Annotated in this window: 48 protein-coding genes and 1 riboswitch; of the genes, 39 read left to right on the forward strand and 9 right to left on the reverse strand. The window is 51.5% G+C overall.

The window, feature by feature from the left end:
• From K0B01_08030 to K0B01_08045, 4 genes are all read right to left on the reverse strand, one after another.
• Positions 1–236: hypothetical protein (locus K0B01_08030; GenBank protein MBW6486076.1), on the reverse strand; the 236-nt coding region annotated here is incomplete at its 3' end.
• Positions 237–358: 122 nt separating this feature from the next.
• A complete protein-coding gene (locus K0B01_08035; protein ID MBW6486077.1) occupies positions 359–919 on the reverse strand; it encodes a hypothetical protein in 561 nt (186 codons plus the stop codon).
• A gap of 64 nt (positions 920–983) precedes the next feature.
• Entirely contained in the window at positions 984–1,328 is a 345-nt protein-coding gene (locus K0B01_08040) for a hypothetical protein (GenBank protein ID MBW6486078.1), read from the reverse strand.
• A gap of 29 nt (positions 1,329–1,357) precedes the next feature.
• The gene (locus K0B01_08045) at positions 1,358–3,931 is read right to left on the reverse strand and encodes a GAF domain-containing protein (GenBank protein ID MBW6486079.1); all 2,574 of its coding nucleotides are present in this window, start codon (positions 3,929–3,931) and stop codon (positions 1,358–1,360) included.
• A gap of 233 nt (positions 3,932–4,164) precedes the next feature.
• Here K0B01_08045 and K0B01_08050 point away from each other — a divergent pair, with 233 nt between their 5' ends.
• From K0B01_08050 to K0B01_08075, 6 genes are all read left to right on the forward strand, one after another.
• The gene (locus tag K0B01_08050) at positions 4,165–4,926 is read left to right on the forward strand and encodes a TatD family hydrolase (protein MBW6486080.1); all 762 of its coding nucleotides are present in this window, start codon (positions 4,165–4,167) and stop codon (positions 4,924–4,926) included.
• Positions 4,927–4,969: 43 nt separating this feature from the next.
• Positions 4,970–5,062, forward strand: a riboswitch (TPP riboswitch).
• Between the two features lie 116 nt (positions 5,063–5,178).
• Positions 5,179–5,883, forward strand: a complete 705-nt coding sequence (locus tag K0B01_08055; GenBank protein MBW6486081.1) for a thiamine diphosphokinase — start codon at positions 5,179–5,181, stop codon at positions 5,881–5,883.
• Positions 5,880–6,749, forward strand: coding sequence for a bifunctional hydroxymethylpyrimidine kinase/phosphomethylpyrimidine kinase (gene thiD / locus K0B01_08060; protein MBW6486082.1), 870 nt, complete (start codon positions 5,880–5,882; stop codon positions 6,747–6,749). Before K0B01_08055 ends, thiD begins: the two co-directional genes overlap by 4 nt.
• Complete coding sequence (gene cytX, locus K0B01_08065; protein ID MBW6486083.1) at positions 6,746–7,975, forward strand: putative hydroxymethylpyrimidine transporter CytX; 1,230 nt, start codon at positions 6,746–6,748, stop codon at positions 7,973–7,975. Before thiD ends, cytX begins: the two co-directional genes overlap by 4 nt.
• 261 nt (positions 7,976–8,236) lie before the next feature.
• Entirely contained in the window at positions 8,237–9,574 is a 1,338-nt protein-coding gene (locus tag K0B01_08070) for an HD domain-containing protein (GenBank protein ID MBW6486084.1), read from the forward strand.
• Positions 9,575–9,778: 204 nt separating this feature from the next.
• Positions 9,779–10,561 (forward strand): C40 family peptidase, encoded by a 783-nt coding sequence (locus K0B01_08075; GenBank protein MBW6486085.1) that lies wholly within the window; start codon positions 9,779–9,781, stop codon positions 10,559–10,561.
• Between the two features lie 26 nt (positions 10,562–10,587).
• Here the strand turns inward: K0B01_08075 and K0B01_08080 are convergent, their stop codons facing one another.
• The 3 genes from K0B01_08080 to K0B01_08090 are packed head-to-tail and all read right to left on the reverse strand — an operon-like array spanning position 10,588 to position 13,684.
• Complete coding sequence (locus K0B01_08080; protein ID MBW6486086.1) at positions 10,588–12,201, reverse strand: SAM-dependent methyltransferase; 1,614 nt, start codon at positions 12,199–12,201, stop codon at positions 10,588–10,590.
• The gene (locus tag K0B01_08085) at positions 12,194–13,252 is read right to left on the reverse strand and encodes an AccI family restriction endonuclease (GenBank protein ID MBW6486087.1); all 1,059 of its coding nucleotides are present in this window, start codon (positions 13,250–13,252) and stop codon (positions 12,194–12,196) included. Before K0B01_08085 ends, K0B01_08080 begins: the two co-directional genes overlap by 8 nt.
• A gap of 54 nt (positions 13,253–13,306) precedes the next feature.
• Entirely contained in the window at positions 13,307–13,684 is a 378-nt protein-coding gene (locus tag K0B01_08090) for a phosphomannose isomerase type II C-terminal cupin domain (protein ID MBW6486088.1), read from the reverse strand.
• A 274-nt stretch (positions 13,685–13,958) separates the two neighbouring features.
• Here K0B01_08090 and K0B01_08095 point away from each other — a divergent pair, with 274 nt between their 5' ends.
• The 15 genes from K0B01_08095 (at position 13,959) to nrfD (K0B01_08165) (ending at position 28,674) form a co-directional block, all read left to right on the forward strand.
• Positions 13,959–14,726 carry an ATP-binding cassette domain-containing protein gene (locus K0B01_08095; protein ID MBW6486089.1) on the forward strand — a complete coding sequence of 256 codons (768 nt, stop codon included), beginning with the start codon at positions 13,959–13,961 and terminating at the stop codon, positions 14,724–14,726.
• Complete coding sequence (locus K0B01_08100; protein ID MBW6486090.1) at positions 14,707–15,627, forward strand: SufD family Fe-S cluster assembly protein; 921 nt, start codon at positions 14,707–14,709, stop codon at positions 15,625–15,627. The genes K0B01_08095 and K0B01_08100 overlap by 20 nt, the downstream gene beginning before the upstream one ends.
• A gap of 35 nt (positions 15,628–15,662) precedes the next feature.
• Positions 15,663–16,079 (forward strand): hypothetical protein, encoded by a 417-nt coding sequence (locus K0B01_08105; GenBank protein MBW6486091.1) that lies wholly within the window; start codon positions 15,663–15,665, stop codon positions 16,077–16,079.
• A 103-nt stretch (positions 16,080–16,182) separates the two neighbouring features.
• Entirely contained in the window at positions 16,183–16,494 is a 312-nt protein-coding gene (locus K0B01_08110; protein MBW6486092.1) for a hypothetical protein, read from the forward strand.
• Positions 16,495–16,733: 239 nt separating this feature from the next.
• On the forward strand, positions 16,734–18,113 hold the full coding sequence (locus tag K0B01_08115) for a cytochrome c biogenesis protein ResB (GenBank protein MBW6486093.1): 1,380 nt from the start codon (positions 16,734–16,736) through the stop codon (positions 18,111–18,113).
• Positions 18,114–18,956 carry a c-type cytochrome biogenesis protein CcsB gene (ccsB, locus tag K0B01_08120; protein ID MBW6486094.1) on the forward strand — a complete coding sequence of 281 codons (843 nt, stop codon included), beginning with the start codon at positions 18,114–18,116 and terminating at the stop codon, positions 18,954–18,956.
• Positions 18,957–19,080: 124 nt separating this feature from the next.
• Positions 19,081–19,518, forward strand: coding sequence for a GNAT family N-acetyltransferase (locus tag K0B01_08125; protein ID MBW6486095.1), 438 nt, complete (start codon positions 19,081–19,083; stop codon positions 19,516–19,518).
• A 110-nt stretch (positions 19,519–19,628) separates the two neighbouring features.
• The gene (locus tag K0B01_08130) at positions 19,629–20,426 is read left to right on the forward strand and encodes a DUF2156 domain-containing protein (GenBank protein ID MBW6486096.1); all 798 of its coding nucleotides are present in this window, start codon (positions 19,629–19,631) and stop codon (positions 20,424–20,426) included.
• A gap of 58 nt (positions 20,427–20,484) precedes the next feature.
• On the forward strand, positions 20,485–23,088 hold the full coding sequence (locus tag K0B01_08135; GenBank protein MBW6486097.1) for an FAD-dependent oxidoreductase: 2,604 nt from the start codon (positions 20,485–20,487) through the stop codon (positions 23,086–23,088).
• A gap of 181 nt (positions 23,089–23,269) precedes the next feature.
• The gene (locus K0B01_08140; protein ID MBW6486098.1) at positions 23,270–23,767 is read left to right on the forward strand and encodes a hypothetical protein; all 498 of its coding nucleotides are present in this window, start codon (positions 23,270–23,272) and stop codon (positions 23,765–23,767) included.
• On the forward strand, positions 23,757–24,659 hold the full coding sequence (locus K0B01_08145) for a 4Fe-4S dicluster domain-containing protein (protein MBW6486099.1): 903 nt from the start codon (positions 23,757–23,759) through the stop codon (positions 24,657–24,659). The genes K0B01_08140 and K0B01_08145 overlap by 11 nt, the downstream gene beginning before the upstream one ends.
• Before the next feature lie 15 nt (positions 24,660–24,674).
• Positions 24,675–25,925: a polysulfide reductase NrfD gene (gene nrfD / locus K0B01_08150; GenBank protein MBW6486100.1), complete on the forward strand. Its 1,251-nt coding sequence runs from the start codon at positions 24,675–24,677 to the stop codon at positions 25,923–25,925.
• 58 nt (positions 25,926–25,983) lie between these two features.
• Entirely contained in the window at positions 25,984–26,730 is a 747-nt protein-coding gene (locus K0B01_08155) for a hypothetical protein (protein ID MBW6486101.1), read from the forward strand.
• Positions 26,730–27,476, forward strand: coding sequence for a 4Fe-4S dicluster domain-containing protein (locus K0B01_08160; GenBank protein MBW6486102.1), 747 nt, complete (start codon positions 26,730–26,732; stop codon positions 27,474–27,476). Before K0B01_08155 ends, K0B01_08160 begins: the two co-directional genes overlap by 1 nt.
• 1 nt (position 27,477) lies before the next feature.
• Complete coding sequence (gene nrfD, locus K0B01_08165) at positions 27,478–28,674, forward strand: polysulfide reductase NrfD (GenBank protein MBW6486103.1); 1,197 nt, start codon at positions 27,478–27,480, stop codon at positions 28,672–28,674.
• Positions 28,675–28,782: 108 nt separating this feature from the next.
• Here the strand turns inward: nrfD (K0B01_08165) and K0B01_08170 are convergent, their stop codons facing one another.
• Positions 28,783–30,564, reverse strand: coding sequence for a DUF2339 domain-containing protein (locus K0B01_08170; protein MBW6486104.1), 1,782 nt, complete (start codon positions 30,562–30,564; stop codon positions 28,783–28,785).
• Between the two features lie 167 nt (positions 30,565–30,731).
• Complete coding sequence (locus tag K0B01_08175) at positions 30,732–32,261, reverse strand: NapC/NirT family cytochrome c (GenBank protein MBW6486105.1); 1,530 nt, start codon at positions 32,259–32,261, stop codon at positions 30,732–30,734.
• Between the two features lie 224 nt (positions 32,262–32,485).
• On the opposite strand from K0B01_08175, the gene K0B01_08180 reads away from it, so the two are divergent.
• The 18 genes from K0B01_08180 (at position 32,486) to recB (ending at position 57,535) form a co-directional block, all read left to right on the forward strand.
• Positions 32,486–32,926 (forward strand): Rrf2 family transcriptional regulator, encoded by a 441-nt coding sequence (locus tag K0B01_08180; GenBank protein ID MBW6486106.1) that lies wholly within the window; start codon positions 32,486–32,488, stop codon positions 32,924–32,926.
• A 46-nt stretch (positions 32,927–32,972) separates the two neighbouring features.
• Complete coding sequence (gene nifS, locus K0B01_08185) at positions 32,973–34,151, forward strand: cysteine desulfurase NifS (GenBank protein ID MBW6486107.1); 1,179 nt, start codon at positions 32,973–32,975, stop codon at positions 34,149–34,151.
• Entirely contained in the window at positions 34,148–35,224 is a 1,077-nt protein-coding gene (gene mnmA, locus K0B01_08190) for a tRNA 2-thiouridine(34) synthase MnmA (GenBank protein ID MBW6486108.1), read from the forward strand. Before nifS ends, mnmA begins: the two co-directional genes overlap by 4 nt.
• Positions 35,211–36,116, forward strand: a complete 906-nt coding sequence (nadA, locus tag K0B01_08195) for a quinolinate synthase NadA (protein MBW6486109.1) — start codon at positions 35,211–35,213, stop codon at positions 36,114–36,116. Before mnmA ends, nadA begins: the two co-directional genes overlap by 14 nt.
• 4 nt (positions 36,117–36,120) lie before the next feature.
• Positions 36,121–36,891 (forward strand): formate dehydrogenase accessory sulfurtransferase FdhD, encoded by a 771-nt coding sequence (gene fdhD, locus K0B01_08200; GenBank protein ID MBW6486110.1) that lies wholly within the window; start codon positions 36,121–36,123, stop codon positions 36,889–36,891.
• Positions 36,892–36,949: 58 nt separating this feature from the next.
• A complete protein-coding gene (locus K0B01_08205) occupies positions 36,950–38,248 on the forward strand; it encodes an O-acetylhomoserine aminocarboxypropyltransferase/cysteine synthase (GenBank protein MBW6486111.1) in 1,299 nt (432 codons plus the stop codon).
• Between the two features lie 22 nt (positions 38,249–38,270).
• Positions 38,271–39,191: a cysteine synthase A gene (cysK, locus tag K0B01_08210; protein ID MBW6486112.1), complete on the forward strand. Its 921-nt coding sequence runs from the start codon at positions 38,271–38,273 to the stop codon at positions 39,189–39,191.
• Positions 39,192–39,252: 61 nt separating this feature from the next.
• Entirely contained in the window at positions 39,253–40,404 is a 1,152-nt protein-coding gene (locus K0B01_08215) for a homoserine O-acetyltransferase (protein MBW6486113.1), read from the forward strand.
• Complete coding sequence (gene metW, locus K0B01_08220; GenBank protein MBW6486114.1) at positions 40,394–41,035, forward strand: methionine biosynthesis protein MetW; 642 nt, start codon at positions 40,394–40,396, stop codon at positions 41,033–41,035. The genes K0B01_08215 and metW overlap by 11 nt, the downstream gene beginning before the upstream one ends.
• The gene (gene cysE, locus K0B01_08225) at positions 41,029–41,781 is read left to right on the forward strand and encodes a serine O-acetyltransferase (protein MBW6486115.1); all 753 of its coding nucleotides are present in this window, start codon (positions 41,029–41,031) and stop codon (positions 41,779–41,781) included. The genes metW and cysE overlap by 7 nt, the downstream gene beginning before the upstream one ends.
• Before the next feature lie 67 nt (positions 41,782–41,848).
• Positions 41,849–43,630, forward strand: coding sequence for a PAS domain S-box protein (locus K0B01_08230; protein MBW6486116.1), 1,782 nt, complete (start codon positions 41,849–41,851; stop codon positions 43,628–43,630).
• Positions 43,627–45,018 (forward strand): sigma-54 dependent transcriptional regulator, encoded by a 1,392-nt coding sequence (locus K0B01_08235; GenBank protein ID MBW6486117.1) that lies wholly within the window; start codon positions 43,627–43,629, stop codon positions 45,016–45,018. Before K0B01_08230 ends, K0B01_08235 begins: the two co-directional genes overlap by 4 nt.
• A gap of 112 nt (positions 45,019–45,130) precedes the next feature.
• Complete coding sequence (locus K0B01_08240; protein ID MBW6486118.1) at positions 45,131–46,135, forward strand: class II fructose-1,6-bisphosphate aldolase; 1,005 nt, start codon at positions 45,131–45,133, stop codon at positions 46,133–46,135.
• 262 nt (positions 46,136–46,397) lie between these two features.
• Positions 46,398–47,525: an alanine--glyoxylate aminotransferase family protein gene (locus tag K0B01_08245; protein ID MBW6486119.1), complete on the forward strand. Its 1,128-nt coding sequence runs from the start codon at positions 46,398–46,400 to the stop codon at positions 47,523–47,525.
• 90 nt (positions 47,526–47,615) lie between these two features.
• Positions 47,616–49,709, forward strand: a complete 2,094-nt coding sequence (gene fusA / locus K0B01_08250) for an elongation factor G (GenBank protein ID MBW6486120.1) — start codon at positions 47,616–47,618, stop codon at positions 49,707–49,709.
• A 66-nt stretch (positions 49,710–49,775) separates the two neighbouring features.
• Positions 49,776–50,471, forward strand: coding sequence for an AAA family ATPase (locus tag K0B01_08255; protein ID MBW6486121.1), 696 nt, complete (start codon positions 49,776–49,778; stop codon positions 50,469–50,471).
• 48 nt (positions 50,472–50,519) lie between these two features.
• Complete coding sequence (recC, locus tag K0B01_08260; GenBank protein ID MBW6486122.1) at positions 50,520–53,822, forward strand: exodeoxyribonuclease V subunit gamma; 3,303 nt, start codon at positions 50,520–50,522, stop codon at positions 53,820–53,822.
• Positions 53,819–57,535 carry an exodeoxyribonuclease V subunit beta gene (gene recB / locus K0B01_08265; protein ID MBW6486123.1) on the forward strand — a complete coding sequence of 1,239 codons (3,717 nt, stop codon included), beginning with the start codon at positions 53,819–53,821 and terminating at the stop codon, positions 57,533–57,535. Before recC ends, recB begins: the two co-directional genes overlap by 4 nt.
• Positions 57,536–57,671 lie beyond the last annotated feature (136 nt).

A 57,671-nucleotide genomic window follows, 5' to 3' on the forward strand; every position in this document is an offset into this window, starting at 1 on the left:
TCCAACACCACCGCTGGGCCGACGACCTGCGCCGATGCGGTGACCGCGGGATCCCGGACCGCCGCCTGCCGGGGATCAAGGCGTTTGGAGGGGACGAACTCGCCGGTTACCGGGTCAAGCTTGCCGATGCAATTTCGTTTATTCCTGGCCTGTTGCTTATTTTTGTCCCAGTACCCGGATGATTCGTAAACGTATGTAACGCCATTGTTCTTGTTCTTCACATTGACAAGCGACATATAAATACCTCCTTCATTGGTATAATTGTACCAATGAAGGGGTAGAAAAGTCAAGCAAAAATTGCCTTTACCCTTGATTTATAATGTCTTTGCACGATCCTTGTTATAATTTTGTCGGGAATTTAGGTTGCAACGGGTTCGCTCATGCTTTTAATTTCGTGAGAGTATCGGATGAGTCCGTAGCCGGTTACGAGCCCGCCCATGAGCCCGATGGTGTAGCGAACGCCTATTTCCACCTGCCATAACGAAAACAGATCGTTGGGCCTTCCGTTCCTCCAGAGAATAACAGCCCACAAGAGGGATAGCGCAGAGGGTAGCCCCTTTATCCATCTTAGTTGCTTTTTATCCAAGGCGCTGATCAGCGACAGGCCGAACTGCAACAGAAACGAAAAGGAGAGGACAAGAGTAGAGAACAATATCAACTTGATCAGGTAGATTTCCTGAAGCGTCATGTGTTCCCCCTGGATTAGGGGAAGAAGTTGAAGCCATTCATGGAAGCCGTGGATGAATCCAAAAGTTCCCAGCATCCACAGGCTGTCGGAGAGGCGCAGATCGCTTGCCTTTAAGTCCTTGCCCAAAATGGAAATGCCCAGAAAAAGGAAGGCGGCGCCGTAAAAAAAATAGATCGGGTAAACGAGGGGAATGTGCGATAGCAGGTCATAGAGAGATTCAATAGTCTTCATAAGCCTCGGCATCAATAAAAATCATTCCCGGTCTTTTCAGCGCCTCGGGGGGAAGTCAGGCGAGTCATTTCCGCTCGCCGGATGGAGATGGACGATGACAGCGGGAACAATTCCTGGAGTCCCGCACGTCAAATGACGTCTGCCCATTGTGGCATCTCCCGCAGAATTCACCTTTGGTGATTTTCTCCATATTCATTTTGTACGAACCTTGGGCCATTTGGAAAAACTGGTAGTGACAGTTGCTGCATTTAAGCCCCCATTTTTTCACATGTTGATAATGGCTGAAGACTACCGGTAGCGCTTCCCAGGGCTTAAAGGTCAGATCGCCTCCGCCGATGGGATCGGCAAAAGCGACAGAGGCAATTGATAGAGAGCCGATAATCACGGACGTAAAGAAAGGTTTTTTCATTTTTCGGGGCTTCTATGGGGAGAGATGTGTTATTTAAAACCGAGCAGTTCGTAAATGGCAAGTTCTCCGAGAGTGCTGCCGAGATCGCATCTGCCCATTTCCTGGACGTCCAGTGCCGGCGATACGACCGCCCGCAGAGTTTTTTCACTGATCAGAATGCCGTTGGGCATGGTTTTGGTCAGATACTGCAGGCGGAAAACCGCATTCACCGAGTCGCCAATGACGGTGTAATCCATTTTTTTGTCGAAGCCGATGTTGCCGACGACCGCCTCGCCCGTATGGATGCTGATCCCCATCGACAGCGGAAAACCTGTTTCACTGACCAAAAAGCTGTTAATGGAGAGGAAACGTTCCTTCATTTCCAGGGCAGCCCGAACGGCGTTTTCGGCATCTGTCAAACTGGAAACAGGGGCGCCGAAAAGGGCCAAAAAGCCGTCACCCAGGTATTTATCGACAATTCCGCTGTGGCTGAAGATGATTTCGCCCATTTCGGCAAAAAAACGATTTAAGATGGCGACCGTTCTCTGAGGACCCATCTTCCTGGAAAGATTGGAAAAATTACGAATGTCGATGTTTAGAAGGGTGATCGTTTTCAACTCTTCCGGAAGCGGTTTGCCCTCTGCGGCGTTATAAATAATTTGATCAACGATTTCGTGGGGAACAAACCTTTGAAATACCTTACGAATTTCCCTTTCATGCTCAGCCATCGAGAGGGTCTCCTGGTAGAGCCGGGAATTTTCCAGGGCGATGCTGACGGAGGTGGCGATCGACTGCAGCAAATGCAGGTCAGCATCGTTGAAAGCGCCGTCGATCTTGTTGATGGTTTCGATTACCCCCAGCACCCGTCCCCGGGAGATGAGCGGGACGCAGAGCACGGAGCGCGTATGGAAACCGATCTTCAGATCAATCTCGGGGCTGAAGTGTCGGGATTTTTGCGCATCGGGAACGATAATCGATTCACCGCGGGCTGCCGAGTAACCGGCAATTCCCAGACCAAAGGGGGTGTGGATTGACTGAAATATATTCAGGTCAATGGAGGGATCAACATTGAAAGCGATTTTTGACACCAGTGCATTATCCTCCAGGAGCATAAGATTTCCCGCCTCCACGTTGATGGTTGTACGGATCATCTCCATAGTGTGGTTGAGGACCTGCTGCTGGTCGAAGGTTGACGCTGCAAGGATCCCGCCTATCTGCTGGATGGAATCCATTTCCTGATGACGTTTGTAAAGCGACCTGTAAATGTGACTCTTTTCGACGGCAATGGAAAGAAGGGAGGCGACATCCCCGATCTGTTTTTCGTATTTGCCGATGGCGCCGGGGCCAAGGGAACCAAAGACGGCTATCCCGATTACCCTTCCTCCGATTTTTAGGGGTGCGAGCACCGCTTCTTTTACTGAATTAATGCTGAAAATGTTCTGGTCGAGGGGATGTTTGAGCTCCATGGCGTTGTTTATCGACAGAATGTTTCCCTGTTTCAGGGGCACCTCTAACGAAGACCCGATAAAATTGCATCTCGAGTCGGCAAACAGCCCGGTTGGAATCGTGGATATAACATCCAGAATTGCTGTCTGCTCACTATTTTCTTCCGGTATTTCCAATATTGCCGCGATATCAAAGGGGATGTCCTTCTGCACTCGGTTCAAAATGGCGTGCAGCAGTTCCCCATTGCGCAAACTGGAGCCAAGAATCGCCAAAGCGTCTGCATAAGCCTCTAATTGCTGAAGGCTTTTTTTGTAATCCTCCCTGAGATGGAGATTGTCATGGGTGATGGCGGCATTGCTGATAAGGGGGGTCAGAACTTCGACATCATCGGCGGAAAAGGGAATGTTTTCCGCCCGCCGGGAGAGGGTAAGGGCTCCAAAGACCTCCTGCATGCCCTTAAGCGGCATGCATAGAAATGATTTTGTCGCGTACTGCGGCCGGTTTTCCCTGCCAAAACGGTCGTCCTTCTCAATATCGTCAACGAGCAAGGGGGATTTGTTGATTATGGCGTATTTGGCAATGCTTGTCGAAAAGTCAATTCGGTCCCCGATCCCGATATGGTCCTGCATGCCGTAAGTGGCCCGCACGACCAGTGTGTCGCGTTCTTTTCCTTCGATAAGCAGAATGGAACCAATATCGGCTTTTGTCAGTTTCATCGCCATTTCCAGGGTAATCGAAAACAGATCGCCACTATCAAACGTGATATAGCAGAGATCGGAGAGTTCTTTCAGCGTTGAGAGCTGCGCGGTCCGTTTTTGCATGGCGCCGAAACTGTTTTTCAGTTCGTTATTGACAACCTGGAATGAATCAAGGATTCCGCTCAGTTCGTCTTTAGCAGAGGGATGGTCAAGGGTGTCGATTCCCTTGGTTAGATCGCTTGCCTGCCGGTAAATGCCGCTGATGCGGTCGAAGACGCGACGGATCAGAACGTAGCCGATGAGCAGCGATATTAACAGCATGACGACGAAAAACGGCAGAAATTCATCCTGAATCATATTATATTTCAGCCCGAAGTATAACAGGCCAAAGAACGGGGCAAAAAAGAAGAAGGAAAAGATCAGGGTGAGGCGGTAGCGAAGGTTTTTATTTTCGAGAGATAGGGAATGTATTTTTTCCATGATGCCCATCTGTTGATATATCCGTCTCATGTTGAAGAAGATCCAGATAAGACGGAAAAGCCGTTCGTCATAAAATTGGATCATATTTTCTTATTACATTTTCAAAAACACAGGAGAAATAACATAGGAAAAGAAGGTCTGCAACAAAATTCGTATCGGCATCCGCTCTTGACAAGAGGCACTGCTCTGGGGGAAGAAGATGCATTGAAATGAATGCAACCTGGAGGATAAAAATAATGATCGACAGCCACGCGCATCTGGAGATGGATGAATTCAATGAAGACCGGGATAATGTTGTGGAGAGAGCCAGAGCTGCCGGCCTTGTCGCGGTGATTGTGGTGGGAACGAGCGTTCCCGACAGCGCCAAGGCGGTGGAAATGATCGGTATTTATGATCTTGTTTATGCATCGGTCGGGGTTCATCCCCATGAGGTGAAAGACATTGACGCAACGACTTATGACTCCCTGCGGGTTCTTGCCCAAAGGAATAAGGTTGTGGCCATCGGGGAGATCGGACTTGATTTTTACTATAACCACTCTCCCCGCGAACTGCAATTTCAGCACTTTGCCGAGCAGCTTGATCTGGCGATTGAGCTCGAGCTTCCTGTTATTATTCACGATCGGGAGGCGCATGCGGAGACTCTTGAATTTCTCGGGCAGAGAAAGGGGCGGCTGCGCGGGGTGCTGCACTGCTTCTCCGGAGACCGGAGAATGGCGAAAAAGTGCCTTGACCTGGGGTTTTATCTGTCTATTGCCGGCCCTGTTACCTATAAAAAATCTGAAGAACTGCGGGAAGTTGCAAGATATTTGCCTGCGGATGCGCTCCTGGTAGAGACGGACTCCCCGTATCTTGCCCCGGAGCCCTTCCGGGGAAAGCGCAACGAACCCGCCTTCGTAGTCGAGACGGCGCAGAGGGTTGCGGAAATCAGGGGAATTACGATTGAGGAACTGGAGGCGGCGACGGAACGGAATACCAGGCAGCTTTTTGCCTTTTGAAAAAAAGTTTGCCAAAGGAAGATTTATGCGGTAGAAAAACAACGATTAAAGCAAGGGGTGCCTGGTTAAGGCTGAGATAATACCCGTTGAACCTGATCTGGGTAATGCCAGCGTAGGGAATTATAGGTTTTTCCTGTCGCGTTTTGTGGCCGTATCCTTGATTGGGGGTGCGGCTTTCTTTGTTTTACAGGCGACTTTTACGATTGCGCCCCGTAAAAAGAAGAATGATAAACCCGGAGAGGAACAGCGGATATGGCTGAATCGCAAGATGTTGTGAAAGCCGGAAAGATAATCTTTATCATCACCGGCGGGGAGCTCGGCGGACGCGAATTTTTCCGGCTTAAGCTTGCGGAAAAAGTGCCGGAGGCGGTTATTTGCGCCGACGGAGGCGCCCGTCATCTCGAAATGGTCGGGCGGATTCCCGATCTTGTGGTGGGCGACATGGATTCCATAGACCTTGGAACTCTCCGCCGTTATGAAGAATTGGGATGCCGAATTGTGCGGCATGCGCGAAGAAAGAACGAGACGGATACGGAACTGGCGCTCCAGGAAGCCCTCGCGCTCGAACCTCGCGAGGTGTGGATCTGGGGTGCCCTGGGGAAGCGGCTCGACCATACGCTGGCGAATCTCTCTCTTCTTTCCCGTGGGCTGAAGCAGGCAGTTCTGATCAAACTGGTCGATCAGTGGTGCGAGGTTTTCATGATCGCTCGTGAGGCGGTTCTGGAAGGGGAAAAAGGCCAAACCGTTTCCCTTTTGCCCGTCACCCCCAAGGTAACCGGGGTTGCACTTAGCGGTTTTGAATATCCTTTAAAAAACAGTGAAATGGAGATGGGTTATCCTTACGGCGTCAGTAACCGGCTTATAGAAAACCGGGGATTAATAGAGATCGGTTCGGGGCTGCTTTTGGCGATCAGGTATTTCCAGCCGGACGTTTTTCCGGAAGGGGAGGAGAGATGAGAACGGAGCTTGTTGTTAATGTACCAAAAAGGGTGCTGACGGTAGCCGGTTCCGATTCCGGGGGCGGAGCGGGCATCCAGGCGGATTTAAAGACGATTACGGTGCTGGGGGGATTCGGGATGAGCGTTGTCACGGCGCTTACCGCCCAGAATACCCTCGGCGTTACGGCGATTCAGGAAGTCCCGCCGGAATTTGTCGCCGCCCAGTTCGATGCGGTGGCGACCGATATCGGGATTGACGCGGCAAAAACCGGGATGTTGTCCACCTCCGGCATAATCAGAATTGTGGCTGCCAAAATACGGCAGTACGGGATAGAAAAACTCGTAGTCGATCCCGTAATGATTGCCAAGGGGGGGGCGGCGCTTATTCGCGAAGAGGCCATGGCAACGCTCGTGACGGAACTCCTCCCGCTTGCCCTGATTCTTACCCCGAATATTCCGGAGGCGGAGGTTCTGTCCGGCATCAAAATCAATAATCTCTCCGGCATGAAGGAGGCTGCGCAGATTATCCGCACACTGGGGCCGAAATATGTGATTATGAAGGGCGGACATCTGGACGGCGAGGCGGCGGATCTGCTTTGCGACTCGGAAGGGTGCAGAATTTTCAGTTCCCCCCGCTTTGCCACACAGGACACCCACGGCACCGGCTGCACCTTCTCGGCGGCGATAACAACATTATTGGCCCAGGGTATGGATGTGCCGTCAGCGGTGGAAAAGGCAAAACGCTACATCTCCGAGGCGATTCGGCATGCCTGGCGGATAGGCAAGGGGCACGGACCGACCAACCATCTGGCGCCGCTTTTCGCAAATGGCGATGCGAAGCCGCCGGAGAATTGGAAAAGTCAGGAAAATGAGGGTAAATCATGAAAGAGAAGGGCGGTTTGACAGGCGTGAGTCTGTTTTTTCTCTGGTTCGGGGCGGCTGTTTCCGTGGCCGAGATGCTGACGGGGGGATATCTTGCGGAATTGGGGTGGAAGCGGGGCATCCTGGCGATACTGCTTGGTCACCTGGTCGGGACAGTGCTTTTGGCGCTGGCAGGTCTGATCGGTTTCCGGGAGCGGCTTCCGGCCATTGCCTCGACGCGGATCTCGTTCGGCAAACAGGGATCATACCTGATTTCGGCCATCAATATCCTGCAGCTTGTCGGCTGGACGGCGATCATGATCATCGAAGGAGGGACTGCGATGAGCAGCATTGCCGCTTCCCTCTGGCATTTCGACCATCCGGTCGTCATGTCGTTCGCGATCGGTGCCCTGGTCGGGCTTTGGGTATTCTGGGGGGTCAGGGGATTCAAGGTGATCAACACCGTCGCCGCCTCGCTGCTTCTCATTTTGACGATTGTGATGAGCGTGGTGATTTGCACCAGTCCGGCCGGCACGATGGGGGCGGCGACAGGGAAGGGGGCTTTCGGAATGGGTTTTGAGCTTTCAATCATCATGCCGCTTAGCTGGTTTCCCTTAATCTCCGATTATACTTCGCTGGCAAAGACCAAAAAGGGGGCGCTGACTGCCCCGTTTCTGGGCTACTTCATCGGGAGTTGCTGGATGTACTTCATCGGGCTGGCGGGAGCGTTGCTCTTTGGTTCGCCGGATCCGACGAGGATCATGCTGGCCGCTAACCTGGGATTGACGGCCCTGGCGATCATCGGGCTTTCCACGGTGACGACGACCTTTCTTGACGTCTATTCCGCGGGGATATCGCTGCTCAATATCTTTCCCAAAATCAGCGATCGGGTTGCGGCGCTTCTTTTTGCCTTGGTCGGCACACTGGTCGCCCTGATCTTTCCGATGTCCCGTTATACCGATTTTCTCTACCTGCTGGGCTCGGTTTTTTCGCCGCTGATTGCGATCCTGCTCGTAGATTACTTTGTTGTGAGACAGGACAACCGCAAGCTAAGGGCTGACGGCGTAGCCACTGCTTCCCTTGTTATTGGAATTTCCTTCTATTATCTGATAAAAGCAATCGATCTGCCGGTCGGGGCTACGCTTACCACCATTGTTTTCACGGCGCTGCTTCACTTTCTGCTGCGCAAATGTTGGAAGATGTTGGTGAAAAATCCGTCAAAGCTGTCTTCAGGGGTGAAACATCCCTGACACTGAGCCGTTACAAAGAGGAATGAAATGCAGTGCCGCACTTTGTGGCGTCCGGAACGTTTAGCCCTAGAAAAGCCATCATTCAAGATATTTATATTGTTGGCACAAATTTTATTTTCACCGGAAAAGTACATCAACTTATTGAAAACATTGCATTCAAATTCCCTCCTTCAAGGGGAGGGCAAGGGTGGGGATGGGTTCGCCCTGCAATTTTTCATCCCCCTTTCTGACGGAAGTCCGTCGCGGAGTTTTATATAAATTATGTTCAATCCTGATTTTAACGCTGCTGCCGACATTGTCCGCCGACTGAAGGATGCCGGACATGAAGCCTATTTTGTCGGCGGCTGTGTCCGGGATTTTATCCGGGGCAAGAATCCGGGGGACTACGATATTGCCACCTCCGCGCACCCCGGGGAGGTGCGGAAGATATTTCCCCGAACGATCCCGGTGGGCGAGAGCTTCGGCATCATCCTGGTAGTCGAAAAGGACAGAACCTACGAGGTGGCAACCTTCCGCACTGAGGAAGGCTATAATGACGGCCGTCGGCCCTCCAGCGTTTCCTTCGCTACCGTCCAGGAGGATGTGCTGCGGCGGGACTTCACGATCAACGGTTTGTTGATGAACCCGCAGACAGGCGAAATAAGCGATTATGTAAATGGCCGCCGTGATATAGAAAGACAGCTCATAAGCACGATCGGCGACCCTGAGAGGCGTTTCGCCGAGGATCGCCTGCGGATGCTCCGGGCGATCCGCTTTGCGGCCAATCTCAATTTCCAGATAGATTCCGGCACGTTTGCCGCCATCTCGAAAAACGCAGAGGCCATCAAGTGCATCAGCGCCGAGCGGATCTCCGCTGAACTAACCGCCATCCTTGTCGGCGGCGGGGCCAGAAGGGGGATGGAACTCCTTAGTGATTCAGGACTCTTGAAAGAGATATTGCCGGAGGTTCAAGCCCTGCGCGGGGTTTCGCAGCCCCCTGCCTTCCATCCGGAAGGGGACGTCTGGGAGCATACCCAGCGGATGCTTGCACTTTTGCCGCGTCCCGGGGAAAAGGTCGATTTGCGCCTTGCCTGGGGGGTTTTGCTCCACGATGTGGGCAAGGCCATGACCCGATTCGAGGACGAGCGGGGCGTTCATTTTTACGGTCACGATGAACGGGGGGTGGAGGCAGCGCGGGGGATACTCGCAAGGCTGCGCTTCTCCAATCAGGATAAGGAAACAATCCTTGCCCTGATCCGGGAACACATGATGTTTATGAACGTAACCAAAATGCGGACGGCCCGTTTGAAGCGTTTTCTGCGGATGCCCGATTTTGACCTGCATCTTGAACTCCACCGCCTCGACTGCATAGGAAGCCACGGGATGCTCGGTTATTATGAATTCTGCCTGCAAAAAATGCAGGAGTATCCAGTGGAGGAACTCCGGCCGTCCCCGCTATTAACAGGTAAAGATTTGATAACAATGGGTTTCGTTCCCGGTCCGGCGTTCAAGGAGATGCTCCTTGCCGTCGAAGAGGCGCAGCTTACCGGGGAGATTGTCGATGCCGCGGAAGCGCGGGCATTGGTGCGTAGGCGCTGGGGGGGTGGCAATTGTGATTGACCATATATTTTGAAGCTATCGATTATGCTAAAAGCCAATTGCAAAAGTCCGAGATTGTTATTCCCGCGCAAGCGGGAAAGCGCAGCTTCATGTTTACAACCCTGTTTTTTAAAGAATTTCTTCTCCCTCGCTTTTTCGGGGGTGACGGTATTTTTTGAGTTTTGCAAGAGCTTTTCTGGTTATAATTTTTCATTTTTTCGAAGAATGCGTTCAGTTTTAGCAGGAGCTCTTCTTTGCGGTTTGACAGTGGTATTTGTCCTGATGTTTTCCGGGTGTAGCGGTCCGTTGGTGCGCCGCCTCCCGCCCCATCCTGAAAGAACGGCGGTCATTGAAAAAAAAGCCCTGCCGCGCCTGGGATACACCATTCAGGCAGGGGCCTTCGCCAGTGCGGAGAACGCCGCGGTCTTTACCCGTCGGTTAAAGGATGACGGGCTTGATTCAACCTATTTTGTCGCCCGCGAGGGACTCTACAAGGTTCGTTTCGGCAATTTTGTCTCGAAAAAGGAGGCCCGCGATCTTGCTGAGAAACTAAGGCAGAAGGGGGTAATCGCCGAGTTCTACATAGTAAGTCCCGAGCAATACTCAGCTTCCCGGAGGGATAAACGCGGCGACGCCTATTTCCGGGAGGAACTGGTCAAAACCGCCCGGAGCTTTCTGGGGGTTCGCTACCTCTGGGGCGGTGAATCCGCCGAGACGGGTTTCGATTGCAGCGGCCTGACGATGACCGTTTACCAGCTCAACGGCATGGCTTTGCCGCGCAACTCCCGTGAGCAATTTGCGGCAGGAAATTCCGTGGAAATTTCTTCGGTACAGAAGGGGGACTTGATTTTTTTCGCCGGGGTGGGCAGCAAGGTCTCACATGTCGGCATTTATATCGGTGATGACAAGTTCATCCACGCCCCGGGAAGCGGCAAGAAAATAAGAATCGACACCCTGGCAAGGGATTATTTCCGCCGCACCTTCGTCGGGGCGAAATCGTACCTGTGAGGCGGATTTCTTGCCGACTTCCCGAACTATTCTCCTGATAGACAAAGCTCCGCCGCGCCGCTATGAAGCGCACTAAAATAGCGATCAGGTGCAGCGCCTTGTTGAGCGCTCATAATTCTTGCCATCAAATTATTGCTCATTTGAATTGCTGAATCTTCATCAATTTTAGCTTTATCAATCACCTCCTCGGCCTCCCTGTCATCCATTATTTCAAATTGACTTTGGTTTGGGCACAAACTATCGTTGAGATCGCCTGGCTCAAACTTATCTAATCCATCCCCATAACTTCGTTTATTAGTTTTCAATATCTCTTGCCCGAAGTCGCTTAGCAAATAAACAAACAGTTTGTTGGTAAGTTGTTCTCCAAACAAATTTGGATAAAAGCAGTGGAAACATGTAAAATTTATGGCCGATGTGAAATTTCGTATAACCTTTAAACGCCCGCGGCTAAAAACGCCGAACAAAATTGGAGCAGGTTTTCTGTTTTCAATTTCATACCAGAGATGCCTTGTTTTTGTAAGATACCGCTTGTGATACCCCAGTTTTTCGCCTTCTTTTATGTATTTTTGTATTTCCTGGTTCGCATGATCTTTTACATCTAAACAATGAACCGGTTTATCCTCATCATAAAGCCTATCGAAATCATCCTCCGTAAATACAGCTTTTCGTATTTGGGAGCTTCTAACAATACATTTACAATAATTATTTCCCGATAGGTGATACTTCTCAATTTTTGATTTTGTTAGCGCAAAAAAATCATTTGCGCCGGTAGCTATGCCCCTGGTAAACGAACCATATAAAGACAATTTACAAAAATTATTTGGTGATTCTCGTTCAGAGAATAATGATAAAATAATAGGAGACCACTTTTTGTTGTACGGCAAATCCCCAGGCGTAACTTCTTTCTGATAGAAATTATTAATATCAGATATTCCATCAAGTTCTTCGTTGGCTTTGATATCTGTTATTTTTATGTTTTCTTTTTTCCCGTCATTTTTACAAAGAAGCACACAAACGGTTGTTGTAGCATCGGGGAAGATTTCTTTTTCATTTGAAAAGATTATTATTTGCTTTAACAAATGATTATTGAGGAGACTTTTCTTGATTTCTCTCCCATAGCCGGTATTAAAAAACTCAAAGGGCATAATAAACGCCAAATTTCCATTAATATTAAGCTCCGTTAATGACTTTACAAGGAATACAGAAGATATGTTCGAGTACCCAATAAGTTTTTTCCCTATTTTTTCTTCGATTTTTGGCAGGATGTCATGGCGTTTAAGAAATTTCTGAAACCTCATATAGGGAGGATTGCAGATTATCCCGTCAAAAGAGCCAACGTCAGCTTCCAGGTAGTCAGTATTGATAACTCGCAGGTTTTGACTTTTGCCGTTATGATTAAGATAAGTGATGATATGGTTGTCAATCTCGTATCCAGTGAACGCCACTTGATTTATTGAATTAATTTTTATTATTTCATCGTAAAAAACGCCTAAACCAAATGCAGGATCTATAACTGTTCCCGGATTATCTTTAATAACCCATTTTGCCATAAGCCGGGCAACGGGGGGGGGCGTAAAAAACTGGCCATAATCTTTCCTGTGATTAAGCGGGGTTTCATCTATGTATTTTGATTCACGCATTAATAACATCCCTTAGGAATATTTTGTTATCAAGATATCCTTTCCCGCCTTCAAAGGCGACGTAAAACAGTAGCCGGCCTCTGTCTAATTCTTTCATGGCGGATTTATGTCCAGGCATATCGATCTTTCCCAAGACTTCTTTCCCAACTTGTACATTTATTTTTATCGTAGTTTTACCTTGATTTTTAACATCTCGCTCAATAGAGAAATTATTGCCGTCATTGTTATCGTTTGAGATCAACGTCAAAATATCCTTAAAGGATATTATATAGGCTTTGTCAAAAAATACCTGTAGATAGAAATGTTTGACATTGTATTGCTGTATCCACCGGTTGACGAGGGCAATATCTTCCATTTTGGGGGTAATGCTCAAATAATCACGTTTATGCAATATCTTGATGTTTTCCTTTATGTCTTTCAATAATGCTGTTAAATCTCTCAACTCTTTTGTTAATGACCATGAGGGACAACGAAAGTCCAATTCTTTAAATGTATCATCTGTAGCATTTGCTATGAGATTGTAGATTGTCTCATTTTTACGCCTTAATAGATTGTCAAATGCAGTGTTTAAAATTGCATTTTTGATTTCGGTGCATTTATTAATGGCCTGCTGTTGCCTGCTGCGCATGAACGCCGCATACTTATCTGCTAAAAACGAACTTGATTTAACTTCAAGAGCAGCCACCGCTCGCCTTATGTGCTCATCATTTTCGATATCAATACTTCGCGCGGGGAAATCGCTGACCCTGAATATTAGTATATCCGGTCTTTTCCCTATGGCATTGAGCTCACTCTGATATTCCATATAGAAATCGGCAAACCCGTCATCGCCTGCGGCTATTGATTCAGAACGTCCATACTCAACAGCAAAATAATCATCTGAGTATTCATTTATTGCCTTAGAAACAATTTTTTCTGCCCAATCGCCCTGCTCTTTGTTCGTAAGAAATTCAGAGCTTGCCATCGTCGGTGGGTGGCCGCACATTTGTATTTCAGTATTAATTTCCAGCGGCGATTGTTCAATCAGGTCACTAATGTCGTATTTGTACATACAATATCTTTCTTAATTATTAAGCATAACGGGGAGATATGAACATCCTTACCGCTACACCCTCCCGTAGTCGTCCTCTGAGCGTTCGATATCGTCCTCTCCGAAATAGTCGCCGGTCTGCACCTCGATAAAAACCACATTTGCCGTGCCGACGTTGCGGATGCGGTGCCAGGCAAGTACCGGCAAATCCACGGATTGACAGGAGTTCAGGCTGATCTCCTCGCCGTTTCTGGTCACAACGGCCTCGCCGCTTACTACGTACCAGTGTTCCGAACGGTGAAAATGGCGCTGGAGACTGAGCCTTTGACCCGGATAGACGGTGATTCGCTTTACCTTGCTGTCCGCTGCGTCGGAGAGAACTTCGTAAAAGCCCCAGGGGCGATGATCGCTGTCTATCTTCTGGTCGGCGGTTTTCTTGTCAGATGGTTGCATAGGTTCCTTAAATAATTTTTCGGTAATTTAAAGATGTCCTCAGAGGTAGCTGCAAAACTCCCCATTCTGTGAATATCCCTGAATGCGACAATAAACATTTTAAGAAGACACTGTCAAACTTTTTTGACATTATTGATTGACAACAACCGAGAATTAAATATTATGCCGAGGCAAAAGCGGCGAGGCGCAGTTTTTGGCTTGTCCGCGTATCGTCAACAGGGAACAGATGCCCAAAGGGCGTGTCGGACGTCGCTAAAAAGTAGCAGAGGTGGTTATGCTGGAATTAAGGGATTTGTGTTTTTCCGTAACGGAAAAGGACGAGAAAAACGGAGAAAAACAGCGTGATATCATTGACAAAATGAATTTCACTTTTGAAGCGGGGAAGTTCTATGCGATCACCGGCCCCAACGGCAGCGGCAAGACGACCTTGTCCAAGCTGATCATGGGGATAAACCAGCCGTCCGCGGGGAGCATCCATTTCGAGGGGAAAGATATCTCGGTCATGACGATCGCCGAGCGGGCGAATGCCGGAATTGCATACAGTTTTCAACAACCGGCCCGTTTCAAGGGGATAACGTTCCGGGACCTCCTGTCGGTTGCCGCCAGGACGGAGAACGAGGAAAAGCTCATCGGGATTGTCAGAAGAGTGGGAATTTGTCCCCTTTCGTTTCTCGACAAGCCCGTTGACGCGACGCTTTCCGGGGGAGAAATCAAGAAGATAGAACTGGCGACAACGATTGCCCGAAATCCCAAGCTTGCCATCTATGACGAACCGGATACCGGGATTGACCTCTGGACCATCATGCCGATGGTCAACCTTCTGAAAAAAGAGCAGAGCGAGCACCAGACCACGACGATTGTCGTCAGCCACAACCGTTCCTTTCTGGAGGCCGCTGACAACATCCTGATTATTGATCAGGGTAAATTAATGTATCAGGGAAATCTGGAAAATGCCCTGCCGATGCTGAACGATTTCAGGATCTGCAGTTTCAGCCCCTGCCCGTGCCCGGAAGGAGAAAAAGATGCTCAGTGCTTTAGATAAGGCTCTCTTGAAGACCGTAGCGGATCTTGAGGGCATCCCCAAGGGCGCCTACAATATCAGAAAAAACGGCAAGTTGGAGTCACGTTCGATATCCGCCAACATAAATATCGAGAGCGACGAAAAGAGAGACGGGATTATAGTTACGATTGCGCCGGGGACGATCAACGAATCTGTTCACATCCCGGTCATTCTCAGCCAAAGCGGTCTCAACGACGTGGTTTACAATACCTTCATCGTCGGCGCCGGCGCCGACGTCACGATCATCGCCGGCTGCGGAATCCACTGCGGCGGCCCCGAGCCGGAAGGACACGAGGGCATCCACGAATTTCGCATTGAAAAAGGGGCGCGGGTCAAGTATGTGGAAAAACACTTTGCCGGCGGCAATGGAGTCGGGAAGAGGTCGCTGAACCCAACCACAAAGGTTTTTCTCGGGGAGAATGCCCACGCGGAGATGGAGCTCACCCAGATAGGCGGCGTTGATGAAGCGAACCGCGTCAACGAGGCGGTGCTTGGCCTCGGCAGCAGCCTGTTGATCATGGAGCGGGTAATGACCGAGGGCGACCAGAAAGCGGTTTCCCGCAACGAGATTATCCTGGCTGGGGAAAACAGCTCCTCCAACATGGTTTCCCGTTCTGTCATCAAGGGCAACTCCCGGCAGAATTTCTACGCGAACATGATTGCCCGGGCAAAGTGCTTCGGTCATATCGAGTGCGACGCGATCATCATGGATAACGGTTCCAACGAAACCATTCCCGCCCTGCGGGCCGAGCACCCCGATGCCGAACTCAGCCATGAGGCCTCCATTGGCAAGATTGCCGGCGACCAGTTGATGAAGCTGATGAGCCTCGGTCTTTCCTATGAAGAGGCGGTGAACATGATTATTCAGGGTTTTCTTCGGTAAAGTATGAGGACAAAACAATTCAGGGGGAGAGCGCCTTGTCCCTGTCTTTAATCGTGATTTCCGGCAGGGCCTTAAGCACGGGCTTTTGTTTTTACAATGAGCTCTTACCAATCCGCATCTGCTTGCCGCTGGAAGGATGCAATTTCCTCGTCTTGGAAATGTCGATAGCGGCCCTGGATTTTCGTATATTCGCTCACCGGCAGCCCCGGAGGTTCATGGGTTATTCGGTACCGGGTTCCGTCGATGATTATCCGCAGTCGCTGATTTGTTTGTTCCCGTTTCGGGATACTGTACCCCGCGTTTTAAAAAGTCAACCAATTTTTCAAAATATTTTAATCTTATTTACAGAAAACCGTGGAAATCCGCGCGACATGAACAGCTTTTCGTTGAGGCAATTTGACCGTGGAAATCCGCGCGACATGAACAGCTTTTCGTTGAGGCAATTTGAGTGAAAATTATCTTGACATTAAGCTTCCTGATCGCGTATATAACGCGCCCATTGGAGTGGCGTTTTTTGGCACAGGGGTGAATTATAAATTTTATGGGGAGGTATTTATGAAAAGATTTTTGGTTTTTGCAGTTATCGCTGGGTTTGTCTTGAGTCTTGCGAGTGTTTCTCTGGCTGTTGGTCCCGGAAAAAAAGTGGAATATGAAGGCAAGGGTGCAGGCAAGGTGGTCTTCGATGGGAAAACGCATGCTGACGATAAATTGAATTGTAAATCTTGCCATACCGCGGTGTTTAAGATGAAAAAGACCCCCGGTTCCATCACCATGGCCGATATGAAGGCGGGCAAGAATTGCGGAACCTGCCACGACGGGAAGAAGGCCTTCGCCACCACAGAGTGCGCAAAGTGTCATAAGAAATAAGCTTAGGGAACGAACGGAAGCGATCGGCGTTGCCTTTTTTTATCCTGTTATTGAAGATTGGCTGCCCGGTTGCCTGATGTGTCTGATAATGTTGAAGCCCCCGCATGTTTTTCGGTTTCGTGCCGGGGGCTTTTACTTTTCACTATCCGCGGCGTTTTTGGCCATTGTTTCGTTGAAGATGCTTGTTTTATATATAAGTAATATGATTTTGCAGATGCTTGACATGTAAGGAGATTGTCATGTCGGAAGAGATGAAAAAGCCCAAGAAAGGGCCGGACATAGTTGACCGTATCTGGAATTTTTTTACTTCGCTCAAACTGGTAATTGTTCTTTTGCTGGTACTTTCCATTGTTTCGGTTTTGGGTACCGTTATTGAACAGAACAAACTGCCGCAGGAGTATTACAGTTACCTGAGCCCGGGAACAGTTGAGCTTTTCGGGAAGCTCGGCTTCCTGGATATGTACCACAGTTGGTGGTTCACGTCCTGTCTGGCTCTGCTGGCGCTAAACATCATCGCCTGCACGATGGATCGCTATCCCGCCATCATCAGAGGGATGAAAAAGAAAAACGTCGTTCTCGATGACAAACTCGCAGCGGAACTGACTGCCGATCTGACGAAGATAAAATATAACCTTCCCGCCGAGGAAGTCGAAAAACAGGCGATAGCCCTGGCTGGTAAAGATTTCTCCGTTCATCCCTTGGTGACCGAGGTGGAGAATACCCGTCATTTATTTTTCGAGACGGGCAAGTACGGCCGGCTTTCTTTCTTACTTACCCACCTGAGTATTTTGGTTATCTTTGCGGGCGCCATAACCGGATCGCTTTTTGGGTTCAAAGGCTATGTGAACGTTTACGAAGGGGAAACGATCTCCGCCATTTCCGCCGGGAAAAACGAAGTCAAGACTCTGAATTTCTCCGTACGCTGCAATTCCTTCAATGTCGATTTTTACCCCAACGGCATGCCCAAGGACTACCGGAGCGATCTTTCCGTCATTCAGGACGGTAAGGAAGTGATCAGAAAAACCATCCGCGTTAACGATCCGCTGACCTATCAGGGAATCACCTTCTACCAGTCCAGTTATGGCGGTTTCCCCGACATTACCTTCGATGTCATGGATAAGAACGGCGTTCTTTTGGGCAGTGCATTTACCCCCTTTCGCCAGAAAACGGTCGTCCCCGGCGCCAACCTTACCATCGAAGTTGCAGATTACCAGGAGCATTTTCATTTGCCCGACGGTTCCGAAGGAGGGCCGGCAATCGGCCTTAACATCTACACCCCCGCCGCCCCGCCCGAGGGAATATGGATTACCCCCGGTCAACCCGGGGTGAATCACGACGGCACTTATAGCTTTGTGGTAAAGGGTTTCAATATGAAAAAATACACAGGGCTGCAGGTCGCCAAAGATCCCGGCGTCTGGTTCGTGTGGCTGGGATCGGTCATGCTGGTGGTCGGCATCATGTTGGCCTTTTTCGTGTCGCACAAGAAGCTCTGGATCAGGATAAGAAGTGACGAGAGGGGCAAGACGGAGCTTACCGCCGGCGGAACGGCGAACAAGAATAAACACGCTTTTGCAAGCGAACTGAAGCGGCTCGCCAAGCGTTTACAGGAGGTTTCATAGATGACTAATTCACTGCTGTTCGGCATATCTATTTTTGTATATTTCTTCGCCATGGTTCTTTATGTCTCTTATCTGGCGTTCAGATCGGAGATGCTGGGCAAGGTATGCACCGGGGCGCTGCTGGGCGGAGTTATTATAGAGACGGCAGCGATATTGCTCCGGTGGTATGAATCATACCAGATTGGCATCGGCCGGGCGCCGCTTACCAATCTTTATGAATCACTTGTGTTTTTTGCCCTGACCATTGCCGTTACCTATCTGATCGTGGAGAGAAAATTCGGGATCAAGACGGCGGGAGCCTTTGTAACTCCTTTCCCGTTTATCATCATGGCTTATGCTTCGCTTAATCCCAACGAGATACAGCCCCTTGTCCCTGCTTTACAGAGCAACTGGCTCATTTCCCATGTGGTTACTTGTTTTGTGGGTTATGCTGCCTTTGCCGTTTCCTTCGGTGTCAGCTTCCTCTACCTGTTCAAGGTTAAGGCAGAAAACCGCACCGCTAAAACTCAAGGGGCGTTTCTCGCTCATCTGCCCGCTTCCGACCTGCTTGATGAAGTAGGTTATAAAACAATAGCCATTGGTTTTCCCCTGTTAACGATCGGCATCATTACCGGAGCCTTCTGGGCGAATGTGGCGTGGGGAACATACTGGAGCTGGGATCCCAAGGAAACATGGTCGCTGATCGTCTGGCTGATCTACGCCGCCTACCTCCACGCCAGGATTACCCGGGGATGGAAAGGGAAAAAAGCTGCGATCCTTTCGATCGTGGGTTTTTTGGCTACGATCTTTTGTTATCTCGGAGTCAACCTGCTTCTCTCGGGTTTGCACAGCTACGGAGGATAGAAAAGGATGAAGGACGCTTTGCCGCTGAATATCCGTAATTTCAGTTTCGACCTGTCAAGCGGCAGAGATAAGCCTGAAGGGAGTGAAAAGCGGTTTCCGAGCTATCCGATAGAGACGATGTTTGATGACAAGCATTAATGACGGCAAATTTAGCTGTGTTGTTCTTCAGGAGCCTGATGAAGAGCAAATCCGGCAGATTATCTCGCTATACCGGGCGCAGGGGTGGTGGGATGCCGGGGATGATCGCCAGTTGGCCGCGAGATTGATCTCCGGAAGTCATTGTTTTGTAATCGCCGCCGCTGATAAGGATATTGTCGGAATGGGCAGGGCAATTAGCGATGGCATCAGTGACGCCTATATTCAGGATCTGACTGTTCGCGCCGATTTCAGGATGAGGGGAATCGGGACATTGATAATTCAGAAACTCATTGAAATACTTCATGCCGACGGCATATCCTGGATTGGTCTCATCGCTGAGCCGGGTTCTGAAATTCTGTATAGTAGTGCCGGTTTTAAGGAGATGGTTTCCGCTACGCCTATGTTAATGGACAAAAAACAGTGAGCTTCATACCTCTTGATGTTTCCAGTTACAATTTCATAAAGACCTATTTTGCCGGGCAGCCCTATAGTCTCAGTACTTATTCTCCAGCGCCTCTCATCGCCTGGAGCACTATGAATTACAGAAGCAGTTATTTTGTGAAAGACGGGATTCTTTTTATTTCCGGGAAGCCGGAGGGCCATCCGGAGGAGCGCTACCTGATACTTCCCGTTGCTAAGGAAAGGATCTTTTTGCCTGACGAATTGAGCCGCTTCGCCAGAGATTTGGGCTTCACACAGTACCGTTTTGTCCCTGGCGACTACATGGAGAATCTCAATAAATCCGAACTGGATGATTTTTTTTCCATCGAAGAGCAAAGTGCATTTGCTGACTACGTCTATTTGACGGAAGACCTGATGCAGCTTAAGGGCAACAAGTTTTCCAAAAAACGTAATCTTATTAATCAGTTTTCCCGTGAATACCTCAGTAGAGGACGCGTTTCGATAGAGGCGATAGGCAGAAAGCAAAGCGCTGAATGTATCGAATTTTTGGATATATGGTGCAAAGAACAGGACTGTGACATTGATCAGGACTCCGGCCTTTACTGCGAACGGGCTGCCCTGGTTGCAACACTGAAAAATATTGAATACCTTGAATCAAGGGGCATCCTCATTCGCATTGATGATAAAGTTTCGGCACTGGGCATTGGTTCCAAGCTCAACGGGTCAACCGGAACGCTCAATTTTGAAAAGGCCTTTTCCGGGATTAAGGGCCTGTATCAATTCCTCGATAACGAATGCGCAAAAAGATTATTCAGCGATTTTAGATATATAAACAAGGAAAGCGATATGAATCTTCCCAACCTGGCGGAATCCAAACGTTCCTATAATCCCGTTATGCGCGTCAAATCTTTCGCTTTGAACCTGCGTTGAATCATGTGACCCAATTTTTATGGCAATCGGTTGAGCAAATCACTGTAAGTACAAAACCATGAATCACCCATCCTATAAGATAGATAATGATTCCCGGATTGCCATTGTCGGCGGAGGGCCGGCGGGGAGTTTTTTTGCGCTTTACCTTCGTCATTTTGCCCGTATCAAAGGATTGAATCCCCGGATCACAATCTATCAGGACCGTTTTTTCGATACCCTGGGTCCTAAAGGCTGCAAGGGTTGCGCCGGCATTATTTCAATGTCCCTGATAAAAAACATGGCCGAGCTGAACATCTCCCCGCCTCCCGAGGTAATTCAGACGACCATCGACCGGTTTGCCGTCCACAGCCCTTATGCCACCATCGACATCAGCAACCCGGATACTGATCTTAAAATCATGAGTGTTTATCGCGGGGGAGGGCCGCGGGTTTCCCATTATGAAAAAAAGATCAGTTTTGATGGCTGGCTTTTGCGACAAGCGGAAAATAACGGCATTGAGGTAGTAAACGAAAGGATTGCCAGTTTGTGGACGGGCGGGAGCGCCGGGATTGAGGTAGCCGGGAAGCGAATCGATTACGATCTCCTGGGACTGGCGACAGGGGTAAACGCCCCCAGGATGCTCATTGAGGGTACAGCGTATGAACCGCCGGAAACCAACATAATGGCCATGAGCGAACTTTACTTGGGCGCAGCCGATGTGCGTACCCGGCTTGGCAATGTTGCCCACGCCTTTCTTATTCCCCATTCCGGGATGATCTTCGGCACCCTTGTGCCCAAAGGCGATTTTGTCAATGTATCGGTGTTAAGCAGCAGTAAATATCCGGTAACCATTGCAGATTTTCTGAATTATGCGGTGGTGAGGGAAATATTGCCTCAAAAATACGAGCTTGCCTGTGGCTGCCGGCCCCAAACATCCTTTTCGGCTGCCAGTAATTATTATGCCGACCGCTTTATTGCCATAGGAGATGCCGCCTGTACAAGGCTCTACAAGGATGGCATTGGCTCTTCCTTGACGATGGCCCGCGCCGCCGCAGATGCCGCCATTAATTATGGCGTATCGAGCCGGGACTTTAGACAACACTACCGTCCCGTTTACAATAAGATGCGCTGGAACAACCATTGGGGACATCTGCTGTTTTCGATAAATGATCAAGTGAAGGAATCAAAGATATTTATGCTGGCGCAGCAGAGACTGATCGGCGACGAGCAGGAAAAAAAGACGGAACGTCAGCCTTTTACCAAAGCAGCCTGGGGGATATTCACCGGCAGTTACAGCTATGGCAGGATCGCCCAAAAAATATTCAGTCCAGCTTCTTTGGTGAGGCTTTTTGCCGCGCTTGTCAAGGAAGCTGGGGAAAACTTTGTCACTAAAAGGACCATCGACCAGCCCAGAAAACTTTATGTGGGCGATCGCAAGGTTTTAATCCTGGGCAGCGGCTTCGGCGGCGCCTATACATTGCGGCATCTGGTAAAATCCACCAATAAAAACGAGAATGTGCAGATAACAGTGGTAAATGACGAGAATTACTTTCTTTTCACCCCGCTGCTGCACGAAGTGGCAATGGGCAGCATTGAAACCAGGCATATCTCTTACCCGGTCAGGAGATTGCATTGGCGTGATCGCTTCAATTTCATCCTGACCACGGTAAAAAAAATAGATCTTATAAATCGTCAAGTCGCCACAGAGGCGGGGGTGCTGGATTTCGACTGTCTTGTGATGGCTCTGGGCAGCGTGCCGGACAAATCGCAATTGAACCTGGCGGGCGGGCATGTCTTCACCTTGAAGACCCTCTACGATGCCATGAAGTTAAGGAACCATATCATCGCTGTCTTTGAGCAAGCGGCAATCGAAAAAGATATGCAGAAGCAAAAGCAGTTGCTCACCTTTGTCGCTGTGGGCGGTGGATACATCGGAATTCAGGCGGTATCGGAATTGAGAGACTGCATCTTCAAGAATCTCATTCGCTACTACAAGGGTATAAACCCGGACAATATCAAAATCATGCTGATAGAGTCGAGGCCAAAGGTAGTAGAGCGCATGGATCATGAATTGGGCGCCTATGTTATGAAGCAACTTGAGGATATGGGAATTGAAGTGCGAACCAACAGCCGCATGACTCGCGCCTGGGAAGGACACGTGGAAATCAATGAGGAAGAGGTTATCCCTACAGCCACGATCATGTGGTCAACCGGGATGGTCAGCAATCCACTGATTGCCGCGCTGGAGGCGCCCACGGATAATCTGGGCAGAGTCAAGGTGAATACATATCTGGAGGTGGAAGGTTTTCCGGGAATTTACGCCCTGGGTGATTGCGCCCACTTTGAGAACCCCAAATCGGCCCAGCCGATACCGCCGCGGGCCCATACTACGGTTCGTCAGGCAAAGATCGTTGCCTATAACATCATAGCCGACATCCGGGGCCGGAGTAAGAAGGCTTATCGTTACACAGATTCCGGGGAGATTGTTTCCCTTGGCGACTCAAAGGCAGTTTTCCGTTTTTACCGCATCCGGCTATACGGCTTTGCGGCGCGCCTGATCTGGATGGGCGCTTATTCCCTGCTGATAAAAGGTGTTTTCAATCGAGTGCGCATTGTTTTCGACTGGCTTCTTGCACTTATCTTCGGTCGCGATTCAACTTTTCTTAACCTTAAGGATCACTGATGAGATTACGCAAGGCTTACTTCAATGACGTTTACGAACCGCGGTGCTATAAGAAATAATGCTTGACTTATTGTTGGTTAAATGCCAGAAGCCCCGCCATGCAATCCTCGGGGACGTTCATCTCGGGGGAACGTTAAAATAATATATGAACAAGTAATTCAGGAGATAACGGACGAAGGCCATGAAAATCGTTCCTCTGGTGTTGTTTGCAATTATTGCGTTTGGCGTGCCGGTATTTGCGGCTCACAATAATGAATATCCGGTTTCCACGCCCCCTCTGACAGAGGGTATATTCCCCTGCAGCAACTGCCATGCAGGAATGGACGTGAACGCAAAAAAAAGAGAGCTCAAGGATGAGCATGCCAACATCAAACTCCACCATGCGGAAAATGATCGCTGGTGTCTGGATTGTCACAATCCCGCAGACAGGGATAAGCTGAAGTTGGCCAATGGGGACAAGATTCCGTTTACGGAGTCGTACCTGCTTTGCGGACAGTGCCACGGAAATATCTACCGTGACTGGAAAGTAGGCATCCACGGTAAAAGGATTGGCTATTTCAAAGGAGGGCAAAGGGTCTATTTCCTCTGTGTAAATTGTCATAATCCCCATGACCCCAAATTTAAATCCCTGAAACCGGAACCACCACCCACCAAACCGGAACGGAAAAATGGAAGATAGATCGCAAACCAGAAGAGATTTCATGAAGATGATGTCCATGGGCGCCATGGCGGCGCTTTCGCTGGGAAGCTTGTCGTGCACCCGGGCCCAGGTGGAAGCGTTTCTCCAGAAACATTTTCGGGAGATGACGGAGGCGGAAAAAAAGGAGGCCATCCGGCGGCTTGAGGAGACATATTTTCGGAAATACGGGAAGAAATTCCATATCTCTACTCAGCCAGCCGACACCGCGGTACTCTGGGGCTACGGTCTTGACCTGTCGCGGTGCATCGGGTGTCGAAGATGCGTTTACGCCTGCGTGAAAGAGAACAACCAGTCCCGCAGCAATCCGCAGCTCCAATGGATCCGGGTCGTCCGCCTGAAGGATGGCAGCTTGATCAATCTCGAAAATACCGAGCATTACTACAACCCTGAAAAAGTGCCGGAACCGGGTTTTCAGTATATGCCGGTTCAGTGTCAGCATTGCGAAAATCCTCCTTGCGTGCGCGTATGTCCTGTTCATGCCACCTGGAAAGAACCGGACGGCATTGTCGTTGTCGATTACAACTGGTGCATCGGCTGCCGTTATTGTATGGCCGCCTGTCCCTACAAAGGACGGGTCTTTAACTGGGGTCAGCCCAATATTCCCCCGGAAGAGCTGAATACGGAGGTTCATTATCTGGGAAACCGCCCACGAATGAAGAATGTCGTTGAAAAATGTACATTTTGCATTCAACGGGTCCGCAATGGGCGTTACCCCGCGTGTGTTGAGGCCTGTCCCACCGGCGCCCGAAAATTCGGGAATCTGCTCGATCCTGATAGTGAGATAAGATACATTATTGAAAATAAAAGAGTATTTAGATTAAAGGAAGATTTGAACACAGAACCCAAGTTTTATTACTTCTTTTCCGCATAGCCTTTAGAGGATTGAATGGAAGCCTGGATATTTTTTAAAAAAACGATTCGGATGGTATTTGTGGGGACCAAGGTTTACTATCTATGGTGCGCCTTCCTGCTTGCCATCATCGGTATAGCCATTTCCTTCTACATGAAACAACTGGACGCGGGGCTGATCATAACCAACATGAAGGATCAGGTCTCCTGGGGTCTTTATCTCGGCAACTTCACCTATCTGGTAGGCGTTGCCGCGGCCGCAGTGCTGCTCGTTATCCCGGCGTATATATACCACTTCGATCCCATCAAGGAAATCGTCGTTTTGGGGGAACTTTTGGCAGCTTCGGCCATTATCATGGCCCTGATGTTTGTGCTGGCCGACCTCGGCCGGCCCGACCGTTTCTGGCATATCGTTCCCTTCATCGGCATTCTCGCCTTTCCTGATTCCCTGCTGGCCTGGGATGTGATCGTTCTGAATGGATATCTGGTTTTGAACACCATCGTTCCGATCTATATTCTGGTCAAGACCTACTTCGGCAAGGAACCGGTCAGAAAGTACGTCATTCCCCTTGTCTTATTGTCAATTCCGTGGGCGGTCGGCATCCATACGGTTACCGCGTTTCTCTACAATGGACTCGCCGCCCGACCCTTCTGGAACGCCTCCATTCTGGCGCCCCGGTTTCTGGCCAGCGCCTTTTGCTCCGGGCCGGCGATGGCGCTGATCATCTTTCAGATTTTGCGAAAGACCGCCGGGCTGAAAATCAAGAACGAGGCGCTGTTCAAGGTCGCCGAACTTATGGCCTACGCGATGTTCGTCAATCTGTTTTTGCTGGGCGCCGAGCTTTTCAAGGAGTATTATTCGGGGACCATTCACCTGGCGCCGATGCAGTATCTCTTTCAGGGTCTGCACGGCCATGATTCGCTGGTCCCCTGGATACGGTCGGCCATGGTGATGAATATTACCGCCTTTTTAATCTTTCTGATTCCCGCAACCCGGACGAATCTGCTCACCCTCAATATCGGCTCACTGCTGATCATCGTTGGGGTGTGGATTGAAAAGGGGCTCGGCCTGATCGTTCCCGGTTTCATTCCCGATCCGCTCGGCGAAATTTACGAGTATCTGCCGAATGTCAATGAAATAGCCATTTCACTCGGGATATGGGCCTTCGGACTCTTTATCTTTACGCTGTTCATGAGGATCGCCATTCCTATTCAGCGGGGTGATTTCTCACATTCTAAATATGCCCGTGAAGCTGGCAGGACTCAATACGAACGGAGTAACCAATAAGGAAAACTTCAAGAAATAGTTTAATAAATTCGTGCAATAATGGATGCGGAGGGCTGGCATGGTGGATTTTTTTAAAAAACTGCCGGAGCAGGCGGTAAGGATTATAGTTGTCTTTTTAGTTTTGGCAGTGGTTTTGCTGGTGATCCGGCAATTTATAATCCCCCCGGAAATTAAGGATCCTGCTGTCCAGAAACTCGCTTCGACCCAGCGCGAAGCGGCCAAAGGGATCAAGTATGCAGGCGCTGAGGCCTGCGCGCAATGTCATGATAAGGAACCGGAAATCAAAAAGAGCGGCTACCATCGGGATTTATCCTGTGAATCCTGCCACGGCGCATCCCAAAAACATGTTGATAATCCCACGGAGGTAAAACCCACATCGCCGATAAAGCGGGACTACTGCGTCTATTGCCATCAGTACAGCGCCTCACGGCCGACAGGTTTTCCGCAGATCAATCCGGATACTCATAACCCGAGGAAGCCCTGCATCAGTTGCCATAACCCGCATAACCCAAAACCGCCCACGGCGCCCCGTTCCTGCAACGCTTGCCATGCGCAGATCGAAAGGGCAAAGTCCGCTTCTTATCATGCGCTGATAGAATGCAGTGTTTGCCACGCCACTCCGGAAAAGCACAAAACCTCACCCCGGACGGTGATTCCGACAAAGCCCGACAAACGCGAATTTTGCGGACAGTGCCATGACAAGGGTTCCCCCCGCAAGGGCGTTCCGACCGTTGATATGGGAGCGCATGGTGAAAAATATGTTTGCTGGCAGTGCCACTATCCACACACTTTAGGAGGAATCTGATGGAGCGGCGAGACTTCTTGAAAAACCTTTGCTGGGTTGTTTCTGCCGGCGGCATCATGGGCGGTTTGTCCGCCGATGCCTGGGCAGCCATACTGAACAAGGACTATGACACCACGAAGCATTACTACGGAATGGGAATCGACATTGACAAATGTATTGGGTGCGGTCGGTGCATGCAGGCCTGTAAAACGGAAAACAACGTGCCTGAGGTGCCCTTCTACTTTCGTACCTGGGTGGAAAGGTATGTGATCAAGACGGACCATACCGTTATTGTCAATACCATCAATATGGAAAGCGTTGAAAAACAGGATGCTTTTCCGGAAAAGGAAGTGCTGCGCAGTTTTTTTGTGCCCAAGCTCTGCAATCAGTGCGATCATCCGCCCTGCGTTCAGGTTTGTCCGGTAGGGGCTACCTTTAAAACTGACGACGGGGTGATCCTCGTGGACAGCAAGCGCTGCATCGGCTGCCGATACTGCATCCAGGCCTGTCCGTACGGGGCCCGTTATCTCCATCCGGAAACCCGGGTCGCCGACAAGTGCACATTCTGCTATCATCGCCTGGTGAAGGGCCTGCTTCCGGCGTGCGTCGAAGTCTGCCCTAAGCAGGCCAGGGTTTTCGGCGACCTGAAGAGCATCGCCAGTCCCTTGGGAAGGTTTAGCCGGATGAACAAGATACACGTCCTTAAACCGTCCTTAAATACAGATCCCAAAGTTTATTATGCAAATCTTGATGGCGAGGTGAACTGATATGGAAGCGGTCCAGCGTTTCACGGAACTTTCCAAGCAGGTGATGGGTTTTATCTACCCGAACGAAATCGACATTCAGTGGTCGATCCTGATTGTTGTCTATCCCTATATTACGGGGCTGGTGGCCGGGGCTTTCATTCTGGCCTCGCTTGTCAAGGTCTTTAACGTGAAGGAACTCCAGCCAACCTACCGCCTGGCAATGCTGACGGCGCTTGCGTTTATGCTGATTGCGCCGCTGCCTTTGCAGCTCCACCTCGGCCGGCCGGAGCGCTCCTATGAGATGTTCATGACCCCTAATCTAACCTCGGCGATGGCGATGTTCGGTTTCGTTTACCTCTGGTATTTGATGCTGGTTCTTCTGTTGGAGATCTATTTTGAATACCGTCGGGATATGATCGTCTGGTCTTCCGAGACGACTGGCTTGAGAAAATGGCTGCTGAAGCTCCTCTCACTATTTTCGACCGACATCAGTGAAAAAGCTGTCGCCTTTGACAAGAAGACGGTAAAGGTCATTACAATCATCGGCATCCCATCAGCCTTTCTGCTCCACGGATATGTAGGCTTCATCTTCGGATCGATCAAGGCCAATCCCTGGTGGAGCAGCGTGATGATGCCGGTTGTTTTTCTCTTCTCGGCCATTGTCTCGGGAATTGCGATGGTGATGCTGCTCTATATGATTGTCAAGCCGCTTCTGGGCGGGAAGATCGACATGAAATGTCTCGACAAGGTGGCATCCTTTCTGTTCTATGCAGTCATTGTTGATTTTTCGATCGAGGTGCTCGATTTCATCCACCGGCTTTATGAAAGCGAGGAGTCGATCAAGATACTCTCACAACTGGTATCGACCAAGCTTTTCATGAGCCTGGTGGTGCTCCAGATTCTGCTCGGCATGCTGCTTCCCCTGTTTGTCCTGGCGATAATCAAGATATTCAAGCTTCAGGAAGAGGTGCGGAAACTGCTTTATTTTGTCTGCGGATTGCTGATTCAACTGGGGATATTCAGCACCCGTTGGAATGTGGTGATCGGCGGGCAACTGTTCTCTAAAAGTTTCCGGGGGTTGACTACCTATAAAATGGAAATGATGGGCATTGAAGGGTTTCTCGTTGCCCTGGTTTTGCTGATCATTCCGTTCGTGATTCTTTCGATCCTTATTAAGCTGCTGCCTCCGTGGAAGAAGGAAGAATTGACGGGCAATTAAAATATTGGCCCCCCGCATGGGGAAGGATTGTCTTTGTGCGCTCAAAGCGGGGGGTGACAGATGTACGACAGCCACATCGCAATTCATAATCAATCGTCCGAACAGTTGTTAAGATCGGCCGGGCGTTGGCAGACGCTGCCAGCGTTTCAGGATTACCGATTCTACCGCCGTAGCAAGACCGAAGGAGAGGACGCTGAGAACCAGCGGTATGCCGTGCCCAAGGACAAGGTCATACAGAAAAACATTGATGGCGCCGATTGTCGTAAGCAGGATGGCGACATTGCGCAATTCCCTGCTGCGATTTGCCAGCGCGATTGACATCAGGACAATGGCTGATAGATTGATGATGACTGACTGGCTTCCCTGGATGATATTGCCGACATCAGCAGGAACAAAAAACGTGACTGTTACTCTTTGAAGGATAACCCGCAACAGGACAAAGACGCTCAACAGAGCGGCCAGCAAAACCGCTACAGCGCTGAAATCGCCTTTGTCGATCTTCGAAAAAAAGGCAGATTCCTCAGGCGGCGTTGTGTTACGCAACCAGCGGTATTGCAAAATCCCCAAACAGGCGATTCCGCCTGCGGAAATTACGTTTATCAAAAATGAGTCGGGTTTTCCTTCACTGAGCAGCGCTGCCGCGATTGTTATACTCGCGTAAATCTGCAAAAGGTACGACGTCAAGCGAGCGCTGCCGCTTCGCCATTTTGCCGACATTAATGATGTCCAGAACGCAACCGCCGCCAATACGGGCAGATACAGCAATGTGTTGTCTGCAATTACGGGTAGGGCAAGCGCCAGCAACACCGACCCGGCAAAAACGAATGCATTGCCCCCGTGCGCCTTTTGATCGCGGTTTGCCAGCCAGGGCGCTACAGCCAGATGCCCGAAGCCGACGGTTGCCCCGAGGGCGCCGAGAATCAGTATGCCGTCACCCGTGGCGGACACGACGTACCGGGCCAGCGCAAATGCCCAGACAACATTGATGGTGGGCAGCATGAGTTCAAATTTGTTTAGTTTTTCCGGGAGGGTTCGGATGATCCCCATTAATGCAATGATTATGTATGTTGACGAGAAAATGGTCAAAACAGGCAGGAACCAGGTTGGCGCCAGCGTCCCTGTTATGCCTTCGTCGCCCCGCAGCGCCATGCCCAGCTTGATTCCCCAGAGGGTGATCATGAAAAGTGTAACCAGCACCAATATCCAGCGAAGCCAGACATACCGGTGGGCTCGGGACGTAAAGTAACCCAACAGATTGGCCGTCAGAAGGACAATTCCCAGGTAGGGGAAATAAGGAGAGGGATAGTCGATCGCCGCGGCCGAGACGCACATGCCGAGGTTTCCTATGGCAATTGGCGCCGGAACCCGATAGATATAACTGATTGTCGCGGCACCGAGACCGGTAAGAATCAGCATGATGTAAGATGATACAGAAGAAAGAATGCCAAAATGGGCATGCGCCTCAACAATGATTGTAAACATCAGTAAAGTTCCGCATACGGTGAAGACGGGTGCCAGCCGGCTTTCCCTCTTATATCTCCGCCAGCCCATAATCATCAGTATGGCGGCGTAACTCATGCCGATGAGGGAGCCGAAGGGCAGGTCTATCACCCCGCTATCGGTAACGGTGCGCAGAATCAGGGCGATGACCAAAAGAAAGCACATTGTGGAGAGACGCTGCAAAAGCGAGGAACGGCCCACCCATGAAAGCATCGCCTCCGATGCGTCGGGGAGCGAGTCCTCCTCCGGGGAAGTCGCATCGATATTAACCGGCAGCGGTCCGTGAAGATCGGCTTTTTTTGAAAGCGCATCCACCTTCAGCGCCAGTTCATCCACCCGCCGGGCGACCTGTTCTACGGTGGATTCAAGCGAGGATAGTCTGTCGTTCATCTGCTCTGCCTTGAGTCGTATTTTTTGAGTTATTGGTTCAGTGTAAAAAAGCGGGGAATTCCCGCTTTTTTTGTTTTGTAATGCAATGCCGGTAATTATAATGAACGCCGCCGGCTTCGGTAAAACTTTATTCGTTATTTTATCGGGAACAAAGCCTTTGTGCCTGGCTATTTACCCTTGCCTCCGCCACCGGGCACGTCTTCACCGCCGGCAGAATGGCAGTCGCTGCAATTCATTGTTGTCATACTGTCCCCGATATCCGTCGGGTGGATAAATCCTTTTACCTTCGTTCCCGGTCGGATGTTCTCCTGTTTCTGTTCTAAAACGATATGACAGATGTCGCAATCCTTTGAAATTACTTTGCCTTCGGCTGATTTGTGTTTTCCATCGTGACAGCGGAAACAACCGGGCGTGTAGAAATGACCGATATGATCGGGGTATGTATTCCAGGACACTTTCATATTCGGGAAGAAATTCCTGATATAAATATCCTGGACGCGCTCAACAGCTTGTCTGATCGCAGCGGCTTTCTCACCTGCCAGCTTAGGGTGATTCTTGGCGTAGTATTCTTCGATGCCGGTGGCGATGGCGATCATTCCCTCATCTTTGGTCTTGTAAGGCTTTGTCAGCAGCTCTACCGACACCTTTTTAATGAAAGGCAGCGCAGGGTCGATATGACCGGAGACAAAGTTTTCATCCATATCCTGACCGGGGGAACGATAGATATGCGTTGGACGGTTATGGCAATCAATGCAATCCATTAGACGCTTCTGTCCTTTGGCTTGCTCCTCCTCCTTGGTGAGAGGCGAATCCTCCTGTCTGTATTCGGTGAGAGTGCCGTTCTTCTCCTTAACGGCGACATAGGGAATATCAAGACGTTTATTGTCCCTGGCAAAGTAATAAACTTCGCTGCTGATATGCCAGTGTATTCCCGCCGCGGTCGGGGACTTGGGACTGCCGCCGATCTTGATCAGCATATTGATTTCTCTCGGAGTATTTTTTTCATCGGCCGCATAGTGATAGAATATCCTTTGCCTGCCTGAGTAAAACTTTTCCGGCCAATGGCAGCGCTCGCAGATGTCGCGCGCGGGGCGGAGATTGGCTACGGGTGTTTCGATCGGAGAAGAATAGGTATGAGCCAGTACCGCATATATCTGTTTCAATCCGGAAATCTTGGCCTTGACATACCACTTTGCACCCGGTCCGATATGGCAATCAACGCAGCGAACCCGGGCATGGGGGGATGTTCCCCAGGCGCTGTATTCCGGCGTCATTACCGTGTGGCAGAGTTTTCCGCAAAATTCAGGAGATTCGGTGAAATGATAGCCCTTGAGAGCGGCTATGGAAATGATGAGAACAAAGAGCACCGTGCCGAAGATAAAAATGACGAATAACCGGCGTTTGTGGCGGTCGTTCAAGTCAAGATCGGGGTAGGGGGTGATAGTGTCAGGTTTCGCCTGTCGATGCCGTTGCCTTAGGCGGAAGGCGCCAATGGGAACAAGAAGCAATCCTATAATCAGCATTGCGGGGAAAATAAAGTAAACGAGTACGCCCAAATAGGGGCTTTCCACGCCGGTAATTATTTCCATGGACAGCATGACAATGATCAGGCTGGTAGCCACCACGGCCAGAATCATACCAATCAGGCTGACTATATTGAAGAAATACCCGAGTATTTCTTTCCGTTTTTCCGACATTTTTCCTCCTTTGTTTATCCTACACGGGCTTTTTCACATAATAATAAAAACAACCCTCATTTAACGGAGGGTTGCAGGGGTATTGCATTCAACGTTGCGGAACATAGAGGGAATGTCGTCGCTTGTCAAGAAATATTTCCTTATAATTATTTTTCCTTGACAAGACTGCTTCTTCTGAGTTAATTGCCACCAAAATGGTGGTATATGGATTTTAAGGGAGGGTTATGAGAGTTTCCACAAGGTCCCGCTACGGTGTCAGGTTGATGCTCGTTCTTGCCCGCAACTATGGCAAGGGCTATTTTTATTTGAAGGATATTGCCCGGGGAGAGGGCATATCGGAAAAATATTTAAGTCAGATTGCGATATCGCTCCGGGACACCGGTTTATTAAATTCGAGTCGGGGGGCCCGTGGCGGTTATACCCTGACAAAGGCGCCGGCGCAGATCACCCTTAAAGAAATTGTTGACGTTCTGGAAGGAGGCACATCGCTTGTGGATTGCGTCAAGGATAAATCCGTCTGCGCCCGCTCGCCTATCTGCGCCAGCCGCGATGTCTGGGTGTTGCTCGGAGAAAAGATATCGGAGGCGCTTGCTTCCATCAATCTGGAGCAATTGCTAAGGCTGAAGATGGATAAAATTGAAGATTCACTTTCTCCGCGCATATGATGGCGGCGGTATTAAATAAGGCAGTGAAACCAAAGGTGAGAACACAATGAAAGCGATATATCTGGATTATGCGGCGACTACGCCGACAGACCCCGCGGTTGTCAAGGCGATGCTTCCGTATTTCACGGAACATTTCGGCAATCCCTCCAGTCTGCATTCCTTTGGGCAGGAGGCGAAAAGGGCGGTGGAGACGGCGCGCGCTTCCGTTGCTTCCCTGATCGGCGCCGAGGCTGGAGAGATTGTCTTCACCAGCGGCGGCACGGAAAGCGACAATTTTGCCCTGAAGGGCGCGGTGGCGGCCAGGAAGGAGAAGGGCAACCATGTCATTACCACGGTGATAGAGCACCATGCGGTGCTTTCGACTTGCCATGACTTGGAACGACAAGGATGCCGGGTTACCTACCTTCCGGTGGACGGGTATGGCGCCGTAGATCCGGATGCCGTAAAAAACGCCGTCACGAATAAAACAATCCTGATTTCAATCATGCACGCCAATAACGAGGTGGGCACGATCCAGCCTCTCGCCGAAATTGGGAAAATCGCCCGGGCAAATGATATCTATTTTCATACCGATGCGGTGCAAACCTTTGGTCATATACCCATTGACGTAAATGAACTGAACGTGGATTTATTGAGCGCCTCCGGTCATAAACTGTACGGGCCAAAGGGAGTGGGAATCATCTATATCAGGAAGGGAACGAGGCTTGAGCCTTTCCTCCGCGGGGGCGGGCAGGAAAAAGGGCGCCGTTCCTCCACGCACAATGTGCCGGGCATCGTGGGCATGGGCAAGGCTTCGGAACTGTCCGGGAGGCTCTTGCAGGAAGAGGCAATAGTCATTGGCGCTCTGCGCGACAAATTGATCAGGGGGGTGCTAGATAACATCGACGAAACAAAACTGAACGGCCATCCGACGCAACGGCTCCCCAATAATGTAAATATCACGATTAATTACATTGAGGGGGAGGCGATGATCATGAACCTGGATATGGAAGGGATCGCCTGTTCCAGCGGCTCCTCCTGTTCTTCAGCGAGTTCTGCGGCGTCTCATGTTCTTGAAGCGCTCGGCACTCTGCCATCGCTTCCTCACGGTTCGCTCCGGTTTTCGCTGGGGAAGGCAACAACCACGGAGGATATCGATACGGTGCTCATGATTTTGCCCCGCATCGTGAGGAATTTGCGTTCCCTGTCGCCGCGCTACCGGAAAAAGGAAAGACTGGGAAAATGATGAAGAAGGTTCTCGTAGCCATGAGCGGCGGAGTGGATTCATCAGTCGCGGCTTTACTGCTGAAGGAAGGCGGTTACGATGTTACGGGCATGACCATGTGCCTGGGCGTAGCCGACGGCGGCGACAGCGAGCAGGCGAAATGCTGCGGGTCCACAGCCATTGAAGATGCCCGCGGGATATGTGCCAGACTTGGCATTCCCCATTACGTTCTGGATTATTCGGCGCACCTGGCCGATAAGGTCATTCGCAAGTTTGTCTCCGAATATAGTCGGGGCAGGACGCCGAATCCCTGCATCGATTGCAACCGTTATCTGAAGTTCGGCAAGCTTTTGGCAACAGCGCGTTCTTCCGGATTCGACTTTCTGGCTACCGGGCATTACGCGGAAATCGGCAGGGAAGGGGAAACTTATTTTTTGAAAAGGCCGCGGGACAGAATGAAGGATCAAACGTACTTTCTTTACCCAATTGCTCCGGAGGCGCTGCCGTCGATTCTGTTCCCGCTTGCGCCCTTTGCCAAGGACGAGGTTCGCATGATGGCGCGTAAGGCCGATTTGCCAGTAGCGGAAAAAGCTGAAAGTCAGGACATCTGTTTTGTAAAGCAGAAGAATTACCATTTCTTCTTTGAGGGAAAGGGACTTATAAGCAAGCCGGGCGCAATCGTGAATTTGGCAGGGGAAAAATTGGGAGAACACCGGGGCGTTCCTTTTTATACGATAGGACAGAGAAGCGGGCTGGGGATCAGCAGTTCCTCCCCCTTGTACGTGGTGTCTCTGGATGTGCAGTCGAACCGGGTCGTCGTGGGAGAAAAAAAGGACCTGTATGCAAAAGGCCTGATTGCCGGTGATTTGAATATCCTGGTTGGGGGCGGCCATCTGCCGCCTGTGGCCGAGGCGAAGATCAGATACCGTAAAAAGGCGGCGCGCTGTGCGCTTTTTTTGCATGAGGACAAATTGAAAGTGATCTTTGAAGAAGCACAGGAGTCAATAACCCCCGGTCAAGCCGTGGTCTGTTATCAGGATGACCGAGTTCTGGCGGGAGGAGTAATCGAGGAGGCATTATATGGAATTAATTGAAAAAATAAAGAAACTCAAGAAGGAACGAAACGCGGTGATCCTGGCGCACAACTACCAGATAGACGAGGTGCAGGATATTGCCGATTATGTTGGCGATTCCCTCGGCTTAAGCATCCAGGCCTCCAAGACGGATGCCGACGTGATTGTTTTCTGCGGCGTTTACTTCATGGCGGAAACGGCGAAGATCCTTTCACCGCAAAAGACGGTGCTTATTCCCGATCCCAAGGCAGGCTGTCCCATGGCGAACATGATTACCGCCGAACAGCTCCGCGCTCTCAAGGCCCTGCATCCGGGAGTTAGGGCTTTATGTTATGTGAATACCACGGCGGAGGTAAAAGCCGAGTGCGATCTGGCCTGCACTTCCTCCAATGTCGTCTCGCTGGTGCGGGAAGCCTTCCGGGATGACGAGGAGATCATCTTCGTCCCCGACAAGCATCTGGCCAATTACGTTTCTGCGCAACTGGGGCGCCCGTTTATCACATGGAAGGGTTTTTGCCCGACGCATGCCCGCATTTTGCCGGAGGCTCTTGAGAAGCAGATAGAGCTCCATCCCGAGGCGGTGGTGATGGTGCATCCGGAATGCTCCGCTTCCGTTATTGCCTTGGCAGACCTGGTGCTTTCCACTGGCGGCATGTGCGCGCATGCCCGCGAAGCGGCGGCGGCGGAATTCATTGTCGGCACAGAAGTCGGCATTCTGCACCGGCTGCGCCTGGAGAATCCCGGCAAGAAATTTTATCCCGCCTCGGAACTTGCCGTCTGTCCGAACATGAAACGCACCACGCTGGAGAAGGTGCTGTGGTCTCTGGAGGGGATGGCGCACGAGGTCACTGTCCCCGATGAGGTACGGGAAAAGGCGCAGGGGTGTATCGAACGAATGTTGAACTACAGGTAAGGACATGGAAAAATTTGAGGTTACTTTTATTGGCACGAAGGAAAGAGAGACACGGATAGTCGGGGTGACGCAGGAGGCGCCGCTTACGCTCGAGGTGAACGGCAAGGAAATGGCTACGCTCCTGTGTTCGCCCACGGATCTGGAAAATCTCGTGCTCGGCTTTCTCTATAACTCCGGCGTAATAACTGACGCCGCCGCAATCGAGTCGCTGATCATTGACAAAGAGCTCTGGAAGGCAAGCATCGGCATCGATCCGGAAACATTGCCGGGTGAGTTCGTTTTTAAAAGGGTCTATACCTCAGGCTGCGGGAAGGGCATTATCTTTCACAACCCCCTCGATGTGCTACAGCGGGACAGGCTTGATTCCGATTTTGTGATTGCGGGGAAAAGGGTTTTTGAGCTTATGAAAACGTTCCTGAATTTCTCGGAGGAACATAAATCCACGCGGGGCGTGCACAGCGCTGCGGTGGCCTCCTGTGAGGGTGAGATGCTTATTTTCCGCGATGACCTGGGGAGACACAATGCTGTTGACAAGGTTATAGGCGAGGCGCTTGCGCAGGGGTTGAATTTTGAGGATAAGTGGCTGTTGACGAGCGGGCGGATATCTTCGGAAATCACCTCCAAGATGCTGCGCTGTCGCATTCCCCTGGTGGTTTCTTCCGGCGCTCCCACCGATCAGGCGATCAAGATTGCCCGGGATGCGGGACTCGGTATGGCAACCCTGGCCAAGGGAGGCGGGCTTAATATATATAGTTGTGCAGAACGGGTGAGCTGATAATTTTATCCGTAATTAAAAATAGTTACATATTTAATCTATTGTAAAGGAGAATGCTGTGGCTGAAGAAAAAAATAAATTGAAGGTTGAAACGCTGGCGCTGCATGGCGGACAGGAAGCGGATCCGACAACCGGCGCCCGGGCCGTGCCCATTTATCAGACGACGTCTTACCAGTTCAAGAGTACCGAGCATGCGGCGAATCTTTTCGCCCTGAAGGAATTCGGGAATATCTACACGCGGCTTATGAATCCCACAAACGATGTACTGGAAAAACGGATCGCCTTAATGGAAGGAGGCGTAGGGGCGCTGGCCGTAGCCAGCGGACAGTCCGCGATCGCGCTTGCCCTGCTCAATATCGCGCGTGCGGGCGACGAGATCGTCTCTGCCGATAACCTCTACGGTGGAACGTACAATCTCTTCCATTACACCTTTGCGCGGATGGGCATTACCGTGAAATTTGTTAAATCCAACGACCTGGAGGCCTTTCAGCAGGCTATTACCCCGAGGACCAAGGCCATCTATGCCGAATCCGTCGGGAACCCCAAACTCGACATTGCCGAGCTGGAAGGCTTGGCCGCCGTGGCGCACAAGAACCGGATTCCTTTCATATTGGACAACACCGTTTCCCCCTATCTGCTGCGGCCCTTTAATTTCGGGGTTGACGTCATCGTCTATTCCGCTACAAAATTCATTGGCGGACATGGCACGTCACTGGGCGGTCTGATTGTTGACTCGGGAAAGTTCGACTGGACGCAGGGAGACTTTCCGACGATTACCGACCCCGATCCCAGCTATCATGGCCTTGAATTTGTCAAGGCTCTGGCGCCGCTGGGAAATCTCGCGTTTATTGTCAAGGCCCGGGTAGGGCTGCTGCGGGACCTGGGGCCGGCCATGTCGCCCTTCAATGCGTTTCTCTTTTTGCAAGGTTTGGAGACGCTGCATTTAAGGATGCCGCGCCATTCGGAAAACGCGCTGGCGGTGGCCGCTTATCTGGAGACGCATCCCCGGGCAGCCTGGGTTAACTATCCCGGACTGGAATCGAGTGCGGAAAAAACGCGGGCCAAGAAGTATCTTCCCCAGGGCTGCGGCGCCATTATCGGCTTTGGAATCAAGGGAGGGGCGCAGGCCGGCAGGAAATTCATCGAGGCGCTCCATTTGATATCGCATTTGGCAAACATCGGGGATGCCAAGTCGCTTGCCATCCATCCGGCGACTACCACGCATCAGCAATTGACGGCGGAAGAACAGACAGCCACCGGGGTGACGCCTGATTTTATCCGTCTGTCCATTGGTCTTGAACACATTGACGACATCAAAGACGATATCGCACAGGCGCTGCAAAAAGCAGCCGTTTAACGTATAAGGGAGGAACAGGAAGATGATTTTTTCAGATATTACCAAGACGATAGGACGGACGCCGCTTGTCAAAATAAACAAGCTTGCCGCGGGAATGAAGGCGACGGTGCTGGTGAAGCTTGAATCGTTCAATCCGCTTTCCAGTGTCAAGGACCGCATCGGCGTGGCGATGATCGATGCCGCAGAGAAGCAGGAGAGAATCAACAGTGAGACGGTTATCATCGAGCCCACAAGCGGCAATACCGGAATCGCTCTGGCCTTCGTCTGTGCCGCCCGGGGATACAGACTTATCCTGACCATGCCGGACACCATGAGTGTGGAGAGGAGACAGCTGCTCAGCATCATGGGCGCGGAGCTGGTGCTCACCGAGGGCGCGAAGGGAATGAAGGGGGCCATAGAAAAGGCCGATGAACTGGCGCGAACCATGAAAAACAGCTTTATCCCCCAGCAGTTCAACAACCCGGCCAATCCTGAGATGCACAGGGTAACGACGGCGGAGGAAATCTGGGCCGACACGGAGGGCCATATCGACTATTTTATCTCCGGCATCGGTACCGGCGGAACCATCTCCGGAGTGGGTAAATTTTTAAAAGAAAAAAAGCCTGCTGTTAAAATAATTGGTCTTGAACCGGCCGGTTCGCCGGTTCTTTCCGGGGGGAAGCCCGGGGCGCACAAGATTCAGGGGATCGGCGCCGGGTTTGTGCCGGGGGTGCTGGACCGCAGCGTTATCGATGAGATCATGCTGGTTTCCCATGAGGACGGCGGCGAGACAGCGAGGCGTTTGGCCAAAGAGGAGGGTATTCTGGTCGGGATCTCGAGTGGAGCGGCACTGTGGGCTGCCCTGGAGGTTGCCAAACGTGCGGAAGCGGCTGACAAAACTATTGTAGCGCTCCTTCCGGATACGGGGGAAAGATACCTCTCCACCTGGCTTTTCTCCAAATGATGTTTTAAAAAAAGACAATATTTTTGCGCTGGTATTTAACCGCAAGATCGGTGTTGCTAAGATGAAAAAGAAACAAAGTGTAGGTTCGGTACAAACAAAATATTTTACCTTTGCCGAGCCGCCGAATGAGCTGCCCCTTGAATTAGGGGGAAAGCTCGGACCCGTAACGATCGCCTACGAGACCTATGGAGAGCTGAACGGCGACAAAACGAATGCCATTCTTGTCTGTCATGCGCTATCCGCGGATGCGCATGCGGCGGGTTATCTTGAGGGTGAAAAGGACCCGGGTTGGTGGGAGGGCATGATTGGCCCGGGCAAGGCCTTCGATACGAACAAACATTTTATCATCTGCACGAACGTAATCGGCGGATGCAAGGGAAGCACCGGGCCATCGTCTGTAAATCCCGCTACTGGCGAGCCTTACGCTCTGGATTTCCCCAGCATTACCATTGCCGACATGGTGGAAGCGCAGCGTCATCTGCTTGATCACCTGGGCATTGAAAAACTTATGTGCGTGGCGGGGGGCTCCATGGGTGGAATGCAGGTGCTGCAGTGGGTGGCCTCTTATCCCGAACGGATTCGCTCGGCCATCCCCATTGCTACCGCCCTCAAGCATTCACCCCAGCAGATCGCCTTCAACGAGGTGGTGCGGCAGTCGGTAATGGCCGATCCGGCCTGGCGTGATGGCAATTACTACGCATACGGACAGCCGGAAAAAGGGTTGGCTCTGGCTCGGATGATCGGTCATATTACGTTTATGAGCGTTCAGTCCATGGAGGCGAAGTTTTCCCGCCGGCTGAAAAACGCCAGTTACAATTTCAAGTTCGGTGCGGATTTTGAGGTAGAGGGGTATTTGCATTACAAAGGCGACAGTTTCGTAAAACGTTTCGACGCCAATTCCTATCTCTACATTACGAAAGCGATCGATTATTTCGATCTTTCCGGGGGGAGGCTTGTTCCCGAAGGGCGAAAGGCGGACCCCCGCTTCCTGATCATTTCGTATCGCTCTGACTGGCTTTATCCATCCGTTCAGTCGCAGGAAATTGTGCGAGAGCTCAAGATAAGGCGCGTGGATGCGACCTATTGCGAACTGCGCTCCACGTATGGGCATGATGCCTTTCTTGTGGAAATGGATGAGCAGCAAAATCTCGTCAAACATTTTTTGGATAAGACATATCAAGGCTACGAGGTAGTGAAAACTTATGACATCTGACTCCCTTCGTCTGGACTATAAAATCATCTATGAGGCAGTGACGCCCGGCGCCCGGGTTCTCGATTTGGGGTGCGGGAATGGCGATCTCCTCTATTTTCTGGCCCGGGACAAGGGCGCCAAGGTGCAGGGGATAGAACTGGATGATGCCGCCATTTACCAGTGTGTGCGTAAAGGATTAAGCGTCTTTAACAGCGATATCACAAGCGGGCTCGTCGAGTACCCCGATCAGTCGTTTGACTACGTTATCCTGAATCAGAGCATGCAGGAGGTGACTAACATCGATTTCATCATCCGGGAGGCCCTGCGCGTGGGGCGGAAGGTCATCGTCGGTTTTCCCAATTTTGCCTATATCGCTGCCCGGTTCATGCTTTTCTTCCGGGGAATCGCCCCGATGACGAAGTCATTGCCCCATCTGTGGTACGATACCCCCAACGTGCGCTGCCTGAGCATTGATGATTTCAGGAATTTTTGCGAAGAGAAGAAACTCCGCATCCTGAAGGCCTATTGGCTCGGGAGTGATAAGCTGATCAGATTCTGGCCCAATCTTTTGGCCCTCAATGCGATCTTTGTGCTGACGGGGGGGGAAGAATTCACTCCTGACAGCGGTGCTGAAAAGGCTAAACCATGCTGAAGAATATAAAAGAGGGTATTTGGGAGGACGTGCAAAACGTCTTCAAGAAAGACCCGGCGGCAAGAAATATCTTTGAGGTTATTTTTTTCTATCCCGGTCTGCACGCTATCTGGATGCACCGGGCCGCCCATTTTTTCTGGAATCACCGGTTTTATTTTTTGGCCCGTTTCATATCGCATCTCGGCCGTTTCGCAACGGGCATCGAGATTCATCCCGGGGCGAGGATCGGCAGGCGATTTTTTATTGATCACGGCGCAGGAGTCGTGATCGGGGAGACTACCGATATCGGCGACGACGTCCTGCTCTACCAGGGAGTAGTGCTGGGCGGGGTAAGCCTGAAGAAGGAAAAACGCCATCCCACCATAGGCAACCGTGTGCTTGTCGGGGCGGGTACGATTGTTTTGGGGCCCATCCATATTGGCGATGGTACGAGAATCGGGGCCGCATCCCTCGTGGTTAAGGACGTGCCCGCGAACGCCATTGCGGTAGGTGTGCCGGCGCGGATCGGGATGGGTTTTTCCGCCCGGGAACTCACTGAACTGGGGCACAATAAATTGCCCGATCCCATCGCCGACGCCTTCAAATTTCTCGGGAAACAGATAGATTCCATGGAGGAAAGGCTGGAAGCGGTTGAGCAGCTCGAGGGCATCAAGGTTGATCTGGATAAGTATGTGGAACAGAAAAAGCGGGAAATTCTCGACGTTTTTTCCCAGACTTATGAATTTGACGGGGGGGCCGGGATATAAATTTGACACTATCTTCGTGCCCTGAGATCCCTTAATAGAACCCTTAATTACACATTCCGGCAGCCCGATGAAAAAAGGTAAACGCTATAAGTCTCTATACTTGCCCGCATGGACCATCGTCGTTGCCGTGATTATCCTCTTCTTCGTTATCGCAATTTCCACGTACCGGAACATGAGCCGGGAACGGGGGCGAATGGAAGAGTCGCTTATCCGGGAAGCGCAGGTCATCATCCGGGCCATTGAGGCCGGGGTGCGGGCCGATGACCCTGCTTCTGCCGGTGCCGGCCGTCTCCAGAAACTCGTCAATGAGGTTGCCCGCGAACCGGAGATTGCCTCGATCGCGATCTTCGACCACGAGGGCGTCGCCGTGGCAGTGAGCCCCTCCGTCAAATCAGCGGCGATTTCCAGCGGCGGCAATTTATTGGAGACATCTTCACTCAAGGCGCTCTTGCGGCAGCAGGGAATGGTAACTCGCTACCGACAGTTTGCACCGGGGGAGCGGGTCTTTGAAGTTATTCGATTGTTTCGGCCCTATCCCGTTGTGCAGTTGCGTGATGCGCAGACGGTCGAGGCAAGAGGGACAATGCGAAAATCAGCCAATGACAAGATGATCTTCCTGAGGTTACGGTTGGCAACAGCCGAAGCGGCCCGCCTGCAGGACCGTCATCATAACCTCCTGATGGCCGCGATTCTCGTTATCCTGGGAACGGGGGCGCTTTATTTCGTTTTTATCGTTCAGAATTATTATCTCGTTGATAACAAGCTAATCAGGATGCAGAGTTACACCGAAAATGTCCTGGAAAGCATGGCCGACGGTTTGCTGTCCATCGACCGGGATGGGGAAATCGTCACTTTCAATAGACAGGCGGGAGAGATTCTTGGAGTAGAACCGGCAACCATGGAGGGCCGGAATATCGCCGATTTCCTTGAGGGAGTTTGGGAAGAGCCGCTTGCCCCTGGCGCGAGCGGCAGGGGCGTAAAGGAAAAGCAGATGGAGATTCGCCGCCGGGAAAGTGACGTCAAAATCCCGATCAGCGTCAGCATGGCGCCGCTCAAGGATGATGCGGGTCAGGAGCAGGGAAGGGTTTTGCTCATAAAAGACCTTTCAGAGATACGCGACCTTCAGGAGAAGGTCCGCCGGAGCGAGCGCCTTGCCTCTCTGGGACGATTGGCTGCCGGCGTGGCCCACGAGATTCGCAATCCCTTGAGTTCGATCAAGGGGTTTGCCCAGTATTTTGCGAAGCGATTCAAGGGGCAGGAGGAGGAAGAGGGGTATGCCATAGTCATGGTGAAGGAGGTGGACCGCCTCAATCGGGTCATCACGGAACTCCTGGACTTTGCCGGGCCGAAGGTCCCCCACCGGGAACCGCAGCGTCTGGAAGAGATTGCCGATCATGTATTGAAACTGCTGGCCTCCGATTTGGCCGAGCGTAAGATATCGATATCCAAGGAATATCAAGAGAACCTGCCCGATGTGCACGTGGACAGAGACCAGATGTCTCAGGTATTCATCAATCTCGTTTTGAACAGCATGGAATCAATGAAAGGCGGGGGCAAGATCATGCTTTCGCTGCAACGAACGGAATCGCCCGAGGCAGTTGCGATAGTTATAACCGACACGGGAGACGGCATTCCCGAGGAAGACCTCGAAAAGGTTTTCGAGCCGTTCTTCAGCAGGAAGAGGAAGGGAACGGGGCTGGGATTGGCGGTCGTGCATCAGATTATTGAAGGCCACGGCGGAGACATCAGCGTGGAAAGCCGGCCGGGAGAGGGGACACGGTTCCGGATAATTCTGCCGTTCATGAACATCAATCTGCGATTTGCCGAAAGAGGAAAGGGGCAGGGATGAAAGATAAACCCATGATTCTTGTTGTGGATGACGAAGCAAGTCATCGGCTGATGTTGCGCGCGGTTCTTAGGGAGGATGGGTACGCAGTGAAAGAGGCCTCCGATGGTACGGAGGCGGTGGCGGCAGTGGCAAAAGAGGCCTTCGATGCGATCCTGCTTGACATCCGGATGACGGCCATGGACGGCATTGAGGCGCTTGCCGAGATTCGCAAGATTTCCCCCCATGTGCCAGTACTGATCATGACCGCCTACGCCTCGGTAAAAACAGCCGTGGAAGCGCTGAAAGCAGGGGCCTTCGACTATCTGATGAAGCCTCTCGACATCGATGAACTGAAGATTCTGCTTGGCAAGGCTTTGGAGCATTATCACCTGCGTGAGGAGAACATCATGCTCAAGGAGCGCTTGGGGGATCGTTTCGATTTTTCCCGGATCATTGCCCGGAGTGCGAAAATGAGAGGTCTCGTCGATATGCTGTCGCTCGTGGCGCCCTCCGATGCAACCGTGCTGATAATGGGTGAGAGCGGAACCGGCAAGGAAGTCGCGGCCAACGCCATTCATCACAACAGCCCCCGGGCCGGGCAGGCGTTCATCAAGGTTTCCTGTGCCGCCCTTCCTGAAACACTGTTAGAGAGTGAACTATTTGGACACGAGAAGGGCGCCTTTACCGGCGCCATGGCGCGGCGCGAGGGCCGGTTTCAACTGGCCGATGGCGGCACGATTTTTCTCGATGAGATCGGGGAGATGAGCACTGCCGTGCAGACCAAACTCCTGCGCGTATTGCAGGAAAAGGAATTTCAGCCGCTGGGCGGCAACCGCACCGTCAAGGTGGATATCCGTGTAATCGCCGCCACGAACCGGGATCTGGAAGCGGAGGTCAAGAGCGGCCGTTTCCGGGAAGACCTCTATTATCGGCTGAATGTCGTCCCGATTATGCTGCCCCCGCTTCGCGAACGGAAAGAGGACATCCCGCCCTTGGCAGAGCATTTTTTGTCTCTCTATTCTTCTAAGAGTGGGAAGGCTCTCAAGGGCATTGCGGGCAAGGCTATGGATTTACTCGTGCGTTACGATTGGCCGGGAAACATCCGGGAGCTGGAGAACTGCATCGAACGGGCCGTAATCATGGCGCGGGAAGCGGCGATTATCCCTGCCGATTTTCCCCTCGTTATTCAAATGCTTTCTCCGGCAGAAGGGAAGGACTTTCTCGATACCTCCTCCGGATTCTCCATCTTCGAGATGGAAAAGGCCCTGATCATCAAGACGTTGGCAGATATGGGCGGCAACCGCACACGGGCGGCAAAAAGTCTCGGCATCAACCGTCGCACACTGCAGAACAAATTAAAGGAGTATGGGCTAAATAATCATCCAGGCGGCGACGAAGGTCTGAAGTAACTGTTGTCGGCAGTGGCTGTCTGTGATAAGACGTACATCCGGAGTTCGTGTTTTTCACGGGCGTTGAGGGACGTCGTCTTTTTTTTAATCTTTTTTACGAAGGAGGAATGTCATGATCGATTACAAAACCCTGGGCTTTGTGAACACAAAAGAGATGTTTTCCGTGGCTGTAAAAGACGAGTTTGCCGTTCCCGCCTATAATTTCAACAATATGGAGCAATTGCAGGCGATTGTGATGGCCTGCCTTGAAACTCAGTCTCCTGTTATTATTCAGGTTTCCAAAGGCGCCAGGGACTACGCCGACCGGACGCTTTTGAGCTACATGGCCCAGGGGGCTGTCGAGATGATGAAACGGGAGGCAAAAGACCGAAACCTTGGCTTGATTCCGATTGCGCTCCATCTGGATCATGGCGATTCGCTGGCAACATGCATCTCCTGCATCGAATCCGGCTTTTCGTCGGTCATGATTGACGGCTCCCACCTGCCGCATGCGGAAAATGCGGAGCTGACCCGCAAGGTTGTCGAATATGCCCATCAGCACGATATCACCGTTGAAGGCGAGATCGGAATCCTGGCCGGGGTCGAGGACGATGTCTCCTCCGGGACCCATACCTATACTCGGCCGGAGGATGTCCAGGATTTCCTTTCCCGCACAGGAGTTGATTCGCTGGCGATCGCGATCGGGACCTCGCACGGCGCCTACAAATTCAAGCCGGGGCAGAATCCCCAAATCCGTCTCGACATACTGCATGAGATAGAAAGGCGCATTCCCGGATTTCCGATCGTCCTGCACGGTTCCTCATCGGTGCCACAGGATGCCGTAGAGACGATCAATAAATATGGCGGCAAAATAAAGGACTCCATTGGCATCCCCGAGGAGCAGCTTCGCCAGGCGGCCCACTCGTCGGTCTGCAAGATCAATATCGACTCTGACGGCAGGCTGGTCATGACAGCGAAAATCCGCGAAATTTTTGCACTGAAGCCTGCGGAATTCGATCCGCGGAAATACCTCGGACCGGCGCGCGATGCGCTTCGCGAGATGTACATGCGCAAGAATCGCGAGGTGCTGGGCAGTGCCGACCGGGCCGTAGAGATCCTCGCCGCTTCGAAAAGATAGCTATTTTACCCTGGGCTCAAAATAGCTGCCGCCTCTTTTGCGAAATCCGCTTTGGCTGGCTGACCATAATGGGGGGTGCTGCCTAAAAAATATTCCGGGGATATAAAAGGTAGTGGACAATAGTCGTCAGTACAATCAGCTAATTTTCCTTGACATCTCATCCCATAAATTGTAGTTCCCAGCCGTTCGTAATATGTTGTTTATGCCGCGACAATGGATTTGCCGCGGCGTTTTGTTTAACTAACTTTTTGGGAGGATTGATATGGAATCTGTCGTCAGCGATTTGAACGTTCCGCATCGTCTGCTTCTTGGACCCGGCCCCAGTGCGGTTCATCCCCGCGTATTGCGGACGATGAGCGCCCCGCTCGTCGGCTATCTCGATCCGGCCTGGCTGGCATTGATGGATGAGGAGCAGCAGTTGCTCAGGAAGGTTTTTCAGACCGAAAACACCCTGACCCTTCCGATGACGGGTACGGGAAGCGCCGGCATGGAAACCGCGTACTGCAATTTTGTAGAGCCGGGCGATAGGGTTATGATTCTCTGCAATGGCTATTTCAGCGATCGAATGTGCGAAATGGCAAAGATTTACGGCGCCAATGTGATCCGGATCGAAAAACCGTGGGGCGAGGTATTCACGCCGGAAGAGGTTGAGACCGCGCTTCAGGAAAACGGCAACGTCAAGATACTGGCCTTGATTCATGCGGAAACCTCGACAGGCGCCTTGCAGCCGCTTCAAGGAATCGGCGAGATAGTCCATCGGCACGGAGCGCTTTTTCTTGTCGATTGCGTAACATCCTTGAGTGGCGTTCCCCTTTCCATTGATGCCTGGGGAATTGATATCGCCTTCAGCGCCTCCCAGAAGTGTCTCGGCTGTCCTCCCGGTCTTTCCCCTTTTACCGTAAGCGACAGGGCTGCCGCCGTTTTGCATGCCAGGAAATCCCCGGTGCCGAACTGGTGCCTCGATCTGACTAAAATTGAAAAATACTGGAGCAAGGAGAGGGTTTATCATCATACCCCCTCGACCACGCTCCACTACGGATTTCGCGAAGGCCTGCGGCTGGTTCTGGAAGAAGGTTTGGAGCATCGCTGGGCGCGTCACCGGAGGATTGCGGAATACCTCTTTGCAAAAATGGACAGTATCGGGGTTCAGTGTCTGGTCAAAAAAGAGAACCGTCTTCCCTCCCTCACGACGATTCTTGTTCCCGAAGGGGTTGACGACGCGGCTGTACGGACAAAGCTTCGCGAAGCCTATAATATTGACATAGCGGGCGGGTTCGGGCCGCTGAAGGGCAAGATCTGGCGGGTCGGTCTTATGGGATTCTCCAGTCGCAGGGAAAATGTTACACTCCTGTGCGAGGCCCTGCGGGAAATTCTCCATGACAAAACGTGATTTCTGTAAGCCCTCTAATTATATTGTAAATAAAGAAATTTTATTAAGCAGCAAACGGTTTATCAACCGATTTTTTATAAAGGAAGTGGTATGAGCACCATGATAGAGAAAATTAGAAACATCGGGATTAGCGCGCACATTGATTCGGGAAAAACGACGCTGACGGAACGTATTCTGTTTTACACCAAAAGAATCCATGCCATTCACGACGTCAAAGGCAAGGACGGCGTTGGCGCCACCATGGATTCGATGGAGCTGGAGAAGGAACGGGGCATTACCATAGCCTCCGCGGCTACCTTCTGCCAATGGCAGGATTATGAGATAAATATCATCGACACCCCCGGGCATGTGGATTTTACCATTGAGGTGGAGCGCTCGTTGCGCGTACTGGACGGCGCGGTGCTTGTGCTCTGTTCTGTCGGCGGCGTTCAGTCCCAGTCCATTACCGTTGACATGCAGATGAAAAGGTACAATGTTCCCTGTATTGCCTTTATCAACAAATGCGACCGCAGCGGCGCCAATCCGGAGCGGGTTGTTTCGCAGCTTCGTTCCAAATTGGGTCACAACGCAGTGGCAATGCAGATACCGATAGGTTTGGAAGCCAATTTCCAGGGGGTTGTCGATTTGCTGTCCATGAAGGCGCTTTATTTTGACGGCGCCAACGGAGAGATTATCCGTGTTGAAGAGATTCCTCCCGAACTTCTGGCGGCCGCTCGCAGCAAACGCGAGGAACTGATCGATGCCGCTTCGCTTTTTTCTGACGAACTGACCGAGGCGATTCTCGGGGAAACCGAGGTTACCGAGGAAATGATTGCCAGGGCCGTCCGCAAAGGCGCCCTGACAAGAAAAATGACCCCGGTTTTCATCGGTTCTGCCTACAAAAATAAGGCGGTGCAGCCGCTTTTGGACGCAGTCATCAAATATCTGCCCTCTCCGGACGAGGTGGTGAACACCGCCCTTGATCTGAATCACGATGAGGCGCCGGTTGTTCTTGACTCTGATCCGACAAAGCCGATTGTTGCTTTGGCCTTCAAACTGGAAGAGGGGGCTTACGGACAGCTTACCTACATCCGCGTTTATCAGGGCATCCTGGAAAAGGGCGCGACCATCGTCAACACGCGCACCGGTAAAAAAACCAAGGTGGGGCGGGTTGTGCGGATGCATGCCGATCAGATGGAAGACATGGAGTCAGTCTCGGCCGGGGTCATCGGGGCGCTTTTTGGAATCGAGTGTTCCTCCGGAGATACGTTTGTCGCTCCTGGACTCAACCTGACGATGACCTCAATGTTTGTTCCCAAACCGGTTATTTCGCTGGCCATTGTTCCGAAGGACAACAAGGCGCAGATAAATATGTCCAAGGCGCTCAACCGTTTTACCAAGGAAGACCCGACGTTTCACACCCATGTGGATGAGGAAACGCTGGAGACGATCATCGAGGGGATGGGCGAGCTGCATCTGGAAATATACGTCGAGCGGATGAAAAGGGAATACGATGCGGAAGTCGAAACAAGCAAGCCGCGCGTCGCGTATCGCGAAACGATAACCCAGCGGGGCGAGTTCAATTACACGCACAAGAAGCAGACCGGCGGCTCCGGCCAGTATGGCCGGGTTGCCGGCTATATGGAGCCTATAACCGAGGGCGACGAGGATTTCATCTTCGACAATCAGATCAAGGGCGGTTTGATCCCGACCAATTTTATTCCCGCTTGCGAAAAGGGCTTTCAACTTTCGATGGCCAAGGGGCCCAAGATGGAGTTTCCGGTGACCGGCGTCAGGGTCGTCATCAACGATGGGGCTTACCACGCGGTTGACTCGTCGGAAATGGCCTTTCAGGCTGCCGCCCGCGGCGCCTTCCGCGAGGGGTATGCAAGGGCGAAGGCGGTAATTCAGGAGCCGATCATGAAGGTTGTCGTCGAAACGCCGACGGAGTTTCAGGGTTCTGTCATGGGCCTGCTCAATCAGCGGCGCGGGATGATCGTCGGCGCCCAGGACGAGGGAGTAATGACGGTGGTTGAATCTCAGGTGCCCCTTTCCGAAATGTTTGGATTCTCCACGGTGTTGCGCTCTTCGACTCAGGGTAAGGCGCAGTTTACGATGGAATTTTCCATCTACCGGCAGGTTCCGCTGTCAGTCGCGGAAAAGCTCGCCGAGGAATTTGTCCAGAAGAAAAAAAGCGAGGCATGAAGTCGGGGGTGTGGATATAAACAATAATGATAACGTATTTTTGAATTCAAAGACAGGAGTCACGCCATGATTAAACAGGAAATGATCCTTCGCAACACCATGCGTCAACTCGGTTTTGAGTCAGAAGAAATCCTTCCCCAAGGTGGATTCGGCGCAGTTCTGGCCCGCGCCGGGGTAGGCAAAACAGCCTTTCTGGTGCAACTGGCCTTAAGCGGGCTGCTCAATGAAAAAAAGGTTCTCCATATCAGCCTCAACGATCCAGTTGACAAGGTAAATATTTGGTATAATGAGCTTTTCCGTCTCCTTGCCGCCGGTGACGAAAGAGTCAATAAAGCCGCTTTTTTAGAGTCTCTGCTGCCCAATCGCTTTATCATGACCTTCCGTGTCGAGGGTTTCAGCGTTCCTAAATTGGAGGAACGACTGAACGATCTCTCCGAGCAGGGGATATTTTCTCCCTCCATCATGATCATCGACGGTCTGAACTTCGAAGATTCGAGAATTTCGGATATCAAGGAACTCAAAAAACTGGCGGAAAAACGCGGGATGCAGGCATGGTTCACCGTTCAGACCCACCGTCATGAAGAGCCGGTCGCGGATAGTTTCCCCTCCTCCTTTGCACCGTTTGCTGAATTGTTTGAAATCATCATGGAGCTTCGGCATGAACATGCCGACGTTCATATAAAGGTTCTGCGGGGAAGCGTCGCCATTAGCGCATCGGCGCTGCTCGATCCAACCACAATGCTGATCAAGGAAAAGTTTTAAGTCGTAAGGACAAGCTGAAGTTTTCTTTGGCAGCGGGGGCAGATATTCATGGGCGGTTTCAACATTTATTGGGGAAACAGGCTGGAAACGCTCGCGGATGCGCTTGCCGATGTCATGCATACTCCGCTTTTAAATCCCTGCCAAAGCGAGATTGTCGTTGTCCAGAGCAAGGGGATGCAGCACTGGGTTTCGCTGCGTTTGGCAGAGAAAAACGGCGTCTCTGCGAATGTCCGCTTTCCCTTTCCGCGTGCTTTTCTTTACGAAAGCGGGGTTAAGCTCGCCGGGATCTCGATCGGCGACGAGTATGACCCCGATATCCTGACATGGCGAATTATGGAGGCCCTGCCGCCCTGCCTGAGCGATCCCCTTTATATCGAAATCCGGAACTACCTTGCCGATGATCCCGGCGGCTTGCGGGCATACCAGTTCTCCTCAATGCTGGCCATGGCTTATGATCGTTATCTGGTCTATCGTCCGGAGACCATTGCCGCCTGGGAAAAGGGCGACGGCTCGACAGGCGAAGAACAGTGGCAGGCAGACATGTGGAGAAAAATCCGCGCCGCCTGCCGGGCTGAGCATATCGGCGGCCTGCGCGCAACTATTGCCAGTAAAATAAACCAGCAGACGGTGCGCCCGCTTCTTCCTGAGCGGATCGCGATATTCGGCATCTCCAATCTGCCCCCCCTGTATCTGGACATCTTTAAGCTTCTTTCCCGGTCAATTAAGATAAATGGATTTTTCTTGAACCCCAGCCGGGAGTTCTGGACGGATATACGTTCGGAACGGGAGATGGGGATGATGGTAAAGCGGGTGCGGGAAAATACGTCCTGGAAAACAGCCACCAGCGATGATCTTTACCTGCAGCGGGGTAACAAACTGCTTTCCTCTTTTGGCCGTTGCGGTCGGGATTTTTATGCGCAGCTTTTCCAGTTTTCCTTCGATATTACCGATAAATTTTCCGAGCCAGGGGAAAATGCCCTTTTAGAGATCGTTCAGTCGGACATCCTGAATCTGCGTGAACGCGGCGTTGACGCCCCCGCAGTTATGCTGTCTTCGTGCGACAAATCAATCCAAATCCATTCCTGCCATAGTCCTCTGCGGGAAGTAGAGGTGCTTTACGATCAGCTCCTGGAAATGTTTTCCCGGGAACCGGGGCTTTTGCCGAAGGATGTCGTTGTCATGTCGCCCCGGATAGAAGCATACGGGTCGTTTATCGAGGTAGTTTTTGGAGGCAGGGAGATTCCCTTCAGTATTGCTGATCGGGGGCTGACCAGGGGAAATTCCTTTGTTCAGGCGCTGCTTGCCGTTCTGGAGCTTCTGAAAGGCCGCTTCGTGCTTGCCGATGTTATGGCGCTGCTCGATTTTCCTCCCGTAAGAAGACGCTTTGGAGCGGGAGAGCAAGAGGTGGAGCTGATGCGCCGCTGGGCAGTGGAATCGGGAATTCGTTGGGGGACGGACGCCCTCGATCGTAAAATGTCCGGCCTGCCTGCTACCGGTGAAAATACCTGGCAAATGGGGATGGAGCGTCTGCTGTTAGGGTATGCATTGCCCGGCGCTGCGGGCATGTTTGCCGGAATTGTGCCGTATGGAGACATCGAAGGCAGCGACGGGGAAGTCCTGGGACGATTTATTTCCTTCGTTGAAACGATAATTTCGCTTCGCAAGACCCTTATGGCGCCCCGTTCCCTGAAAGCGTGGTCGCTTTCGTTCTTGTCAATGATCGACTCCCTTTTTGCATCATCCGGCGGCCAGAACGACGAAGAAGACCTTCACCTTTTGCGCAAACAAGTCGAAGAGACAGGGGCCATCGAAAACAGGGCCATGTTCACTGGAAATGTTGAATTTTTAACGGCAAAAGCTCTTCTTCGGAATTATCTCCAGAAAACCATTCATCCTTACGGATATCTGCGGGGCGGGGTTACATTCTGCTCGCTGCTGCCGATGCGGAGTATTCCTTTTCGGATTGTCTGCCTGCTCGGAATGAACAGCGGCGATTTTCCTCGGCGCTCTGCCGCCGTTGATTTCGATCTGATGGCCAGAAAACCGCGGCCCGGGGACCCCTCGCAAAGGGACGAGGATCGCTACCTGTTTTTGGAGGCGCTGCTGTCCGCCCGTAAAACATTTTACATAAGTTATACCGGACTCAGCAGCGAAGACAACAGCATCATTCCCCCGTCCGGTGTGGTAGCGGAGCTGCTTGACTGTCTGGAGGAGGGATTCAGCGCCGAGGCGGGGACACTGCAGGAACAACTGTTCACATTGCACCATTTGCAGGCATTTCATCCCGAATATTTCTCTAATAGCTCAAAACTGTTCAGCTATTCCCGGGAAAATCTGGGAGCGGCCCGGGCGCTCATTATGGACATTAATCTTCGATTTATGGACATTAATCTTCGATTTCAGGAGCGCCGGTTAAAGGAACAGTTTTTTACCGACCCGCTTTCCGAACCGGAGGAGGGTTGGCGGGAAGTCGGCATTGCCAATTTGCAGTCATTTTTCAGCAATCCGTCGCGATATCTTTTGAAACAGAGGATTGGCCTTACCTTCGAAAACGGGTATGAAATACTGCCCGAAAAAGAGCTGTTCCGCATGGGTGGGCTTGCAGGATTCCAGACGGCGGAAACCATGCTGGAGCATGCCCTTCAAGGAGGGGACCTGCAGGAACTTTATCCCGTCTTGACGGCGGCGGGGAATCTTCCTCACGGAACCATCGGTTTCTGCGAATATGAATCACTGGCCGGCGAGGTAAACGAATTGGTAGAATTATTGAAAACCATTCCCGGCTGGGGGAAGAAAGCGAAAATCGATTTTCATAAAATGATGGTTGACGTTGATTTGGGGATCGCCGGACTGCGGGTGACCGGAAGGTTGAAATATCTGACCGAATCGGGTCTTCTGAAGTACCGGTTTGGTAAAATTCGCGCCCGGGATTTACTCGGAGGCTGGATTGAGCTGTTGCTGATCTCCGTTGCCGAGGAGGGATTCTCACTGCCGGCGCTTTTTTTCGGGAGAGAGGGGGGATGGGTTCTGGCACGACCTGAAAATCCGGCGGCTCTCCTGGAAGAACTTCTCGGTCTGTACTCCGCCGGCCTGCGTCGGCCGCTGCCCTTTTTCCCGGAGACGTCTCTCGGCTATGCCGAGGCTATTTTTGCAGGAAAAAGTGAAGAGGAGGCACTGAGGCGGGCGATGGCAACCTGGGATGACAAGAAATATGCCTATGGGGAGATTAACGACCCCTATTGCCAGCGATGCTTCGGCGATGAACCGCCTTTCAGGGACGGTGCGTTTCAGAAAACGGCGCTCATGGTTTTCCAGCCGCTTCTTGGCAGCAAAAAGAGGGTGGAAAGATGAAAGACAATAAGTTTTTCAGGGGGGAGTTTGACCCCCTCAACGCCCCCATGCAAGGCGCGAACCTTATTGAAGCCGGAGCTGGAACAGGAAAGACCCATGCCATTACGGTAATTTACCTGCGCCTTTTGATAGAAGCGGGTTTATCGGTAAAGGAGATACTTGTTGTCACATACACCGTTGCCGCGACCAACGAACTTACCGATAGAATCCGCAAGGTCATAAGCGCCGCGCTCAGAGTATTGAAAAACGACACGGGAGCGGACGGTTTTCTTGCCGGGCTTTCCCGAAAATTGGCAAAAGCCGAGGAACGAGCAAGGGCGGTTGAACGGTTGACCAGGGCGCTTGCCGATTTCGACGAGGCGGCAATTTACACGATCCACAGCTTTTGCCGACGGGTGTTGCAGGAAAATGCATTCGCGAGCGGCGAGCTTTTTGATACGGAGCTGATAACCGACGACCTGAAGCTCAGGGAAGAGATAGTGGAGGATTTCTGGAGGAGGAATTTCTACGAAACCTCTCCTGAATTTGCCGCCTATGCGCTGAATCGTAAAATCGATCCGCTCAGCCTGCTTAAATTTTCTCGAAACAGTCACATTTCCGAGGATTTGCTGATACTCCCGGAAACGGCGCCGCCCGTTCCGGAAAGGCAGGAATCTCTTGTCGCCGATTTGCAACAGAGGTTGTCCGAGCTGCGCGATCAGTGGCCTTCCTTTCGCGGAGAGTCGGCAAAACTTCTCATGAATCCGGCGTTGAAAAAAAATATTTACGGCGAAAGGGTTGCATCGCTGATCGCGGAAATGGACATTTTTCTTTCTCCGGGGGCGCCGTCGCTTTTTCCCGGCGACTTCTTCAAGAAATTTTCCGCCGCCTTTATCGCTGCGGCGGCACGCAAGGGGACAACCCCTCCGGAACATCCATTTTTTGAGCTGTGCCGGCAAATATTGTCCCTTTCCGGGAAATTGCAGGAAATTCTGGAGAAACGTCTGCTTTATGTAAAGAGGGAATTGCTGCTGACGCTGACAAAAGAGCTGCCGCTGAAAAAACAGGAGCACAATGTTCAATATTTTGACGATTTACTCCTCCGCCTCCGGCATGCCCTTTTCCGAAATGGGGGGAAACAGTTGACGGCGGTTCTCCGCAAACAGTACAGAGCCGCGCTGATTGACGAGTTTCAGGATACCGACCCGGTTCAATACGCAATCTTTTCAGAGGTCTTTCGCAACGTCGGGAACATCCTTTTTCTGATTGGCGATCCCAAACAGGCTATTTACAGCTTTCGCGGCGCGGACATTTTTGCCTATCTGGCAGCGGGCCGAGAGGTGGATTCTATTTATACCCTCACGGCCAACTGGCGCTCCGAACCTACCCTGATCAAGGCCGTAAACACGCTCTTTTCCAGGCGAACGGCGCCGTTTGTTTTTCCGGAGATCGAGTATCGGGACGCCTCATCCGGACGTGATTGTTTTTTAAATAAATTAAGTATTGATGGCATCGATGATCAACCCATGAAGTGTTGGTTAATAGATGCCGGAGAGGGAAAACCTCTGTCCCGGGGCATTGCCCGGCCCCGGATCGCCAGAGCTCTTGCCGCTGAAATTGCAAGACTCATTGTTTCCGGCACAGAGGGAAAGGCTGCCATCGGCAAGCGGGGGGTGCAGGCAGAGGATATTGCGATCATTGTTCGTACAAACCCGGAGGCGATCCTCTGCCGGGATGCCCTTGCCGAACTGAAAATACCGACCGTTCTGCATAGTGCCGAAAACGTTTTTTCTTCGCATGAGGCGACGGAAATGGAGCGTTTTCTGTTAGCCGTCCGTTTTCCGGATCGGGATGATCTTATGCTGGCAGCGCTGGCAGCCGATATTATCGGGTATGATCTCCAGGCGCTCTGCGCCCTGAAGGCTGATGAAATCCTCTGGGAAGATTGGCATCAGAAATTCCAGCGTTATCACGAATTATCGGAGAACGCCGGATTATTGAAGATGTTCCGATTTTTTATCGATCGGGAGGGCGTAAGGGAGCGGCTGCTTTCGTTTGCCGGGGGAGAACGTCGTTTGACAAACCTCCTGCACATAGCCGAGGTGCTGCAAAAAGAGGCGGAAGAGAAAAATATGACCCTGGATATTCTTCTCCAATGGTTTGCCCGGAAGCTGGACAATCCGGCTGGGGAGGAACATCAGCTTCGTCTGGAGACCGACAGCGCCGCGGTGGAGATCGTGACGATCCACAAGAGCAAGGGGCTGCAATACCCGATTGTTTTTTGTCCCTTTCTCTGGGGGGGATTAAGGGAACCGGAAGCGCCGCTTTTCTATCATGAGCCGGCACGCGGGCAGGTCTGCGATCTGGGCTCTGACGAATATCCCGCCCATCTGCGGCAGACCAGAAAAGAGCTGCTTGCCGAAGAAATACGCCTCTTCTACGTAGCCCTGACAAGGGCTGTAAATAGTTGTACCTTTGTCTGGGGATGGATCAACAAAGCGGGAACATCCGCGCCCGCTTATCTTTTACATGGCCCAGAAGACGGGGAAGATGAGGATATTGTGACGGCTACGGCAAAAAATTATCATGGTCTCTCCGATGATTCTGTCCGCGCCCGAATGCAGGAGATAGCCGCCGCGTCGCAAGGGGCGATTAAGCTCTCGCCGCTGCCGGATTGCGAGCAAATAACCGCGTTGCCGTGTCCGTCTGCTGTCGCAGAGCCGCAATGCAGGGAGTTTGACGGGGTGATCGACCGTTCCTGGCGGGTGGCCAGTTTTTCCTATCTTGCCGGAGGCGGGGGACAAGCCGACGAGTATCCCGATCGCGACGCTGTGGACAATCCCCAGGTAGCGTTTTCCGAACGGGAGGGGGAGATAGACGAAGATGATCCGATCATGAATTTCCCCCCCGGCAGCCGCTCCGGTGTTCTTCTCCACGAAATACTTGAACAATGCGATTTCACCAAAGCGCCTGAGCCCGCCCTCGGGGATGCGGTTTTCGTAAAACTGCGCGAAAACGGTTTTAATCCCGGTTTGCAGGGTACTGTTCTGGAAATGATCGACCGGGTTATCCACCACCCGTTGATTATTATGAACATTCACCGTCGCCCTCCGGACATCTCGGACGGGGGGGCATCCGGAGAACTTATCGCCGAGATGGGCAGTGACAGAGACAAACAGGTTGAAAAACAGGAGATTATCCGCTTATCCGAAATTGGGACGCAACATCGTCTGAACGAACTCGAATTCTACTTTCCGTTGAAGAATCTCTCCCGGGACAGGCTGAGGGATATTTTCAGCGAAAGCGGAGTTTTTGCAGAACCCCCCCGGCCTGATGACTTTATTTACTCGCTGAGGCGCATCCAGTTCGAACCTCTGCGCGGATTCATGAAGGGGTTTATGGATATGGTTTTTAACTGGCAGGGGCGTTGGTTTCTGGTGGACTGGAAATCCAATTTTCTCGGCAAAAGCCGACTTGATTACAGGCGCGACAAACTTCCCGCGGCCATGGCCGAGCATAAATACATGCTGCAATACTACATCTATCTGTTGGCGTTGCACGCATATCTGAAGCTGCGGCAGCCAGATTACGACTATCGCCGCCATTTCGGAGGGGTTTTCTACCTTTTTCTGCGGGGGATGAACCCTGCCTGGGGAGGAGAATACGGCGTATATTACGACCGTCCCGCACCGGAGAGTCTATTTTTTCTCAGCCGTGAGTTAATGGGCGTCTAAGAACAAATCATTGACCCCAACACCTTTATGAACAGTAAGCTCCCCGTTCGTCAAAATATCCTGACTGCTTCGCCAAGCCGCTATCCACCTACAAACTATTGAGAGCTTACAGCAGCTTTAACGAAGCGTTAACTTG

The sequence above is a fragment of the Syntrophobacterales bacterium genome (assembly GCA_019429105.1).
Classification (GTDB): Bacteria; Desulfobacterota; Syntrophia; order Syntrophales; family UBA5619; genus DYTH01.

What these genes read in the sequence shown, in the direction of transcription:
- K0B01_08110 (MBW6486092.1), top strand. Translation starts at nt 16,183, where the DNA reads ATGAAAAGATTTTTGGTTTTTGCAGTTATCGCTGGGTTTGTCTTGAGT.
- recB (MBW6486123.1), top strand. Translation starts at nt 53,819, where the DNA reads ATGAAAGACAATAAGTTTTTCAGGGGGGAGTTTGACCCCCTCAACGCC.
- K0B01_08040 (MBW6486078.1), bottom strand. Translation starts at nt 1,328, where the DNA reads ATGAAAAAACCTTTCTTTACGTCCGTGATTATCGGCTCTCTATCAATT.
- K0B01_08170 (MBW6486104.1), bottom strand. Translation starts at nt 30,564, where the DNA reads ATGAACGACAGACTATCCTCGCTTGAATCCACCGTAGAACAGGTCGCC.
- K0B01_08135 (MBW6486097.1), top strand. Translation starts at nt 20,485, where the DNA reads ATGAATCACCCATCCTATAAGATAGATAATGATTCCCGGATTGCCATT.
- K0B01_08140 (MBW6486098.1), top strand. Translation starts at nt 23,270, where the DNA reads ATGAAAATCGTTCCTCTGGTGTTGTTTGCAATTATTGCGTTTGGCGTG.
- K0B01_08115 (MBW6486093.1), top strand. Translation starts at nt 16,734, where the DNA reads ATGTCGGAAGAGATGAAAAAGCCCAAGAAAGGGCCGGACATAGTTGAC.
- K0B01_08160 (MBW6486102.1), top strand. Translation starts at nt 26,730, where the DNA reads ATGGAGCGGCGAGACTTCTTGAAAAACCTTTGCTGGGTTGTTTCTGCC.
- nifS (MBW6486107.1), top strand. Translation starts at nt 32,973, where the DNA reads ATGAAAGCGATATATCTGGATTATGCGGCGACTACGCCGACAGACCCC.
- K0B01_08075 (MBW6486085.1), top strand. Translation starts at nt 9,779, where the DNA reads ATGCGTTCAGTTTTAGCAGGAGCTCTTCTTTGCGGTTTGACAGTGGTA.
- K0B01_08125 (MBW6486095.1), top strand. Translation starts at nt 19,081, where the DNA reads ATGACAAGCATTAATGACGGCAAATTTAGCTGTGTTGTTCTTCAGGAG.
- recC (MBW6486122.1), top strand. Translation starts at nt 50,520, where the DNA reads ATGGGCGGTTTCAACATTTATTGGGGAAACAGGCTGGAAACGCTCGCG.
- K0B01_08100 (MBW6486090.1), top strand. Translation starts at nt 14,707, where the DNA reads ATGCTCAGTGCTTTAGATAAGGCTCTCTTGAAGACCGTAGCGGATCTT.
- K0B01_08080 (MBW6486086.1), bottom strand. Translation starts at nt 12,201, where the DNA reads ATGCGTGAATCAAAATACATAGATGAAACCCCGCTTAATCACAGGAAA.
- K0B01_08035 (MBW6486077.1), bottom strand. Translation starts at nt 919, where the DNA reads ATGAAGACTATTGAATCTCTCTATGACCTGCTATCGCACATTCCCCTC.
- K0B01_08245 (MBW6486119.1), top strand. Translation starts at nt 46,398, where the DNA reads ATGGAATCTGTCGTCAGCGATTTGAACGTTCCGCATCGTCTGCTTCTT.
- K0B01_08085 (MBW6486087.1), bottom strand. Translation starts at nt 13,252, where the DNA reads ATGTACAAATACGACATTAGTGACCTGATTGAACAATCGCCGCTGGAA.
- metW (MBW6486114.1), top strand. Translation starts at nt 40,394, where the DNA reads ATGACATCTGACTCCCTTCGTCTGGACTATAAAATCATCTATGAGGCA.
- nadA (MBW6486109.1), top strand. Translation starts at nt 35,211, where the DNA reads ATGGAATTAATTGAAAAAATAAAGAAACTCAAGAAGGAACGAAACGCG.
- K0B01_08240 (MBW6486118.1), top strand. Translation starts at nt 45,131, where the DNA reads ATGATCGATTACAAAACCCTGGGCTTTGTGAACACAAAAGAGATGTTT.
- K0B01_08070 (MBW6486084.1), top strand. Translation starts at nt 8,237, where the DNA reads ATGTTCAATCCTGATTTTAACGCTGCTGCCGACATTGTCCGCCGACTG.
- thiD (MBW6486082.1), top strand. Translation starts at nt 5,880, where the DNA reads ATGAGAACGGAGCTTGTTGTTAATGTACCAAAAAGGGTGCTGACGGTA.
- cytX (MBW6486083.1), top strand. Translation starts at nt 6,746, where the DNA reads ATGAAAGAGAAGGGCGGTTTGACAGGCGTGAGTCTGTTTTTTCTCTGG.
- K0B01_08235 (MBW6486117.1), top strand. Translation starts at nt 43,627, where the DNA reads ATGAAAGATAAACCCATGATTCTTGTTGTGGATGACGAAGCAAGTCAT.
- K0B01_08175 (MBW6486105.1), bottom strand. Translation starts at nt 32,261, where the DNA reads ATGTCGGAAAAACGGAAAGAAATACTCGGGTATTTCTTCAATATAGTC.
- ccsB (MBW6486094.1), top strand. Translation starts at nt 18,114, where the DNA reads ATGACTAATTCACTGCTGTTCGGCATATCTATTTTTGTATATTTCTTC.
- K0B01_08180 (MBW6486106.1), top strand. Translation starts at nt 32,486, where the DNA reads ATGAGAGTTTCCACAAGGTCCCGCTACGGTGTCAGGTTGATGCTCGTT.
- K0B01_08045 (MBW6486079.1), bottom strand. Translation starts at nt 3,931, where the DNA reads ATGGAAAAAATACATTCCCTATCTCTCGAAAATAAAAACCTTCGCTAC.
- fusA (MBW6486120.1), top strand. Translation starts at nt 47,616, where the DNA reads ATGAGCACCATGATAGAGAAAATTAGAAACATCGGGATTAGCGCGCAC.
- K0B01_08090 (MBW6486088.1), bottom strand. Translation starts at nt 13,684, where the DNA reads ATGCAACCATCTGACAAGAAAACCGCCGACCAGAAGATAGACAGCGAT.
- K0B01_08215 (MBW6486113.1), top strand. Translation starts at nt 39,253, where the DNA reads ATGAAAAAGAAACAAAGTGTAGGTTCGGTACAAACAAAATATTTTACC.
- cysK (MBW6486112.1), top strand. Translation starts at nt 38,271, where the DNA reads ATGATTTTTTCAGATATTACCAAGACGATAGGACGGACGCCGCTTGTC.
- K0B01_08230 (MBW6486116.1), top strand. Translation starts at nt 41,849, where the DNA reads ATGAAAAAAGGTAAACGCTATAAGTCTCTATACTTGCCCGCATGGACC.
- nrfD (MBW6486103.1), top strand. Translation starts at nt 27,478, where the DNA reads ATGGAAGCGGTCCAGCGTTTCACGGAACTTTCCAAGCAGGTGATGGGT.
- mnmA (MBW6486108.1), top strand. Translation starts at nt 34,148, where the DNA reads ATGATGAAGAAGGTTCTCGTAGCCATGAGCGGCGGAGTGGATTCATCA.
- K0B01_08255 (MBW6486121.1), top strand. Translation starts at nt 49,776, where the DNA reads ATGATTAAACAGGAAATGATCCTTCGCAACACCATGCGTCAACTCGGT.
- K0B01_08155 (MBW6486101.1), top strand. Translation starts at nt 25,984, where the DNA reads ATGGTGGATTTTTTTAAAAAACTGCCGGAGCAGGCGGTAAGGATTATA.
- fdhD (MBW6486110.1), top strand. Translation starts at nt 36,121, where the DNA reads ATGGAAAAATTTGAGGTTACTTTTATTGGCACGAAGGAAAGAGAGACA.
- K0B01_08145 (MBW6486099.1), top strand. Translation starts at nt 23,757, where the DNA reads ATGGAAGATAGATCGCAAACCAGAAGAGATTTCATGAAGATGATGTCC.
- cysE (MBW6486115.1), top strand. Translation starts at nt 41,029, where the DNA reads ATGCTGAAGAATATAAAAGAGGGTATTTGGGAGGACGTGCAAAACGTC.
- K0B01_08130 (MBW6486096.1), top strand. Translation starts at nt 19,629, where the DNA reads ATGAATTACAGAAGCAGTTATTTTGTGAAAGACGGGATTCTTTTTATT.
- nrfD (MBW6486100.1), top strand. Translation starts at nt 24,675, where the DNA reads ATGGAAGCCTGGATATTTTTTAAAAAAACGATTCGGATGGTATTTGTG.
- K0B01_08055 (MBW6486081.1), top strand. Translation starts at nt 5,179, where the DNA reads ATGGCTGAATCGCAAGATGTTGTGAAAGCCGGAAAGATAATCTTTATC.
- K0B01_08095 (MBW6486089.1), top strand. Translation starts at nt 13,959, where the DNA reads ATGCTGGAATTAAGGGATTTGTGTTTTTCCGTAACGGAAAAGGACGAG.